Raw genomic sequence first — 56,665 nt, forward strand, 5'->3', positions numbered from 1 at the left:
CTTGGCATGGTCGGAGAGCATCTCGCTCATCCCCACCGCCGCGCCTGCCTGGCTCGAAGCGCGCGTCGCGATCTCGGCTGCCGCCTCGACCTCGCTGCGCGCATCCTCGATCGCGCGGATCAGACCGGCCGCGGTCTGCGCGGCCTCGCGCATCGCCACCGCCGACTGCTCGGCTGCCGCGGCGACTTCGCTGGTCTTGCCGAGCATGCCGCGCGCCGAGCTCGACGCACCCTGCGCCTGCACCCGGATGCGGTTGCCCAGCGCGGTCGCGCCCTCGATCGATTCGGCGATGCTGGCGCGGAACTGCGCCGAACGGTCGCGCCGCGCCTCGTCGGCCAGCGCGGCGTCGCGTGCGCCGAGATGGCCGGCCATCAGATCGGCCTCGGCCATCGCAAGGCGCTGCACCACGTCGCACAGCCGGCCAAGCCGCTCGGCATCGTCGGGGAGCGCTTCGCGCAGCATGCGCATCGTCTCGCTATGCGCGAAGGAGAAAGCGGCGAGCACCGCAGGCAAAGGAATGCCGGCGCGGTAGGTCTCGGCGGCATAGCCGCACGCCATCTCGACCCATTCCTCGCTGAACGGCTTGTCGAACTTGGTGCGGCCATAATGCGTGCCGCGCTGGACCTGCTCGGCATAGCCCTGCTCGGTTGCGAGAATCGCGTGCATCGGCGCGCTGGCGGGCAAGGTGCGGAAATGGCGCCAGAACGCCTCGGCAATCTCGCGCTGGCGGCCGCTGATCAGCTCGGATATCTCGCGGCAGGCCGGGGTGATCGCACCGTCCCAATCATATTCGCGGCGATGATCGGCGACCGAGCGGGTACCGCCGCTCCACTGACCTGGCTGGCGCGTTCCGACCATTTGTATCTCCTATGCCGCGAACTTGGCGACGAAGTCGCTCGCGCTGCCCTTCAGGCTGCCGAGCTGGCCGTCGAGAACGGCGAAGCCCTGGCCGACCTGGTCGATCTCGGAGGCCACCGCCTCGGTATCCTCGCGGATGGCGCCGATGGTGGCGGACATCGAGTCGGCGGCGAGCGCGGTCTCGTCGACCGCGGCGGTGATCGCGGTGACGGTCTGTGCCTGGATTTCCATCGCGGCGCGGATGCGGTTGGCGCTTTCCTGGACCTCGGTGACGGTCGAGCGGATCGAGGCATTGGTCTCGACGGTCGACTTGGTGGCCGACTGGATCGCGGCGATCTTGGCGGCGATGTCGTCGGTCGCACGCGCGGTCTGGTTGGCGAGGCTCTTCACTTCCTGCGCGACCACCGCGAAGCCGCGACCGGCATCGCCGGCGCGGGCCGCTTCGATCGTCGCGTTGAGCGCGAGCAGGTTGGTCTGCCCGGCAATGTCGCGGATCAGGCCCAGGATAGATTCGATCGACTTGGCATGGTCAGAGAGCATCTCGCTCATCCCCACCGCCGCGCCTGCCTGGCTCGACGCACGCGTCGCGATCTCGGCCGCTGCCTCGACTTCGCTGCGCGCATCCTCGATCGCGCGGATCAGGCCGGCGGCGGTCTGCGCCGCCTCGCGCATCGCCACCGCCGACTGCTCGGCCGCCGCCGCGACTTCGCTGGCCTTGCCGAGCATGCCGCGCGCCGAAGCCGAAGTGTGGACCGCCTGGACACGGAGCTGATCGCCTTCGCGCGACGCGCGCTCGACGGTCGCGCCGATCGAGTCGCGGAATTCGAGCGCCAGCCGGTCGCGGGCGACCTGCGCGCTATATTCGCGGTACATGTTGTAGATCTCGACGGTGATGTCGCCTTCGAGCGCCGAGAGACGCATCAGCGTATCGATCAGCACCGGCAGCCGCCCATCATTGGCGCCCAGGCGGCGCATCAGCACCTCCAGCGCGGCGCGGTCGCTTGCGTTGATCATCGAGAGCAACGCCATCGGCGGCACGCCGCCCGAATAGGCGGCGGCGACCGAACGCTCGATCGATTCGATCCAGCTGCGCCCGGCGGTGTCGAGGAAGCGATCCTTGAGGAAGACGACGCCCAGGTCGATCATCTTGGCGGTATCGTCGGGCGCCCAGTTGCGCTCGTCGGCGAAGCAGCGCAGCCATTGCTGCCAGTACGCGCTGGAAACTGCGTGGATCTCGGGTTCGAGCGTTTCCCATGCTTCGCGGCTCGACTGGATCAGCGACCCGTCGAAATCGAAGATGCGCAACCGCGCCCGCACGTCGATCGCCGCGCTCATGGTGCCCGGCACCGGAAGGGCGTTGGTCGATGCCACTGTCGTCACGAAGCAATTCCCCTGTTTGCGGCCCGGGAAAATTGGACGAACCGCTGGTGGACCAGCTATGCCGTGCAACTGGTTAAAGGGGGGTTAGCCAATCCCTCGGTAGGGGCGCGCTCGGCGATCCGGCTTGCATCCTTCGAGTGCCCGGCTAATGAGGCCCCCGTCGACCCGAAAGGAACGCCTTTGGCCAACGTCCGCAACACAGCGCGACCGCTGTCACCCCATCTCGGCATCTGGAAATGGGGACCTTCCATGGCGGTCTCGATCGTCCACCGCGTCACCGGGTCGGGAATGGCGACGGTCGGCACGATCCTGTTCGTCTGGTGGCTCGTCGCGATGGCATCCGGCCCGGCCGCCTATGCCGGGTTCGTCGACCTGTTCACCTATCAGTCGGGCGCGCTCAACGCCGCCGGCTATATCTTCGGGATCGGCCTGACCCTGTCCTTCTTCCAGCACATGGCATCGGGCGTCCGCCACCTCTTCACCGACATGGGCACCAATTTCGAGCTCAAGGGCAACAAGTCCACCGCACTCGCCACCTTCGCTTTCTCGATCGTCGCGACGGCAGCCTTCTGGATCGTCCTTCTGGAGAAGACCCATGGGTGATGGAACCGAACTCGGCCGCGTCCGCGGCCTGGGCGCCGCGCACGAAGGCGCCCTCGGCTGGTGGCAGCACAGCGTCAGCGCGGGATCGAACCTGATCCTCGTATTGTGGTTCATGCTCTCGATGCTGCTGCTGCCGGCGCACGACTATGCCACGCTCACGACCTGGCTGGCCCAGCCGCTCGCGGCGGTGCCTCTGATCCTGCTGGTGACCAGCGTCGCCTTCCATTTCCGCCACGGCCTCCAGGTGGTGATCGAGGATTATCAGCATGACGAGACGCGCTTCGTGCTGCTGATCGTGCTGCATTATTTCACCATCGCCGCCGCCGCGCTGGCGATCTTCTCGATCCTCAAGGTTGCGTTCGCCCCCGGAGTGGCCGCCTGATATGTCCGCCTACAAGATCATCGATCACACCTATGACACCGTCGTCGTCGGCGCCGGTGGCTCGGGCCTGCGCGCGACGATGGGCTCGGCCGAGGCCGGGCTGAAGACCGCGTGCATCACCAAGGTGTTCCCGACGCGGAGCCACACCGTTGCAGCGCAGGGCGGCATTGCCGCGTCGCTGGGCAACAACACGCCCGATCACTGGTCGTGGCACATGTACGACACCGTCAAGGGCTCGGACTGGCTCGGCGACCAGGACGCGATCGAGTACATGGTCCGCGAAGCTCCGGCCGCGGTCTATGAGCTCGAGCATGCCGGGGTGCCGTTCAGCCGCAACGACAATGGCACGATCTACCAGCGCCCGTTCGGCGGCCATATGCAGAATATGGGCGAAGGCCCCCCCGTGCAGCGCACCTGCGCCGCGGCGGACCGCACCGGCCACGCGATGCTCCACGCGCTCTACCAGCAGAGCCTGAAGTACGACGCCGATTTCTACATCGAATATTTCGCGCTCGACCTGATCATGGAGGACGGCGCGTGCCGCGGCGTGATCGCGCTCTGCATGGAGACCGGCGCGATCCACCGCTTCCGCAGCCATGCCGTGGTGCTCGCCACGGGCGGCGGCGGCCGCATCTACCAGTCGGCGACCTCGGCGCACACCTGCACCGGCGACGGCAACGGCATGGCGCTGCGCGCCGGCATCGCGCTCCAGGACATGGAGTTCGTCCAGTTCCACCCGACCGGCATCTACGGCGCCGGCGTGCTGATCACCGAGGGTGCGCGCGGCGAGGGCGGCTACCTCACCAACTCCGAAGGCGAGCGCTTCATGGAGCGCTATGCACCCTCGGCGAAGGATCTCGCCTCGCGCGACGTCGTGTCACGCTCGATGGCGATGGAGATCCGCGAGGGTCGCGGCGTGGGCAAGGAGAAGGACCATATCTTCCTTCACCTCAACCATATCGATCCCAAGATCCTGCACGAGCGGCTTCCCGGCATCACCGAGACCGGCAAGATCTTCGCCGGCGTCGACCTGACCCGCCAGCCTTTGCCCGTGGTGCCGACCGTCCATTACAATATGGGCGGCATCCCGACCAATTATCATGGCGAGGTCGTCCATAATAAGGACGGCAATCCGGATGCGGTGGTCCCGGGCCTGTTCGCGGTCGGCGAGGCGGCCTGCGTCTCGGTCCATGGCGCCAACCGCCTGGGCTCGAACTCGCTGATCGACCTGGTCGTGTTCGGCCGCGCCACCGGTCTCCGCCTCAAGGAGATCGTCAAGCCCGGCACGTCGCACGCCGCGCTGCCTGCCGGTTCGGAAGAATATTCGCTCACCCGGCTCGACCATTTCCGCAATGCCAAGGGCGCCACGCCCACCGCGCAGATCCGCGCCGAGATGCAGAAGACGATGCAGCGCAATTGCGCCGTGTTCCGCGACAGCGAATTGCTGGCCGAGGGCGTCGAGAAGATCGGCAAGGTCTATGCACGTTTCCAGGACGTCGGCATCACCGATCGCTCGCTGATCTGGAACACCGATCTGGTCGAGACGCTCGAGCTCGACAATCTGATCAGCCAGGCGGTGGTGACGATGGAGTGCGCCGCCAACCGCAAGGAAAGCCGCGGCGCGCACATGCACGAGGATTTCCCCGAGCGCGACGACAAGAACTGGATGAAGCACACCGTCGCGACCTTCACCGGCTGGGGCGGCAAGGACGGCAAGACCGCGATCGAGTATCGCCCGGTCCACGACTACACGCTCACCGACGACATCGAGTATATCAAGCCCAAGAAGCGGGTTTACTGATGCGCGGAGCCTGCTTGCTTCTGGCGAGCGGGCTCCTCCTTTCGGGCACATGGGCTGCATTCCCCGCGACGGCGCAGATCGGTCCACCTCCCGCGACGCTGCATGCCGATCCGTTCTACGCGCAATATGTCGATGCCGGCGGCGTCCCAATCCTCTCCTCGACCAGGGTGCCGGCGAAAGCGCTGCTCGCGGCACGCGACATCGTCCAGGCGATGCTGGCCGAGCGCCCCGACCTCCACGCGCAGCTGGTGGCGGACGGCATCCGGGTCGCGGTGATGGCCAGGGACGAAGGCACGCTCGACCTGCCCGAGCAGCGCGGCTGGAAGAAGCCCGCGCGCGACGATCCGCGCCTCACCCCGTGCGAGCGCAAGCAATATGACGCGCGGATCGGCAGGCTCAGCGACCGCGCCTATTGGGACGCCCGCGCGCGCGGCATGTCGGGTCCGCTCACCAGCACGGGGGCGGAGAACCTGCTCGGCGACCCCAACGGCCGCTATTACGGGCAGAACATCCTCGTCCATGAATTCGCGCACATGATCCTGCTCGCCGCGGAGAACCGCGACCCGCGGCTCTATGCCGAAATTGCCCAGGCCTATGCCGCCGCCCTGGCCGCGCATCGCTGGCAGGGTGAATATGCTGCAGTCTCGATCGGCGAATATTGGGCGATCGGCACGCAGATCTGGTTCAACACCAACCAGCTCGTCGCCTTCGACGGGCGTCGCATCCTCTCGCACCAGGATCTCGAAGCCTATGACCCGGCGCTCTATCGCGCGCTCGGCAAAGTCTATGGAACCAGCCACCGCATCGCCGCCGATGTCTTCTACATGCATCCGGCGCGCGTGCCCCCAGGGCCAGTGCCACGGAACACCGCCGAGATCTGCTAAGGCGCCGCTTGCAATGTAGGATTTCGGCTGCTCCACCTGCGTCCAGCCCCTGGCGTCGGGAGGCCCGCTCTTTGACCTGGTGATCCGCGATACCCGACACACGTATCGAGCGCGCATCGTCACTCGGCTCACCGCATTATCGCGCTACAGGGCCGTTACCTTCGTTACCTTTGGACGTCCCCGCCACGTCGCCGCGGAAATATCCGGACCAGTGCGACGGCGCACGAAAAAGGGCGCGGCAAACTGGCTGCCGCGCCCTTTTTTTCGTTCGCCCGGTGTTAGGCGAAGCTGACCTTGGTCTTGGCGGCGCGACGGCGGACCGCCATGCCGGCCAGGCCGAAGCCGCCGATCATCATGCCCCATGCCGCCGGCTCGGGAACCGCGACCACGCTGACGTTATCGAGCAGCGGCCCGATATTGTCGGCGCTGGTGGTGCTGAAGGACAGCTGCAACGTGCCCGCCGTGAGCGGCGTGAACAACAGGCTGTAGGTGGTGAAGCCCGCATTGCCCGCGACCGAAGCCCCATAGCTGATCGAGGTGACGTTGGAGAAACTGCCGACTAGGGCCGGCGAGCCCGGGAAGCCGGTCAACGTCATCAGCCCGTTGATGCCGGTCGGCGCGCCGAACAGCGTCGCGAAGCTGAAGCTGTCCGAATCGCCCGAACGCTGGCTGCCGCCCAGGTCGAAGCTGATCTTGACCGTGTGGCCGCCGGCGAACGCGATCGCGTTCGACAGTAGCGCGCCGGGACCGCTGGTGCCGTCGAGATCGACGCACTTGCCGTCGCAGATGATGCCATAGTCCGGCGATGAAACCAGATCGACCTGACCGGTCGTGGTGAAGTTCGTGAAGCTGCCATAGTTCAGCGTGCTGCCGGCAGGGCCTTCGCCATTGAAATTGTCGTTGAAATTCTGTGCGTGCGCGGCAGCTGGCGCCAACGCCAATGCAGCAATCGCGAGCAGGCTATACCTTACCATTGTCCGTCCCCTCTTAACGAATCACTTACCCTATTTCGATGGTCTCACAGCTTCATCGATTCGCAAATACGTAAACGATTGATTACTTTGTCTTCTTTTGGGATCTCGGGTAAATTCCAAGTAATCACAATGGTAAGCAAGGCACAGTTGACGCGGATGCGCGAAAACTATCCCGCTGCCCTATTGCTTGACACCGGGTATTGCGCGGAGAGAGTGGCGAGCAAACCACCGGGATCGAAAACAAGATGCGATCTGTCCTCCTCGCGCGCGTGGCGTTCTGCGCGGCTCTGCTCCTCGCACCGCTCACCGCATCGGCCCAGCGTTATGCCCCGCCCCAGCACAAGGCCGATTGGCCGGGCCTCGTCTCCGGCCAGGAGGGGATCGACGGGCTCGACAGCGGCCCCGAACTCCAGCGCGGGCGCCCGGCGAAGGAGATGCTCGCCGACCACCGCAAGCTCGACGCCGCGCTCGCCACGCTCCAGCCCCAGCGCAAGAACCTGGTCGACGCCTATGTGATCTCGGTCGCGCTCGACAGCGATCCGGTGTTCGGACGCGAAGCGCGCGAGGCGGGCAAGGTGCTCAGCCGCCGATTCGATGCCGCGGGGCGCACTTTGGTCTTCGCCGGCAGCAACGGCAACGGTCCGAGCGAGCTTCCGAATGGCAGCCTGGAGACGCTGACGCTCGCGCTCGCCCGCGTGGCGGAGGTGATGGACAAGAACCAGGACGTGCTCGTCCTCTACACCACCAGCCACGGCGCCAAGGTGGGCATCGCCTATCATGACGGCGACCAGGGCTATGGCCTGCTCTCGCCCGCGCGGCTTGCCGGCCTGCTCGACGAGCTGGGCATCAAGAAGCGCGTGCTGATCCTGTCGGCCTGCTATTCGGGCATCTTCGTGCCGGCGCTGATGAGCGACGATACCGCCTTGTTCACCGCCGCCTCGTCCGATCGCACGTCGTTCGGTTGCATGGCCGAGAATGACTGGACCTTTTTCGGCGACGCGATGATCAACCACGCGCTCCGGAAACCCCAGCCGCTGGCGGCGGCATCGGACGAGGCGCGCGGGATGATCGGCGCGTGGGAGGCGGCCTCCAGCCTCAACCCGTCCAACCCCCAGGTCAGCATCGGCGACGATGTCGCGACCTGGCTGACGCCGCTCGAATCGCGCATGCCCCGGGACGTGACCCAGCCGGTCGGCAAGCCCGCCACCGACGCGCTGAAACGCTAGTCTTCCGGAACTTGCAGGGCCTGTGTCGGTTGCGCAGGCCATGACCGAACCCAACGTCGCGCCGCCCTCCGCCGGCGTGAACAAATATCCGCTGCTCGCGACGCCGCACATCCACCTCCACGGGCCGGTGGACCATGCGATGTACGAGAGCTTCCGCCAGCAGCTCGCCGATGCGCCGCGGGAGGGCTCGCTGGTGGTGGCGATCTCGACTCTGGGCGGCGACCCCGAGGTCGCGCGGTTGATGGGCGACGAGCTGCGCCTGCTCCGCGAGTTCAAGGATCGCGAGATCCTGTTCCTCGGCAAGGTCGCGGTCTATTCGGCCGGCGCGACCTTCATGTCCGCCTTCCCGGTCGACAAGCGCTTCCTGACCAGAGGCACGCGGCTGATGGTCCACGAGCGGATCATGGACAGCACGATCCAGCTCTCCGGCCCGCTCAAATCGCTCACCGCGACACTCAAGGCCAAGCTCCACGAGATCGAGCATTCGATCCAGATCGAGGAAGAGGGCTTCCGCGATCTGGTCGCCGGATCGAAGATCGATTTCGACGAAGTGCAGACGCGCGCGCCGTCGAACTGGTACATCGAAGCCGAGGAAGCGCGCGACAAGGGGCTGGTGCTCGACGTGATCTGATGCGCGCCAGGCGCAGCCATCCTATACAAGTCCAAAGTGGGCTTGCGCTGCGTTTGCGAAAGGCATAGCCCGCGCTTCGAAACGCGTCGTGCCGCAAAGGACCTTCAGGAATGGCCGATTTCCGCCTGCCCAAGAACAGTGTCGTCAAAAAGGGCAAGGAACACAAAGCCGATCCCGGCGCGACTAACGTCAAGAAGTTCAAGATCTACCGCTACGATCCCGATAGCGGCGAGAATCCGCGCTACGACAGCTTCGAGGTCGATCTCGACGAATGCGGCCCGATGGTCCTCGACGCGCTCATCAAGATCAAGTCCGAACAGGATTCGTCGCTGACCTTCCGCCGCTCGTGCCGCGAGGGCATTTGCGGCTCCTGCTCGATGAACATGGACGGGCGCAACGGCCTCGCCTGCACCACCGCGATCGAGGATTTGAAGGGCGACGTCCGCATCACGCCGCTGCCGCACATGGACGTGATCAAGGACCTGGTCCCCGATTTCACGCATTTCTATGCGCAATATGCCTCGATCAAGCCGTGGCTGCAGACGGTGACAACCGCGCCTTCGGGCAAGGAGCGGCTCCAGAGCCCCGAGCAGCGCGACAAGCTCGACGGCCTGTACGAATGCATCCTGTGCGCCTGCTGCTCGACCTCGTGCCCGAGCTATTGGTGGAACAGCGACAAGTTCCTCGGCCCCGCCATCCTGCTCCAGGCCTATCGCTGGCTGGCCGACAGCCGCGACGAGATGACCGGCGAGCGGCTCGACGCGCTCGAGGATCCGTTCCGCCTCTATCGCTGCCACACGATCATGAACTGCGCCAATGCCTGCCCCAAGGGCCTGAACCCGGCCAAGGCGATCGCCGAGATCAAGAAGATGGAAGCCGAGCGCACGCTTTGAACGAAGCGACGCCAGCGTTCATTTACGAGGACGATCCGGCGCTTCCGGGATGGAAGCGCTGGACGCTGGACGACCCGACCCGGTTCAATGCGCTGCTGGGCCCGTTATGGGTCCGGATGGAAGAAGGCCAGGCTCGCGTCCGGATGGTGCCGGAGCGGCGCCATTCGAACCTTGGCGACAAGGTGCATGGCGGCGCATTGCTCGGCTTTATCGACGTCGCGCTGTTCGCCGCGGCGCGCGCGCACGGCCTGCTCGATGTCGGCCCGGCGGTGACGCTCGATCTCTCGGTGCAGTTCATCGGTGCGGGCTCGCTCGACGCACCGGTCGAGGCCGAAGTCGAGCTGCTGCGCGAGACCGGACGGCTGATCTTCCTGCGCGGACTGATCGTCCAGGGCGATGCGCGCGTCGCGAGCTTCTCCGGCACGGTGCGCAAGTTCACCAAGAAATGACCCGCGTCCTCGAACGATACCGCGCGCTGGTCGCCGCCAACGAGCTTCGCACCGATCCCGAGCAGGAGGCCGCCGCCGCGCGGCTCGACGCCCTCGCCGCTGAACTCGAGGCCGTGCCCAAGAAGGGCAGCATCTTGTGGCGCGCGCTGGGCCGGATGCCCGAGCCGCCGCGCGGCGTCTATCTGTGGGGCGGCGTCGGCCGCGGCAAATCCATGCTGATGGACCTGTTCTTCGAGGCGGTGGCCATCCGCCGCAAGCGCCGCGTCCACTTCCACGAATTCATGCTCGAAGTGCACGAGCGCCTGAACGTCGAGCGCCAGAAGGACACACAGGATCCGGTGGTTGCCGTCGCCGATGCGCTGGCCGACGACATCCGCCTTCTCGCCTTCGACGAAATGGTGATCAACAACCCCGCCGACGCGATGATCCTGTCGCGGCTCTTCACCGAGATGATGCGCCATGGGCTCACCGTCGTTGCCACGTCGAACCGCCCGCCGCGCGACCTCTACAAGGACGGGCTCAACCGCCAGCTGTTCCTGCCCTTCATCGCCCTGATCGAGAGCGGCATGGACGTGCTCGCGCTCAACGGGCCCGTGGATTATCGGCTCGATCGCCTCGGTCAGGTAGACACCTGGCTCGTTCCCAACGGCCCCGAGGCGACCGCCCAGCTCTCCGCCGCTTTCTTCCGCCTGACCGACTATCCGGTCGAGGACCGCGCGAAAGTGCCCGCCTGCGAGCTGCCGGTGCAGGGCGGCCGCGAGATGCGCGTCCCCAAATGCTTGAAGGGCGTCGCGGTCTTCTCGTTCAAGCGGCTGTGCGGCGAGGCGCGCGGCGCGGCCGACTATCTCGCCGTTGCGCGGCGCTTCCACACAGTGATCATCGTCGGCATCCCCAGATTGGGTCCGGAGAACCGCAACGAGGCGGCGCGCTTCGTCACGCTGATCGACGCGCTCTACGAGCACAGAGTCAAGCTGCTCGCGGCCGCCGATGCCGAGCCGCAGCAGCTCTATGAGGCCGGCGACGGCCGCTTCGAATTCGACCGCACCGTATCGCGCTTGATGGAGATGCAGTCCGATGCGTATCTGGCGGAGGGACACGGAGAGGCGGCATGAAGAGGCTATCGGTCGTGCTGGCGGGGCTCGCGACGGTCGCCGCCACGCCCGCGATCGCCGGTCCGCCCTATGACACCGACGATCCGATGCCGACCGATTTCCGCCATTGGGAGGTCTATTCATTCCTCGCCGCGTCCGGCTTTCGCGGCCAGACCGAGGGGGCGACGGGTCTCGACCTCAATTTCGGTGCGATGCCCGGCGTCCAGCTGACCGCGACGCTGCCAATGAACTTCGCCCATGATCCGGCGACACGCATCGGCGCGGGCAATATCGAGCTTGGCGTCAAATACCGCTTCTTCCACAGCGACACTGCCGGTCTCTCGCTCGCTGCCTTCCCGCGCCTGATCCTGCCCAGCGCGAGCCGCGGCTTCGGATCGGGGCGCACGGCGGTGCAGCTTCCGATCTGGGCGCAGAAGGATTTCGGCAGCTGGTCGCTGTTTGGCGGGGGCGGCTACACGATCAATCCGGGCACCGGAAACCGAAACTTCTGGAAGGGCGGCATCGCGCTTACCCGCGAAATCACCTCGCGCCTGTCGCTGGGTGCCGAAGCCACGCATCAGGGGCCCGACGCTCGCGATTCGGGAAGCAGCTCGACGCTGGGCCTGGGTGGCAGCTATCGGCTGAAGCGCCCCCTTTCGGTGCTTTTTTCCGCCGGACCGGGCTTCGAGCGAGACAGTGACCGCACGCAATTTCATGCTTACGCTGCACTCCTTCTCAACTTCTAGAAAGAGACGGCCATGACCCAGGAGCACCGCGATCTCGTCAGCAAGGTGCCGGCGGTGACGCTGGGTTTCTGGATAATCAAAGTCCTGGCAACGACGCTGGGCGAGACCGGCGGCGACACCGTCTCGATGACCTGGGACATGGGCTATCTGATCGGCACCGCGATCTTCCTGGTGCCCCTGCTCGTGCTTGTCGCCTGGCAGATCGCGGCGAAACGCTTCCACCCGTTCCTCTACTGGGCGACGATCATCGCCTCGACCACCGCCGGTACGACGATGGCGGACTTCGCGACGCGCTCGCTCGGAATCGGCTATACCGGCGGATCGACGCTGCTGCTTGCGTGCGTGCTTGCCTGCCTGGCCGCCTGGTATTGGACCCTGGGCTCGGTATCGGTCGACAGCGTGCGCTCGCCCCGGGCCGAGGGCTTCTACTGGCTCACCATCACCTTCTCGCAGACGCTGGGCACCGCGCTCGGCGATTGGGCGGCTGACACCGGCGGGCTCGGCTATGGCGGCGGTGCGCTCCTTTTCGCGGCTGGCCTCGCGCTGATCGCCGCGCTCTATTTTTGGACGCAAGTCAATCGCGTGCTGCTGTTCTGGGCGGCCTTCATCCTCACCCGCCCGCTGGGCGCGACCGTTGGCGACTTCCTCGACAAGCCGCTCGATCATGGCGGGATGGCGCTCAGCCGCCCGCTCGCCAGCGCGGCGCTGGCCGGCGCGATCCTGTTGCTGGTCCTGCTGATTCCGCAACGCGCCGGGCGGCATCCCGCTGGCGCCTGAACGGATGGATCGCTAGGCTTTCCCCCAAAGAGGGAGAGTTCGATGCGGAGAGCGATCGTCGCGGCACTGGTCATGGCCCTGGCATCGTGGAGCGGCCCCGCGTCCGCCCAGCCCGCCGCACCCGCCCCGCAATCGCCCGTGCTCGTCGCCGCCGACATGCGCGACTCCATGAGTCTCGATGGGGCGTGGCACTGGTCGGTCGACCCCTTTCGCGACGGCATGGCCGGGTTCCATGGCGGCCTGCCCGATCCGCGGATGCGGCGCTCCGCCGACCTCGTCCAGGGCGATGTCATGGCGAAGGACCCGCGCGCTCTCTTCGAATTCGACATGCAGCGCTCGCCGGTGACCTACCTCCCCGGCTCCTGGATCGGCCACTCCCCCGAGATGCGCTATTATCAGGGGCTGGTCTGGTATCAGCGCAATTTCGACGCCACCCCGCCCGCGCCGGGCAAGCGCGTCTTCCTGCGGATCGGCGCGGCCGACTACACGACGAATGTCTATCTGAACGGCCAGGCGCTCGGCCAGCATAGCGGCGGCTTCACGCCCTTTGCGTTCGAAGTCACCAAACTACTGCGCGCGGGCGAGAACCAGATCACGCTCGGCGTCGATTCGGCGCGCACCAGGGACGACGTCCCACCGCCGGTCACCGATTGGGAGACCTATGGCGGCGTCACGCGCTCGACCACATTGGTGACGGTGCCCGATAATTTCGTCGACGACGCCTGGGTGCGGCTCACCCGCGACGGCCGGATCGCCGTCGACATGGACCTGTACGACCGAGTACCTGGCACCCCGACCCGCCTCCGCATCCCAGCGCTGGGCATCGCCGTGAACGGCACGACCGACGATAATGGCCATTGGCACGCCACTTTGCCCGCGCCCCGCGCGCTCAAGCGCTGGTCGCCCGACAGCCCGACACTCTATGATGTCCGCGTCGAGGCGGGCGCAGACGTGCTGCGCGACCGGGTCGGCTTTCGCACGATCGAGGTACGCGGCACCGATATCCTCCTGAACGGAAAGCCCATCTTCCTGCGCGGCATTTCGATGCACGAGGAGGAACTCGGCAAAGCCCCGGTCCGTGCGATGACGCCGGCCGCCGCCCGCGCCTTGCTCACCGAGATCAAGGACGGGCTCCACGGCAATTTCGTCCGCCTCGCCCACTACCCACACAATGAATCGACCACGCGCCTCGCCGACGAGATCGGCTTGCTCGTGTGGAGCGAAGTGCCGGTCTATTGGCTGGTGAACTGGCAGAACCCAACGACGCTCAGCGCCGCGCGGACGATGCTGCGCGAGAATATCCGGCGCGACCGCAACCGCGCCGCGATCATCCTGTGGAGCGTCGCCAACGAGACGCCGGTCAGCGACCCGCGCAACGCGTTCCTGCGCACGCTGATCGGCGACGTCCGCACGCTCGACGACAGCCGCCTCGTCACCGCGGCGTTGCTCAGCAAGCGCGACGGGCATGTCATGACGATCGACGATCCGCTGGTCGCCGATCTCGATGTGATGGCGATCAACACCTACAATGGCTGGTATTCGGACGATCGCCTCGCCGATCTGCCCAGCTTCGAATGGCGCTCGCCGACCCAGAAGCCGCTGATCTTCTCCGAGTTCGGCGCCGATGCGCTGGCCGGCAATCACGATATGGTCGCCGATCCGCACAAATTCAGCGAGGAATATCAGGCCGAATATTATCGCCAGACGCTGGCGATGGCGGCGAAGGTGCCGTTCCTGCGCGGGATGTCGCCCTGGCTCCTCAAGGACTTCCGTTCGCCGCGCCGCCAGCATCCGGTCTATCAGCAGGGCTGGAACCGGAAGGGGCTGATCTCCGAGACCGGCCAGCGCAAGGCGGCGTTCTTCGTGCTGGCGGAGGAATATGCGCGACGGGCGGCCAAGCCCTAGGCTTCGAGGATCGTACCCGCGAGATCCTGGCCGCGGCCGGTGAGGCCGTAGAGCGCCACCGGTGGATAGTGATCCTCTATCCGCCGCTTGATGAGGTCATGCCCGATCATCGTCTGCAGCGTCTGCGAAAGCGCGCGCGGGGTTACCGGCGCGAGCCGCGTCTGGAGCTCGCCGAACCGGCTCCAATCGGGCGCCAGGCCCGCCACCAGCGGCAATCCCCAGCGCGGCAAATCGGTTGGCGAAAGCCCCAGCCGCTCGCGGCTGCCCATGATCCGTTCGCACAGCGCGCCCACCGGACGCCCCGTCTCGCTCAATAGATATTCGGGCCGCAGCGGATGGCCGTGCCCCGGATTGGGGATCACCCAGCCGCACTCCCGGAGATAGGTCAGGCACCGCGTAAGGCTATGGTGCGACAGGCCGAACGCCCGCGCGATCACCGCGAAGCGCGCCCCGTCCTGCCGGCTGAGCAGCGCCATCACCGGGATCGCCCAGCGATTGGCGCCCAGCGCGCGCAGGCTGTCGGCGGGAGAGGTGGGCGTTGACATCTAATCCAATTTGATATCGACTATATAAACGGAACCATAGAGTCGGAGAATCGCAATGGCAACCATCGAAGCATCCGCTTATGCAGCAGCGATCGTCTATGACGGCGGGCTCACCTGTTCGATCAGCGTCACCAGCCTCGATCGCGCGATTCCCTGGTATCAGGGCGTGCTGGGCATGACCTTGCTGTATCGGCTGGAGGATATCGCCTGGTGCGAGCTTTCGACCGGGGTCGCGAAGGTCAATGTCGGGCTGGGCGAGGTCGAGCAGGTGCCGCAGGGCGGCGGCGCGACACTTACCTTCGGCGTCACCGATATCGAAGCCGCGCAAGCTGCGCTCGACGCCGCTTCGGTGCGCCAGGACGGCCCGATCCGCGACATTCCGGGCATGGTCCGTCTGCTGACCTTTTATGATCCGGACGGCAACGCACTGATGTTCTATGAGGATCTGGCCGGAGGCGCGAACGGCTGACAGGTCGGACTTCTCCTCATCCGTCATCCCGGCGAAAGCCGGGATCCAGAGCCAAGCTGGGTGCCGTTTATGACTCCTGGCCCCCAGCTCCGGCCGGGATGACGATTGAGAGATCTCCGATAACCAGAAATCTGGACGAACCCCTCTATTGCACTTGCGAATTAGTCGCAAAGATAATCTCGGACTAACCAGAATCTCCGGGTTGCGGCAGGCCTATATTGGGCCTAAGCCGCCCCCGCTTCGGAGGCGCAGAATAGGTTCGCGCCCCTATTTGCTTGGCACTGAGCAAGGAGATTCCATGGCCCGCAAGAAGATCGCGCTGATCGGCTCCGGCAATATCGGCGGCACGCTGGCGCACCTCGCCGCCCTCAAGGGCCTTGGCGACATCGTCCTTTTCGACGTGGTTGAAGGTGTGCCGCAGGGCAAGGCGCTCGACCTCAGCCAATGCGGTCCGGTCGAAGGCTTCGACGCGAAGATCACCGGCTCGAACGACTATGCCGACATCGCGGGCGCCGACGTGATCATCGTCACCGCCGGTGTAGCGCGCAAGCCGGGCATGAGCCGCGACGATCTGCTCGGCATCAACCTCAAGGTGATGAAGGCCGTCGGCGAAGGCATTGCCGAGCACGCGCCCGACGCCTTCGTGATCTGCATCACCAACCCGCTCGACGCGATGGTCTGGGCGCTGCGTGAATTCTCGGGGCTGCCGCACCAGAAGGTCGTCGGCATGGCCGGCGTGCTCGATTCGTCGCGTTTCAGCCATTTCCTCGCCGAGGAGTTCCAGGTCTCGGTCAAGGACGTCACCAGCTTCGTGCTCGGTGGCCATGGCGACACGATGGTCCCGGTGATCCAATATTCGACTGTCTCGGGGATTCCGGTCCCCGACCTCATCGAGATGGGCTTCTCGACCCAGGAACGCATCGACGCAATCGTCCAGCGCACGCGCTCGGGCGGCGGTGAGATCGTCGCATTGCTCAAGACCGGCTCAGCCTTCTACGCCCCCGCCACTTCGGCGATCGCGATGGCGGAGAGCTATCTCTACGATCAGAAGCGCCTGCTTCCGGCGGCGGCGCACCTCACTGGCCAATATGGCGTCGACGATCTCTATGTCGGCGTGCCGGTGATCATCGGCGCCGGCGGCGTCGAGAAGATTGTCGAGATCAAGCTCGACGACGAAGCCAAGGGCAATCTCGCGGTCTCGGTCGACGCAGTCAAGGAACTGCTCGTCGCGTGCAAGGGCATCGACGAGAGCCTTGCCTGATGCTTGCGGCGCTGGCGCTTCCATGCCCGCTATCGGCGCCTTATGGCGTCGTGACGGGCTACAGGCGCCGGCGCTCTCGACTCGTCCGGGAGCACGAGGGCCTTCAGCAAAAAGGGGGCGACCGATGAGCATCTTGGAAGCGCCTCGCCGCAGGGCGCGTACCCGTTTCCTCGCTCGGCTGAGCCTGGCGCCCTTCGCGCTGCTGCTGGGCGCCACGCCGGCGGCCGCGCAGGATGCCGGCGAGACGATGCCGTTGGAGCCGCTGGCGATATTCAAGACGGTGTGCCTGGGCGGCGGCGCGCGGCTCAATCGCAAGACCGCAAACGAAGCCGGCGTGGCTACGCTTCCCGATCCGGCGCGTCGCGCGCTGGGCAAGCTGGTCCCCAAGACCCAGGCCGAGGCGGCGGTCGCCGGCCCCGCCGATCCGGCCGCGGTGCCCAATCGCATGTACCAGATTGCCGGCGGCCCGCTCTATCTGCTCGTCCCCAGCGCGGTGGCGACGTCCGCCGCGCCGCTGGCCGATTCGTGCATGGTGCTGTGGCAGTCCGCCGGGGAGGACGATTATCTCGCCGCCCGCAAGGTCGTGCTGCCGAACGAAGACAGCGTGCCGATGTATCTGCGCCCCAATTCCAAGCCCAACGGCTTCGTCTTCGCAACCAGCGTCACTGGTCAGAGCCGGCTGACGCTTGCCACCTATGGCGGCTGGATCGCGCTGCGCTCCTCCACCGAGACCCCTCCCGCTGATCCGAAATAAGGTCAACCGAACCCATGAGCATTCTCGTCGACAAGAACACCAAGGTCATCACGCAGGGGATGACCGGTGAGACCGGCACCTTCCACACCCAGCAGGCGCTTGCCTATGGCACGCAGATGGTCGGCGGCGTGACGCCGGGCAAGGGCGGCACCGAGCATATCGGCCTGCCGGTGTTCGACACCGTCGCCGAGGCGGTCAGCAAGACCGGCGCGAGCGCGTCGGTGATCTATGTTCCGCCTCCCTTCGCCGCGGATTCGATCCTCGAGGCGATCGACGCCGAAGTGCCGCTGATCGTGACGATCACCGAAGGCATTCCGGTGCTCGACATGGTCAAGGTCAAGCGCGCGCTCTCGGGCTCCAAGTCGCGGCTGATCGGCCCGAACTGCCCCGGCGTGCTCACCCCCGGCGAGTGCAAGATCGGCATCATGCCCGGCAGCATCTTCTCCAAGGGTTCGGTCGGCGTCGTCTCGCGTTCGGGCACGCTCACCTATGAGGCGGTGTTCCAGACCACCAACGCCGGCCTCGGCCAGACCACCGCGGTCGGCATCGGCGGCGATCCGGTCAATGGCACCAACTTCATCGACGTGCTCGAGCTGTTCCTCGCCGACGAAGCGACCAAGTCGATCATCATGATCGGCGAGATCGGCGGCTCGGCCGAAGAGGAAGCCGCGCAGTTCCTGATCGACGAGGCGAAGCGCGGCCGCAAGAAGCCGATGGCGGGCTTCATCGCCGGCCGCACCGCGCCTCCGGGCCGCCGCATGGGCCATGCCGGTGCGATCGTCTCGGGCGGTCAGGGCGGCGCCGAGGACAAGATCGCCGCGATGGAAGCGGCGGGCATCAAGGTGGCGGACAGCCCCTCGGAGCTCGGCACCACGCTGGTCGAAGTGCTGAAGGGCTAATTTACAACGTTTGCGCTCCTATATTGTGAGCTATGTGAGCGCTAACACGAACGGATAGAACATCATGGGCTATGAGGGCCTCGACTTCGACGACATCGCCGGCGGCGTAAGCCCCGCCTTCGTCGAGACCATGTACCGCCGGTTCAAGGCCGATCCCGCCTCCGTCGAGGCGGGCTGGCGCGGCTGGTTCGAGGGACTGGAGAACACCGCGACCGGCCCGAGCTGGGCGCGCGCCAACTGGCCGCTGAGCGAGACCGATGCGCTCACCGCCGGGCTCGACCCCACCCAGATGGAGCCGGCGCCGGCCAAGGGTAAGGCCGCGGCGCCCGCCCCGGCCCCCAGCGCCGCCCCTGCCTCCGAGACGGAGATCGCCAAGGCCGCGGCCGATTCGATCCGCGCGATGCTACTCATCCGCACCTATCGCGTGCGCGGGCATCTCGCCGCCAATCTCGATCCGCTCGGCCTCACCCAGCGCGAGCTGCCCGAGGATCTGACCCCCGAATATCACGGGTTCGTCGGCGCCGATCTCGATCGCCCTATCTATCTGGGCGGCGTGCTGGGCCTCAGCTACGCGACCGTCCGCGAGATCGTGGAGATCCTCCGCGCGAACTACTGCGGCAATGTCGGCCTCGAATATATGCACATCGCCGATGTCGAGGAGCGCCGCTTCCTGCAGGACCGGATGGAGGGCAAGGACAAGGTCATCCAGTTCACCGTCGACGGCAAGAAGGCGATCCTCTCCAAGGTGATCGAGGCCGAGCAGTGGGAACGCTTTCTCGGCAAGAAATATGTCGGCACCAAGCGCTTCGGCCTTGACGGCGGCGAGGCGATGATCCCGGCGATGGAATCGATCATCAAGTACGGCGGCTCGATGGGCGTGCGCGAGATCGTGTACGGCATGGCGCATCGCGGCCGGCTGAACATGCTCGCCAACGTCATGGCGAAGCCGTTCCGCGTGATCTTCCACGAATTCGGCGGCGGATCGGCCAATCCTGACGACGTCGCCGGCTCGGGCGACGTCAAATATCACCTCGGCACCAGCACCGATCGCGAGTTCGACGGGATCAGCGTCCATATGTCGCTGGTCGCCAACCCTTCGCACCTCGAGGCGGCCGATCCGGTCGTGCTCGGCAAGGTCCGCGCGCTGCAGACGCTGCGCAGCGATCTGGGCGAGCACGAGCAGGTCCTGCCGGTCCTTATCCATGGCGACGCGGCGATGGCCGGCCAGGGCATCGTCTGGGAATGTCTCGGCTTCTCGGGCATCCCCGGCTACAATACCGGCGGCTGCATCCACTTCGTCATCAACAACCAGATCGGCTTCACGACGAGCCCGCAATTCGCGCGCTCCTCGCCCTATCCGTCGGACGTCGCCAAGGGCGTCCAGGCGCCGATCCTCCACGTCAACGGCGACGATCCCGAAGCCGTGACCTTCGCCTGCAAGGTCGCGATCGAGTTCCGCCAGAAGTTCCACCGCGACGTCGTGATCGACATGTGGTGCTATCGCCGCTTCGGCCATAACGAAGGCGACGAGCCGAGCTTCACCCAGCCGCTGATGTATGCCCGCATCAAGCAGCATCCGGGGGTGAGCGACATCTATGCCAAGCGCCTGATCGGCGAAGGCGTGGTCGACCAGGGCTTCGTCGATGAGCGGATCCACCAGTTCACCACCCTGCTCGAAGGTGAGTTCGAGGCGGGCAAGTCCTATCTGCCCAACAAGGCGGATTGGTTCGCCGGCCGCTGGTCTGGGCTTGGCGCACCCGCCGACGCCGAGACCGCGCGCCGCAGCGTCGATACCGGCATCGAGAAGAAGCTGTTCGACAGCCTGGGCCGCACGCTGACCGATATCCCCGAGGGCCTCGAGATCCACAAGACGCTCGCGCGCGTGCTCGACGCCAAGCGCGAGATGTTCAAGTCGGGCGCCAATTTCGACTGGGCGACCGGCGAGGCACTGGCCTTCGGCGCGCTGCTCTCCGAAGGCTATGGCGTGCGCCTGTCCGGCCAGGATTCGGGCCGCGGAACGTTCAGCCAGCGCCACGCCGTCTGGGTCGATCAGAAGACCGAGGCCAAGTACGTCCCGCTCTCGACGATCCCGCATGGCAGCTTCGAAGTACTCGATTCACCGCTCAGCGAATATGGCGTGCTCGGCTTCGAGTATGGCTATGCCTCGGCCGATCCCAAGGCGCTGGTGATGTGGGAAGCGCAGTTCGGCGATTTCGCCAATGGCGCGCAGATCATGATCGACCAGTTCGTCGCCGCGGGCGAAGCCAAGTGGCTGCGCGCCAACGGCCTCGTGATGCTGCTGCCGCACGGCTATGAAGGCCAGGGGCCCGAGCACAGCTCGGCGCGCCCCGAGCGCTTCCTCCAGCTCTGCGCGCAGGACAATATGCAGGTCGTCAACATCACGACGCCGGCGAATTATTTCCACCTGCTGCGCCGTCAGATGCACCGCAATTTCCGCAAGCCGCTGGTGCAGATGACGCCCAAGTCGCTGCTCCGCCACAAGCTGGCGGTGTCGAAGACCGAAGACTTCCTGGGCGACAGCCACTTCAAGCGCATCCTGTCGGACACTTCGGCGCCTGCCGACCATGACGTGAAGCGCCTCGTACTGTGCACCGGCAAGGTGGCCTACGACCTGATGGAAGCGCGCGACGCGGCGGGCGACAAGAACACCGCGGTCGTCCGTATCGAGCAGCTCTACCCGTTCCCCGGCGAGCCGCTCACCACACGCCTCCGGCGCATGCCCAATGTCGAGGAAGTGGTCTGGGCGCAGGAAGAGCCGAAGAACAATGGTTATTGGTTCTTCGTCGAGCCCTTTATCGAGCAGTGCCTGGTCGAGGCCGGCGCCAGGGTGCAGCGTCCGCGCTACGCCGGCCGTGCCGCGGCGGCGTCGCCCGCCACCGGCCTGATGAAGCGCCACCAGATGGAGCAGGCTGCGCTTGTCGCAGACGCGCTCGGTCACAATGTCCGTGAAGAAATCCGCCGAACCCGGAAAGGTTGAAAATGGCTACCGACGTCAAGGTCCCCGTACTGGGTGAATCGATCACCGAAGCCACTCTGGGCGAATGGCTCAAGAACCCGGGCGATCCCGTGAAGGCCGATGAGCCGATCGCCAGCCTCGAAACCGACAAGGTCTCGGTCGAGGTGCCCTCGCCGGTTGCCGGCGTGATGGGCCAGCAACTCGTCAAGGTCGGGGAGACGGTCGAGGTCGGCGCGCTGATCGCACTGATCGAGGGTGAGGGCGCCGTCGCGGCGCCCGCCGCCGCCGCGCCTGCCCCGGCCCCCGCTCCGGCACCGGCTCCGGCGGCTCCGGCGCCTGCGCCTTCGGGCGATGTCGAAGCCGCTGCCGCGCTGTCGCCGTCGGTCCGCCGCGCCGTGCTCGAGACCGGCGTCGATCCCTCGACGGTGCAGGGCACCGGCAGGGACGGCCGCCTGACCAAGGACGATGTCATCGCCGCCGCCAGCAGCAAGCCCGCTGCTCCGGCACCCGCCGCCGCTCCGGCCCCGGTGGCCGCTGCCGCTGCTCCGGCTGGCGAACGCCGCGAGGAGCGCGTCCGCATGACGCGCCTGCGCCAGACCGTCGCCAAGCGCCTCAAGGAAGCGCAGAACACCGCCGCGATGCTGACGACGTTCAACGACGTCGACATGACCGAAGTCATCGCCGCGCGCACCAAGTACAAGGATCTGTTCGAGAAGAAGCACGGCGTCCGCCTCGGCTTCATGGGCTTCTTCGTGAAGGCCGCCGTCCAGGCGCTGCGCGACATCCCCTCGGTCAACGGCTCGATCGAGGGCGAAGAGATCGTCTATCACGATTATGCCGACATCTCGGTCGCGGTCTCCGCGCCGCAGGGCCTGGTCGTCCCGGTGATCCGCGACGCGCAGAACCTGTCGGTCGCCGCGATCGAGAAGACGATCGGCGATTTCGGCAAGCGCGCCAAGGACGGCACGCTCAAGATGGAAGAGATGAAGGGCGGCACCTTCACCATCTCCAACGGCGGCGTGTTCGGCTCGCTGATGTCGACCCCGATCATCAACCCGCCCCAGTCGGCGGTGCTGGGCCTCCACCGCATCGAGGACCGCCCCGTCGTCCGCGACGGCCAGATCGTCATCCGCCCGATGATGTATCTCGCGCTCAGCTATGATCACCGCCTGATCGACGGCCGCGAGGCGGTCACCTTCCTCGTCGCGCTCAAGAACGCGATCGAGGATCCGACCCGGCTGCTGATCGACCTGTAAGCGCCTTACGCCCGCCCCCATATCCGTGGGGACGAACGGAGTAGAATATGGCTGACTATGATTTCGACGTCCTGATCATCGGCTCCGGTCCCGGCGGCTATGTCGCGGCGATCCGTGCCGCGCAGCTCGGCCTGCGCACCGGTTGCGTCGAGAGCCGCGAGACTTTGGGCGGCACGTGCCTCAATGTCGGCTGCATCCCGTCCAAGGCGCTGCTCAACGCTTCCGAGAAGTTCGAGGAAGCGGCTACGGGCATCCTCGCCAAGCATGGCATCAAGCTGGGCAGCGTCGAGCTCGACCTGCCGGCGATGATGGCCGACAAGGACAAGGCCGTGAAGGGCCTGACCGGCGGCGTCGAGTTCCTGTTCAAGAAGAACAAGGTCGAATGGGTGAAGGGCCTCGGCACCTTTGTCGACGCACACACCGTCCAGGTCGGCGACCGCAAAGTCACCGCCAAGAATATCGTCATCGCCACCGGCTCCTCGGTCACCCCGCTCCCCGGCGTCGAGATCGACCAGAAGGTCGTGGTCGACTCCACCGGCGCGATCGCGCTGGACAAGGTGCCCGAGCACATGGTCGTGATCGGCGGCGGCGTGATCGGGCTCGAGCTCGGTTCGGTCTGGCAGCGCCTCGGCGCCAAGGTTACCGTGGTCGAGTTCCTCGACCAGCTGCTCCCCGGCATGGACGGCGAGGTCCGCAAGGAAGCCGGCCGCATCTTCAAGAAGCAGGGCATGGAGATCAAGCTCTCCACCAAGGTCACCGGCGTCGCCGTCAACGGCGGCAAGGCGACCGTGACGATCGAGCCCTCGGCCGGCGGCACCGCCGAGACGCTGGAAGCCGATGCCGTGCTCGTCTCGATCGGCCGCAGGCCCAATACCGACGGCCTGGGCCTCGACAAGATCGGCCTCGCGACCAACCAGCGCGGCCAGGTCGAGACCGACCACCGCTTCCAGACCGCCGTTCCTGGCGTCTGGGCGATCGGCGACGTCATCCCCGGCCCGATGCTTGCGCACAAGGCCGAGGACGAAGGCATCGCGGTCGCCGAGAACATCGCCGGCCTCACCGGCATCGTGAACCACGACGTCATCCCGAGCGTGGTCTACACCCACCCCGAAATCGCCGGCGTCGGCCTCACCGAGGAGCAGGCGACGGAAAAGGGCGAGATCAAGGTCGGCAAGTTCCCGATGGCGGGCAACAGCCGCGCCAAGGCGATCGACGACACGGTCGGCTGGGTGAAGGTGATCGCCGACGCCAAGACCGATCGCGTGCTCGGCGCCTGGATCATCACCTCGGTCGCCGGCACGATGATCGCCGAGGTCGCGATGGCGATGGAAATGGGCGCCACGTCCGAGGACATCGCTTATACCTGCCATGCCCACCCGACGCATTCGGAAGCTATCAAGGAAGCCGCGATGGCGGTGCTGGGCAAGCCGATCCACGTGTAGCGCCGGCCAAGAGTTTAGCGTCAGCTAAACTCGAGCGCTCAAGGCGCTACCGGCCGGCGGCGCTACAGCGCCGACCGACGAAGCCGCGGGCTTTGCCCGCGCCCGCCGTTTCTCACTCCGCCGGCATGATCCGGTTCTTCCCCCGCGTCGCCCGCGAGATCGCCAGTGTCAGCACCGCCGCCGCAAGCGGCGCCAGCCACAGCGCGTTCCAGCCCCAGCGCATATGGCTCGCCGCGCCGAACACCACGCCGGCCAGGAACCCCGTCCACAGCGCCAGATAGGGCACCCAGGACCAGCGATCGGGGTCGCCCATCAGCGCGTTCGCCAGCTTCTGGCCGACGCGGACCAGCGAGCCGGTCATATAGGTCACGCCGATCGTCACCTCGCCGTCGCGGTGGAACACGCCATTCTCGGTGCCCATCGCCGCGGCGAGCAGCAGCAGCACGATCGGCCCCGGCGCGACGCTGGCGAGCCCCGCCGCGAGCAGCAGCAGGATCGTCACCGCCAGCATCACCCCGGTCTTGGCCCGCTCGGGCGCCGCGCGCTGAATCACGCTCGCCAGGATCACCCCGGCGATGAAGCTCATCACGAGCGCCCCGGCGGTCAGCGCCGAGCCGGCATCGCCGGTCCCGAGCCCGACGCCCAGGCGCGTCGAATTGCCGCTCATGAACGAGGCGAAGAAGCCGCCCAGACTGGTAAAGGCCAGCGCGTCGACAAAGCCGGCGAGCGCGGCGAGGCATACCGCGATCACGATCAGCGGAGACTCGGTACGTTGCATCCCGCCTCTCTGCTACAGCCGCGCCCGGCCCGCCAGAGGCAGTTTGACTTGAGACCCTCGCCCAAGCGAAACCAGCGCGCATGCCTGCGCCCCTTCCCATCCCGATCGGCCCGATCCTGCCCTGGCTCGATCTGTTCGGCATCGCCGTCTTCGCCGCCACCGGCGCGCTCGCCGCGGCGCGGCGCGAGCAGACCTTCGTCACGCTCGCCTTCTTCGCGCTGATCACCGGGGTCGGCGGCGGCACGATCCGCGACCTGCTGATCGGTGCGCCAGTCTTCTGGGTGCACGACACCCGCGTCGCCGGGCTCTGTCTCGGCGTCGCCGTGGCGGTGTGGTTCACGCCGCAGCGCTGGTGGACCAGCTATGTCTTCGACTGGCTCGACGCCGCGGGCCTCGCCGCTTATGCCGCGTTCGGCGCGGCCAAGGCGATGGGCTATGGCATCCCGCCGGTTCCCGCCGCAGTGATGGGCGTGGTCACCGCCTGTGCGGGTGGCATCATCCGCGATGTGCTGGCGGGCGAGCCCTCGATCCTGATGCGCCCCGAACTCTATGTCACCGCCGCCGCCCTCACGGCGGTGCTCCAGGTTGGCCTCACCTTGGCGGGGCTGCCCTTGTTCGTCGCCGGGCTGCTCGCCGCCGCCGGCGGCTTCGCGCTGCGTGCTGCGGCGATCCACTGGAAGCTCGGGCTTCCCGCTTATAAGGGCGGCCGTTGAGGCGATTGCCTCCTTCCCCGGATACACGCACACTCGCTGCATGGAGCAGTCGAGTCGCGGCCATCAATCGCTGGCGCAAGGCGAGACGGAGCGCCGGGCCGGGCGCGCCGAGGACGCGCGCCGCGCATTCGGCGAGGCCATCGCCCATTTCCGCGCAGAGGGTGACCTTCCCGGTGAGGCGAAATCGCTGACCCGCCAGGCGCAGATCGCCCGCGATACCGGCAATCTCGATTGGGCGCTGCACGACCAGATCCAGGCGATCGCGCTGTTCCGCCGGATCGGCGACGGCGCCGCGCTGGCGCATGCGCTCCGCCATGCCGGCGACATGTTCGCCGAGCAGGGCCGGCTCGCGCACGCCACCGCGCATCTCCACGAGGCACTCGATCTTTATCGGGCGGGCATCGAGGCTCCGCCGCTCGATTTCGCCAATGCGTTGCGCAGCGTCGCTTTGCTCGCCGAAGCGCTGGGCGAGCGTGCCGAGGCGCGCCGCTATTGGGAAGAGGCGCGCGAACATTATGCCCGGCTGGATTCCGTATTCCCGGGCGAGAATGAAGGCGTGCGCGAAGCGGAAGCCCATCTCGCCACGTTGGCCGGTTAGGACCGCTTTCCGCCGGGGCTAGGCCGCATCCGCTCTAGTCGGCGAGCAGCCAGGCCAGCGCCGCCTCGCGATTGTCGAAGACCACCAGATCCGGCCGGGCATCGCGAACGCGGTGGGCCTGCATGCGGATCAGCGCCGTCGAGGCGACCACTGCGAGCTTGCGCGACCACAGGTTGCGCACGACGGGATTGGCGAAAGTATCCTTGATCATGTCGACGGCCGCGGCCGGCGCGACCTGCAGGCCGGTCAGGTCATACAGCGTGACATGCTGGCCCGCGGCGGCGCCCAGCGAGCGGACCGCCTCACGAATCTCCTCGCCCACCCAGGCGACGTCCTCCGGCATCAGGATGCCACTGATCCGCACGTCGACCAGCTTGCGCCGATGATCGACCTGGATGCTGTGCGAAAGCTTTCCTTGCATGAAATCAGATATAGAAAGCTTTTGCTGACAAAGCGTTGAACGAACGCAGTTAGGTCCGCACCACGCCCACATCGCTGAATTTTTTCGGCTCGGCCGGAGGCAGGGTCGGCTCGTTCAGCTGGCACTGCCAGAAGCCGACATCGATCCACTGGCCATGCTTGAAGCCGACCTCGCGATAGACGCCGGCGCGGCGGAAACCCACCGCCTCGTGCAGTTTGATCGAGCGGTCGTTGGGCAAGGTGATCGCGCCGATGGCATGGACGAAGCCCTGCGCACGCAGCGTATCGACCAGCGCCGCGTAGAGCAGCCGCCCCACCCCCGAACCGCTCGACGCATCGGTCAGGTAGATCGAGGTCTCGCAGACATAGCGGTACGCCGGGCGATCGCGAAACTTCGACGCATAGGCATAGCCAATCACCCCGCCGCCATCGACCTCGCCATTGGTCGCGACCATCCAGGGATAGAGCCCGTCGCTCGACGCCATCCGCGTCCGCATCGCCCGCGCGTCGGGCGGATCGATCTCGAAGGAGGCGGTGCCGGTCAGCACGTGCGGCGCATAGATAGCGGCGATCGAGCCGGCATCTTCGGGCGTGGCGGCGCGAATCGCGATCATGGTACGATTTCCCCCAGTACCAGCTTGAGCAGGCTCAGATCATCGGCGCGGCCCACCGCCGGGCCGATCCCGGCGCATTCGAGGCACATCGCCTGCACCGATCCGCCCGAGGCCAGGCGCTTGGCGTCGCCCAGCGCCTGCGCCAGCATCGCGCGGCGCTCGGTCGCGATCCGCGCATAGGCGTCCTCGCCGGCAGGCTGATCGGTCCAGTCGTCATCGTCGTCGCCGGTGTCGCGCAGCACGCCCGCAAGGAAGGTCAGCCAGCTGCTGGACTGCTTCTCGAGATAGACCGGGTGGACCTTGGCGGGATCGAGCTTGGCGCGCTTCGCCGCCTCGGCGATGGCGTCGTGCAATCCGCCGAACCGGTCGACCAGCCCGAGCTGGTGCGCGACTCCGCCGATCCAGACGCGGCCCTGGCCGATCTCGTCGACGCGCGCGGGTGTCAGCTTGCGCGACTGGGAAACGAGCGAGATGAAGCGACCATAGCCCGCCTCGATCGCCGATTGCAGGATGCGGTCCACCGCGGCGTTGGTCCCGCCATAGATGCTCGGCTGGCCCGAAAGCGGCGTGGTCTGCACGCCGTCGCTGGTCACGCCGATCTTGGCGAGGCTGTTCTCGAAGGTGGGCAATATGCCGAAAATGCCGATCGATCCGGTGATCGTGCTCGGTTCGGCGAAGATCGTGTCGCCCGAAGTCGACACCCAATAGCCGCCGCTCGCCGCGAGGCTGCCCATCGACACCACCACCGGCAGGCCCTTCGCCTTTGCCTGCAGCACCGCCTGGCGGATCTGCTCGGAGGCGAGCGCCGATCCGCCCGGCGAATCGACGCGGACGACAAGCGCCTTCAGATTCTTGTTGGTCAGGCCCTTGAGGATCAGGTTGCTGATCGTGTCGCCGCCCGCATGGCCGGGGCCGGCCTTGCCGTCGACGATCTCGCCGGCGACGGTAATCACGCCGATCGCGTCGCCAGTGCTCGGCGCCGGATTGGCGGCGAGCCAGTCGCGCAGCCGGATCGCGTTGAAATTGCCCGCCACCTTGTCGCTGCGCGCGCCGACGATCTGGGCGACACGCTTGCCGAAGGCGATGCGGTCGCCGGTCTTGTCGACGATGCCATAGGCCAGGTTCGCCTGGGCGATGTCGCCCTTGGCCGCGGCGATCACCTCGTCGGGCTTGGCGATGAACTCGGCGATCCGCGCCTTGGGCCGCGCCTTGGCGATCGATTGCTGCCACTGGCCCAGGATCGATCCATACAGCGCCACGCTCGCCTCGCGCGCCTCGGGCGACATGTCGGCGCGGATATAGGGCTCGACCGCCGACTTGTACTTGCCGACCTTGTAGACGTGCGCGGTGACGCCGAGCTTGTCGATCAGCCCCTTATAGTAGAGCTGGCGCCCGCCCGGCCCCATGAACATCGCGCCGCCCATCGGATGGACCCAGATCTCGTTGGCCGCCGATGCGATCTGATAGCTGTCGTCGGTATAGCCGGTGGCATAAGCGAGCACCTGCTTGCCGCTCGCGCGCACCCGCGCCACCGCGTCGGCGACTTCGGTCACCGCCGCGGGATAGCCGCCCAGGAAGCGGTCCATGTCGAGCACCACGGCCTTGACCCGGCCATCGGTGCGCGCGGCATCGAGCGCGCGCAGCACGTCGCGCAGCCGGACCTGCCCCAGCGCCTTGCCGCCCCCGACATTCTGGAACGGATCGGGCTGCTCGGGCTGCTCCACCAGCGTGCCGTCCAGCGCGACCACCAGCGCCCCGTCGCGGATCGCCGCGGCATTGGGCTTGTGCGAAAGCGCTGCGAACAGCCCGGCGAAGAACAGCAGCAACAGGACCAGGACCAGAAAGTCCTTGATCCCCACCAGAATTTTCCAAGCGCCTCGAACGAGCTTCACGTAATGGCTCCTGCCAGAAGATGGCCCCCTGCTACCGGATGCCGAAAGCCGAGTAAACCGACTGTATTACTGTTACAATACAGAAGGCGAACGCATCGCCGTCCTCTGAAAACATATCGACGCGGACCCGTTGACGAATAGGCGGGCGCTACGCATATGGCGGCCTGTTAGCACTCGGGGGATCTGAGTGCTAAGCACGAATCAATCTTCTGAAGAGGAACTGGCAATGAACTTCCGTCCGTTGCACGACCGCGTGCTCGTCCGCCGCGTCGAGGCCGAGGAAAAGACCGCCGGCGGCATCATCATCCCCGATACCGCCAAGGAAAAGCCGCAGGAAGGCGAAGTCGTCGCCGCGGGCACCGGCACCAAGACCGAGGATGGCAAGATCCTGCCGCTCGACGTCAAGGCCGGCGACAAGATCCTGTTCGGCAAGTGGTCGGGCACCGAGGTCAAGGTCAACGGTGAGGACCTCCTCATCATGAAGGAAAGCGACATTCTCGGGATCGTCGGCTGAACCGAAGAGCCCTGAAGTTGATCAACTTCGTCAACCGACATTAATTTGAAAGGTCAGCCAACATGGCAGCCAAGGACGTAAAATTCAGCCGCGACGCGCGTGAGCGCATTCTCCGCGGCGTCGATATCCTCGCCGACGCAGTGAAGGTCACGTTGGGCCCCAAGGGCCGCAACGTCGTGATCGACAAGTCGTTCGGCGCTCCGCGCATCACCAAGGACGGCGTCACCGTCGCCAAGGAAATCGAGCTCAAGGACAAGTTCGAGAACATGGGCGCGCAGATGCTGCGCGAAGTCGCGTCGAAGACCAACGACGTCGCCGGTGACGGCACCACCACGGCCACCGTGCTCGCCCAGGCGATTGTCCGCGAAGGCATGAAGTCGGTCGCGGCCGGCATGAACCCGATGGACCTGAAGCGCGGCATCGACATCGCCGTCCTCAAGGTCGTCGAGGACCTCAAGGCACGCTCGAAGCCCGTCGCCGGCACCAAGGAAATCGCACAGGTCGGCATCATCTCGGCCAATGGCGACACGATCGTCGGCGAGAAGATCGCCGAGGCGATGGAGAAGGTCGGCAAGGAAGGCGTGATCACCGTCGAGGAAGCCAAGGGTCTCGATTTCGAGCTCGACGTGGTCGAGGGCATGCAGTTCGACCGCGGCTATCTCTCGCCCTACTTCATCACCAACCCCGAGAAGATGACCGTCGAGCTTCAGGACCCCTATATCCTGATCCACGAGAAGAAGCTGTCGAACCTGCAGGCGATGCTCCCGATCCTGGAAGCCGTCGTCCAGTCGGGCCGTCCGCTGCTGATCATCGCCGAGGACATCGAGGGCGAGGCTCTCGCCACGCTCGTCGTCAACAAGCTGCGCGGCGGCCTGAAGGTCGCAGCGGTCAAGGCTCCCGGCTTCGGCGATCGCCGCAAGGCGATGCTCGAGGACATCGCGATCCTCACCAAGGGCGAAGTCATCTCGGAAGACCTGGGCATCAAGCTCGAGACCGTGACCCTGGGCATGCTCGGCACCGCCAAGCGCGTCTCGATCGACAAGGACAACACCACCATCGTCGATGGCGCCGGTGATGCCGATGCGATCAAGGGCCGCACCGAGGCGATCCGCCAGCAGATCGAGAACACCACCAGCGATTATGACAAGGAGAAGCTCCAGGAGCGTCTCGCCAAGCTCGCCGGCGGCGTTGCCGTGATCAAGGTCGGCGGCTCGACCGAAGTCGAGGTCAAGGAGCGCAAGGACCGCGTCGACGACGCTCTCCACGCGACCCGCGCGGCCGTCGAAGAGGGCATCGTCCCCGGTGGCGGCACGGCTCTGCTGTACGCGACCAAGGCGATCGAAGGCCTCAAGGGCGCCAATGACGACCAGACCCGCGGCATCGATATCATCCGCAAGGCGCTCTACGCGCCGATCCGCCAGATCGCGTCGAACGCGGGCCATGACGGTGCGGTGATCTCGGGCAAGCTGCTCGACGGCAACGACGACAATCTCGGCTTCAACGCCCAGACCGACGTCTATGAGAACCTGGTCCTGGCCGGCGTGATCGACCCGACCAAGGTCGTCCGCACCGCGCTCCAGGACGCAGCCTCGGTCGCCGGCCTGCTCATCACCACCGAAGCGGCGGTGAGCGAGCTGCCGGAAGACAAGCCGGCGATGCCCATGGGCGGCGGCGGCATGGGCGGCATGGGCGGCATGGATTTCTGATCGAGAACGGCCTGGATTAGCCGCGCTAATTCAGGACTCGTTTCGATCCGGCCGGCGGGCCGGCGGCAACGCCGAACCCGTCCGACGAGCCCCGGCTTTGCCGGGGCCGGATCCAGGACCCCCAGCCCGCAAGGCTGGAAAAGAAGGGCCGGCGGAGCGATCCGCCGGCCCTTTCCTTGCGGGGAGTCGCTCCATTCGTGAGACGAACGGACTTTCTTTCGAGACAAATTGAGGACAAGAACGGCTCGGATGAGCCGATTATTACGGCATCGAGTAACGGGGTGCGTACAAGTGATCAATTGGATTGCCGGGCGGTCGCGCTGCCTGGGTGGCAAGCACGAGCGTTCGGAAAAGCACATTCGCCAGAGCGCGGACGAGAAGCATGTCAGCATCTGCCGCTACTGCCGCACGCCGATGAAACGGCGTGCCAAGCGCGATTGGGTCACGATCTCGCGGGCCGAATATCGCGCCGAGATCCGCTAGCAGGTGTGTTGGCGCTTTAACGCAACAAAGCGCTTCCCTTGCGGCACGGACCGCGACAATATCCGCTCCATCCTGCCGGCGTCCGCCGGTTTCCAGCGATGAGAGCCCATCCATGACCGAACTCACTCGCCGTCAGGCGCTGTCCGCCGCCGCGCTTGCCGGCCTCGCCGCCGCCGTTCCCGCCTGGGCGCAGGATGCCGCCACGTCGACGGGCGCCGCCTGGGACCTGACCGAGCTCTATCCGAGCGACGCCGCCTGGGACGAAGCGCGCAAGGCCATGCTGGCCGCGATTCCGGGTGTCGCGAAATTCAAGGGCCGGCTGGGCGAAAGCGCCGATGTGCTTGCGCAGGCGCTGGTGGTCCAGTCGGATCTCGGCCGGACGATCGCGCGCGTCTACACCTATGCCAGCCTGAAGGGCGACGAGGACGTCCGCGTCTCCGCCTATCAGGAGAAACAGAGCCAGGCGATCGATCTCTACACGGCGTTCGGTGAGGCGACCGCCTGGGTTTCGCCCGAAATTCTGACAATCGGCCAGGCCAAGATCCAGGGCTTCGTCGCTGCCAATGCGACGCTCAAAGCGCGCTTCGATCACTATCTCGCCAACATCGTCCGCCAGGCCTCGCACACGCTCGCGCCCGAGGGTGAATCGCTCCTCGCGAGCGTCTCGTCGCCGCTCCAGGCACCGGGCGACGTCAGCGGTCAGCTCCGCTCTTCGGACATCCCCTGGCCGACGATCACGCTCTCGACCGGCAAGCAGGTCCGCCTCGACAGCCAAGGCTATACGCTCAACCGCGACGCGCCCAACCGGGCGGACCGCAAGGCGGTGTTCGACGCCTTCTGGACCGCGCACGGCAAGTTCCAGAACTCGTTCGGCGCGACCTATAACGCGCAGGTCAAGGGCGACATCTTCTACGCCAAGGCGCGCAAATATCCGAGTTCGCTCGCTGCCGCGATTTCCGGCAACAACATTCCCGATACGGTTTATCGCACGCTGGTGGCGGAGGCGAACAAGGGCCTGCCGCAGCTCCACCGTTATTTCGACCTGCGCCGGCGCATGCTCAAGCTGCCGGACTTGCATTATTACGACATCTACCCGCCGCTCGTGTCGCTCGATCGGACGTTCACGCTCGATCAGATGCGGACCACCACGCTGGAGGCGGTCAAGCCGCTCGGCCCCGACTATCAGTCGCGCATCGCCAAGGCGACCGCGGCGAAGTGGATGGATCCCCGCCCGCGCCCCGGCAAGCGCCCCGGCGCGTACATGAACCCCGGCGCGTTCGACGTGCATCCCTATCTGCTGCTCAACCTGTCGGACAAATATGACGGGATGAGCACCTATGCCCACGAATGGGGTCACGCGCTCCACTCGCTGCTCGCCAATTCGGCCCAGCCCTATGACAAGGCTGATTACCCGATCTTCCTGGCGGAAATAGCCTCGACCGCGAACGAGCAGTTGCTCGTCGCGCACATGCTGAAGAACGCCAAGACCAAGGAAGAGAAGCTCTTCTATCTCGGCCAGCAGATGGAGAATTTCCGCGGCACCTTCTATCGCCAGACGATGTTCGCCGAGTTCGAACTGAAGGCGCACGACATGGCGGAGGCGGGCGAGGGCCTTTCGGGCGAGAAGTTCACCAGCGTCTATTTCGACCTGCTGAAACGCTATCACGGCCCGGCGATGGGCTTCGATCCGGCCTATGCCAACGAGTGGGCATTCATCCCCCACTTCTACAACAGCTTCTACGTCTATCAGTATGCCACCTGCATCGCGGCGGCGACCTATTTCGCCCAGCAGATCCTGAAGGGCGGCGCCAAGGAGCGCGACAATTATCTGAACGTGCTCAAGGCCGGCGGTTCGGATTATCCGGTCGACGTCCTCAAGCGCGCGGGCCTCGATATGGCGAGCCCTGCGCCCTATCAGGCGCTCGTCGCAGCCTTCAAGGATACGCTGGACCAGGCCGAGGCTTTGATCGCTTAACTTGGCGAACCATGCTCAAAGAATCCCGTTCGCCCTGAGCCTGTCGAAGGGCCCTCTTCCCTGAGCTCAACGCCAGGCGGATGGTCGCCCTTCGACGGGCTCAGGGCGAACGGAGAAGGAAAGCAGTCCAAGCCGACACCGTCATCAGTGCTTCATCGCCTCGATGATCTTCTTCACTTCCTGGCTGCGCCCGCGCGGCAGCACCAGCACATCGTCGCCGGAGACCACCACGATCAGGTCCTCGACGCCGACCAGCGCCACGCGCTTGCCAGTGTCGCCGCGCACCAGGCAATTGACGGTGTCGATCGCGATCACGTCGCCGCGGCAGACATTGCCTTGCCCGTCGCAGTCGCTGATCGCGTGGAGCGCATCCCAACTCCCCACATCGCTCCAGCCCATCGCAACCGGGACCACGGCCACGCGCGGAGCTTTTTCCATCACCGCATAGTCGATCGAATCCGCGGGGCATGCGGCGAATTCGTCCTCATCGGGCCAGATCCGCGCACCCTCGCGCCGCGCCTTGTCCATCGACCGCTGCACCGCGACCAGCATCTCGGGCGCGTAGACGCTGAGCGCCCCCAGATACATGTCGGCGCGGAACAGGAAGATGCCGCCGTTCCAGGCATGGTCCCCCGCCGCGAGCATCGCCTCGGCCTTGTCGCGCGGGGGCTTCTCCACGAAGCTATCGACGCGGTGGACGCCCCCCGAGATCGCCTCGCCCACCTTGATCCAGCCATAGCCGGTCTCGGGCGAATCGGGCGAAATTCCGAAAGTAACCAGCCAGCCCTGCTCGACCAGCGGCAGCGCTGCCTCGATCGCCGCGTGGAAGGCTGCGACATCGGTAATGACGTGGTCCGAAGGCATCACCAGCAGAGGATCGCTGCCACCGCCGGCCGCTACCGCGGCGAGCGCGATCGCCGGCGCGGTGTTGCGGCCCATCGGCTCGAGGATCAGCGCCTGCGCAACGGCTTCCACCTCGGCGAGCTGCTCGTCGACCATGTCGGCATGGAAGGCATTGGCCACCACGATTGGCCTGGCGAAGCGCGCACCGGCAGTGCGGCGCGCGGTCAATTGGAGCATCGTCTCGTCGGCGGTCAGCGCCAGCAGCTGCTTGGGGCGCTCGGGGCGCGACATGGGCCAAAGTCGTGTTCCCGATCCTCCCGACAGAATGACAGGAATGATCGGCTTCGAATCGGGCATGCGCAACGGTTCCACTTCACCATCTATCTAGGTACTTGCTCCCGAACATAAAACAGTGCGTCCCCACAACGGTTTCGCAGACAGGCCTCAATTTTTTTCTGTTCGGGATCTGGCAGCGCCGTCATGTCGGATTCGTTTACACTTCGCCCGTAAAGCGGAACACGCAATGATCCGCTTGTTCAAGCATTACGTGCCGAATGCCGTGCTGCTGCTCGGCATGCTGGACATCATCCTGCTCGTCGTGGCGGGCGAGGCCGGCTGGCTGATGCGCGCACACCAGATCGACATGCTGCCGGCGCCGATCGCGACGCGCTGGCCGCAGCTCGCGACCTTCGCCTTCACGCTCGAAGTCGCGATGATTGCGGTCGGGGTCTATGGCGCCGACGCGCTCCAGTCGCTCCGCTTCGCCACTGCGCGGCTGATCGTCGCGATCGCGTTGGGCGTGATCGGGCTGAGCGTGGTCTATTTCCTCGTGCCCCAGATCAGCTTCTGGCGCTCGAACCTGCTCTTCGCGGCGCCGGCGGCGATCGCGATGCTGATGTTCCTGCGCATCCTGCTGGGCAAGGCGCTGGGCAGCCAGGCCTTCAAGCGCCGCATCGTCGTGCTCGGGGCCGGCCCGCGCGCCGCGCGGCTCAAGGTCCTCTCCAAGACCCCCGGCGCCGGATTCGCCGTCGTCGGCTATGTCGCGATGAGCGAAGCCAACCGCGTGATCCCCGAAGCGATCAACCGCGATGCGATCTACAATCTCGCCGACCATGTCGTGCTCCTGAACGCCAGCGAAGTCGTCCTCGCGCTCGAGGAGCGCCGCAACGCGCTGCCGCTCAAGGACCTGCTGCGGATCAAGACCACCGGCGTCCATGTCAACGAGATCTCGACCTTTCTCGAGCGCGAGACCGGGCGCGTCGATCTCGACAGCGTCAATCCCAGCTGGCTGATCTTCTCCGACGGCTTTTCGTCGGGCCGCATGCTGTCGAGCGTGTTCAAGCGGCTGTTCGACATCACCGCGAGCTCGATCCTGCTTGTCCTGATGCTGCCGCTGATCCTCGTCACTGCGATCGCGGTCAAGCTGGAGAGCAAAGGTCCCGCACTCTACCGCCAGCGCCGCGTCGGCCTGTATGGCCAGGGCTTCGACGTCATCAAGCTGCGCTCGATGCGCCAGGATGCCGAAGTCGCCGGCAAGGCGGTCTGGGCCGAGAAGGACGATCCGCGCATCACCCGTGTCGGCCGCATCATCCGCAAGTGCCGCGTCGACGAGCTGCCGCAATGCTGGAGCGTGCTCAAGGGCGAGATGAGCTTTGTCGGCCCGCGTCCCGAGCGCCCGCAATTCGTCGAGGATCTCGAGCAGAAGCTGCCTTATTATGCCGAGCGCCACATGGTGAAGCCGGGCATCACCGGCTGGGCGCAGATCAACTATCCCTATGGCGCCTCGATCGAGGATTCGCGCCAGAAGCTCGAATATGACTTGTTCTACGCCAAGAACTATTCGCCCTTCCTCGACCTGCTGATCCTGCTCCAGACGTTGCGGGTGGTGCTCTTCCCCGAAGGCGCTCGGTGATGGCGGGGGCGCTCACGCTCTGGACGCACGCGCTGGCGGCCTTGCTGTTCGGCGCGCTCACCCTGCTGGCGCTGCGGCCCCGGGAGAACGCCGCGCCGCGCCGTTCGCTCGCGCTCGCGCTGGCCATGACCGCGCTCTGGGCGCTGGCGGTGTCGGGCATCGGCGGCGACGAGATGGTGACGCGCGCTGCAGAGGCGCTGCGCAACCTCGCCTGGCTGGGCTTCATGATCATGCTGCATCGGCGCGACGCCAGCGCCCGCCCTCCTATTGCACTCGGCACCGTCTATGGCGTCGTGGCGCTGGTCGGGCTGGGCGCGCTCGCGCTCCATGTCGTCGCGGTCGCGGGCGAGCCGGATATGGCGCTACCGATCGAGAACGCCGCTTTGCTGCTGCGCATGCTCGTCGCGGTGACGGCGCTCGTGCTCGTCCAGGCGCTCTATTCGGCGGTGACGCCCGCCACCGGTGGCGGGCTGCGCTGGATGGTGGTCGCGCTGGCGGGATTGTGGTTCACCGATTTCGCGGTGTTCAGTACGGCCTATCTGACCGGCGACGCCATGCCCGAACTGACCGTGGCGCGCGGTGCCGCGATAGTGCTGGTCGCGCTGGCGATGGGCGTGGGGCTCCAGCGCAAGGGCGAATGGAACGTCCAGGTGTCGCGCACCGTCGCCTATCAGTCGCTGTCGCTCGTCGCCATCGGCGCCTATTTCGCATTGCTCGCGCTCGCCACCAGCGCGATCGCCACCGTCGGCGGCGCCAATGCGCGCATCCTCCAGACCGCCTTCGTCTTCGGCTCGACCGCCGCGATCCTCACCCTTGTCTCGAACAGCTGGCTGCGCGCCTTTGTGAAGGTGAAGCTCGCCAAGCATCTCTTCCGCCACCGCTACGACTATCGCGCCGAATGGATGCGCTTCACCGAGACCCTCGGCGCGCCCGAGGGCGCCGCGCCGCTCGACGAACGCATCGTCAAGGCGGTCGCCGACCTGACCGATTCGCCCGCCGGCCTGCTGCTCGTGCCCGACGGTACCGGCCTCGGGCCGGGCGCCGCATGGAACTGGGACCACAGCACCTTGCCCGTCACCGGCGACGCCGCGCTCGCCCAGCACCTCGAGGAGACCGGCCGCATCCTCGAGCTCGACCTGCTCCGCCGCGCGCAGACCGATGGCGCGGAGACCGCCGCGGTGCCGCAATGGATGCTCGATCTCGGCCAGGCCTGGGTGCTGGTGCCGCTGCCGCATATGGGCAGCCTGGTCGGCGCGATCCTGCTCGCGCGCCCGCCCGTGCCGCGCGCGCTCGACTGGGAGGATTTCGACCTGCTCAAGGTCGCCGGCCGCCAGGCCGCGAGCTATCTCGCCGAGGAACGCGCACAGGGAGCGCTCGCCGATGCGCAGCGCTTCGACGAGTTCAATCGCCGCTTCGCCTTCATCCTGCACGACATCAAGAATCTGGTCAGCCAGCTGACCCTCACCGCGCGCAATGCCGAGCGGCACGCCGACAAGCCTGAGTTCCGCGCCGACATGGTGGCGACTCTGAAGGATTCGTCCGAGCGGATGAACGCGCTCCTCGCCCGCCTCTCGCAGCACAACCGCGCCCGTGCCGATGCGCCTCATGCCGTCGAGATCGTGCCGCTGGTCGAGCGCATCGCCGACGGGCGCCGCGGTCAGCATCCGGTGGCGGTGTCGGGCATTCGCGCCGCGGTCGCCTTGGCGGATCCGGCGGGGCTCGAGCAACTGCTCGGCCATCTCGTCCAGAACGCGATCGACGCGAGCCCCGCCAACGAACCTGTCACGCTCGGCATTGCTGCCGACGGCGTCCAGGTCGTGATCGACGTGATCGACAAGGGCTGCGGCATGTCCCCGGCATTCGTGCGCGACAAATTGTTCAAGCCATTCGTCTCGTCCAAGCCCGGCGGCTTCGGCATCGGCGCGTTCGAGGCGCAGCAGCTCGCCACCGCCATGCAGGCCCGGATCGAGGTCATGTCGCGCGAAGGCGAAGGCAGCCGTTTCCGCGTCATCCTGGGGGCCGCGCACGCCGCCGACTTACCTTTGGCCGACAAATCCGTGGGCAGAGCCGCATGACCGATATGAAGCCCAAGCTCCTGATCGTCGAGGACGATGCCGGGCTCCAGCGCCAGCTGCGCTGGGCCTATGACGGCTATGAGATCCTCACCGCCACCAATCGCGAGGAAGCGATTGCCGCGATCCGCGCCGACGAGCCGCCGGTCGTCACGCTCGATCTCGGCCTGCCGCCCGATCCCGACGGCACCACCGAAGGCTTCGCCACGCTCCAGACCATCCTGAAGCTCGCGCCCGATACCAAGGTGATCGTCGCCTCGGGACATGGCGCGCGCGAATCGATGCGCGTGGCAATCGCCGGGGGCGCCTGGGATTTCTACCAGAAGCCGATCGACATCGACGCGCTCGGCCTGATCGTCGCCCGCGCCTTCCACGTCCATACGCTCGAGGCCGAGAATCGCCGCCTCGCCGAACGGACCGAGGCCGGCGCGGTGCTGGGCGGCATGATCACCGGCAGCCCGGAGATGCTCAAGGTCACCCGCACGATCGAGCGTGTCGCCGGCGCGGACGTCTCGGTGATGCTGCTCGGCGCCAGCGGCACCGGCAAGGAGCTGCTCGCCCGCGGCCTGCACGACGCCAGCCGCCGCAAGGGCAATTTCATCGCGATCAACTGCGCCGCGATCCCCGAGACCCTGCTCGAATCCGAGCTGTTCGGTCATGAAAAGGGTGCGTTCACCGGTGCGGTGAAGACTACCGAGGGCAAGATCGAGCTCGCCCACAAGGGCACGCTCTTCCTCGACGAGGTCGGCGACATCCCGCTGCCGCTCCAGGTCAAGCTGCTGCGCTTCCTCCAGGAGCGCGTGATCGAGCGCGTCGGTGGCCGCCAGCCGATCCCGGTCGACACCCGCATCGTCTGTGCGACCCATCAGGATGTCGACACGATGGTCGCCGAACAGCGGTTCCGAGAGGATCTCTACTACCGCCTCGCCGAAATCGTGATCCGTATCCCTTCGCTCGCCGAGCGCCCCGGCGATGCCGGCCTGCTCGCGCGCCATTTCCTCAAGAAATATGCCGCCACGATGAACACCGGCGCGCGTAGCTTCGCGGCCGATGCGCTCGCCGCGATCGATGCCTGGGGCTGGCCCGGCAATGTCCGCGAGCTCGAGAATCGCGTGAAGCGCGCCGTCATCATGGCCGACGGCAAGGCCGTCACCGCCGCCGATCTCGATCTCGAATCGATCGCCGATCCCGTGCCGATCAACCTCAAGGCCGCGCGCGAGATCGCCGACCGCAAGGCGATCCGCCACGCGCTCGCCCGCGCCGAAGGCAATATTTCCGGTACCGCGCGGCTGCTCGGGATCAGCCGCCCAACTCTCTATGACCTGATGAAGAGCTATGACCTCCAGCCGTAAGCGCAAGCGCAGTCACAAGGGCCTGCCGCCGATCGTCCGCCGCCTCCTGGTCGTGCTCGGCGGCCTGGGCGCGTTCGGAACCGCGATCGCGGCTTTCGTCATGCTCTCGCCCAACCAGGTCGACGCCGCCGGCGACGGCAATTCGGTCGAGCGCAGCGCGAGCCTGCTCAAGCAGAGCAACGCCACCGCCGCCAAGGCCGCCGCGCTCGACGCGGTCCGCGCCGATCCCAATAACGGCCAGGCCCATCTTGCGCTCGCCCAAGCGATGCTCGCGCTCGACGACGGCATCGGTGCCGAGGGTGAGATCCAGCGCGCGGTCGATACCGGCTTCGACGCCAAGCTCGTCCCGCAATATCGCGCCCATGCGCTGCTGCTGCAGGGCGACCCCGACCGCGCGATCGCCGAGGCCGACAAGGCGATTCCGCTCTATCGCGCCTATGCGCTGCGCATCCGTGCCCGCGCGCTCACGCTCCAGGGCAAATATGCCGACGCCCAGGCCGCGCTCGACGAGGCGATGCGGATCACGCCCCGGGATGCGGCCTTGTGGACCGATCTCGGCCGCTTCCGCTATTCGACCGGCGATCTGCGCGGCGCCGTCCAGGCCGTCGAGCAGGCGGTAAAGCTCGACACCGGCAATGCCCGCGCGCTGCTGCTGCGCGGCGAGCTGGTCCGCAGCCAATATGGCCTTGTCGCCGCGCTCCCCTGGTTCGAAGCCGCGCTCAAGCGCGATCCCTTCCTTCACGACGCGCTGATCGAATATGCCGCGACATTAGGCGATTCCGGCCGCACCGAGGATTCGCTCGCCGCAACCCGCCGCGCGCTCGAAGCGCGTCCCGGCAGCCCCCAGGCCTTCTATCTCCAGGCGGTGATCGCCGCGCGCGCCGGCGACGACGATCTCGCCCGCAGTCTGATGGAAAAGACCGGCGGCGCGCTCGACGACGTGCCCGGCGTCCTGTTGCTCGGCGGCACGCTCGATATCGAACAGGGCGATTACGAGCAGGCGATCGGCAAATTGAGGGAGCTCGTCGCCGTCCAGCCGATGAACCTCACTGCCCGCAAATTGCTCGCCACCGCTTTGCTCCGCAGCGATTCGGCGCGCAACGCGATCGACATTCTCCGCCCGGTCGTCGCGCGCGGCGATGCCGACAGCTACACACTTACGCTCGCCGCCCGCGGCTTCGAGCGGATCGGGGACCGCGTCAGTGCCGCGAAGCTGCTCGATCGCGCCGCCTATCCGGTGACGAGCGAAGCCGGCGCGTTCAGCGCCGATGACAGCGTCGCCGTGCTCGACGCGCCCGCCGCCGCAAATCCGGGTGACCCCGACGCCACCGTCCCGCTGATCCGCGCGATGATCGCCCAGGGCAACCAGGCCGGCGCGCTCGCCAGGGCCCAGGCTCTGGTCCGCGACAATCCCGGCGTGCCTGGCGCGCAGCTCCTGCTCGGCGACATGCTGATGCTTGGGCATAGCTATGCCGATGCCGCCGCCGCCTATCGCCTCGCCGCAGACCTGCGCTTCGACGAGCCGACCATGCTCCGCCTGGTCGAGGCGCTCGATCGCGGCGGCCATCGCCAGGACGCCGCCAATGTCCTCGCGCTGTTCCTCTCACAGAACCCGGTCAGCGTCGCGGCGCTCCGCCTGTCTGGCAGCTGGCAGCTTGCCGCCGGTGATTACGACGCCGCGATCGACACGCTGGAGAATCTCCGCGCGCGCATCGGCGACGGCGACGCTGCGCTCAACGCCGATCTAGCAATGGCCTATTCCGGCGCGGGCGAGGACAAGATCGCGCTCGATTTCGGTGAGGCCGCCTATGGCCTCGCCCCCGGCAACCCGGCAGTGGCCGATGCCTATGGCTGGGCGCTCTACCAGAGCGGCGATGCCGAGGGTGCGTTAGAGCTGCTGCAAAAGGCGGTGGCGCTGGCCCCGCGCCACGCCGGCCTGCGCTGGCACCTCGCCCAGATCTATGCCGATCTCGGCCGCAAGCCGGACGCCAAGGCGCAAGCCCAGGCGGCGCTCGCCGATCCACGCTTCAGCGATCGCGCCGCGGCGCAGGCGATGCTGGCGTCCTGAGGACGCCGGCTGAACTCAGGCGGCCAGGGGAAGGACGGCGGGCGCAAGATCCTGCGCCGACGGCACGGGCTGCGGGCTGACTGCAGCTGCTTCGGCGGCCTGCTTGCGGTACGAGAGATACAGGGCAAGTAGCGAGAACATCGGAAACCTCTTCAATTGTTGCGTTGCAACATGAAGAGGCATCTGGCCGCCTGACACCGTTGTCGCAACTGCAAACTCGGGCAGCCATGGTTGCAGAATCCGACATGGGCTGAGCGTATTCCGCCACTGGGGGCCAGCCGCCGCGACGGGGAGCGCGCTGGCAATGTAGGATTCGGTGTGCAACCCTTGGCCGGCTCTTTCTCATCGCCGGCTCGTCAAAGACCTCCAAAATGGGGACCCAGGTTTTTCGACATAGCAGGTGTCAACCGTGTCAACTTCGACCGGTCCATGACTGCCCGCACAGCCATCTGTGCGCACCCTCTGCAATCGTCTAACGGACGCCGCATGACCGACGACGCCCTTTCCCGCATCGCCGATGCGCTCGATCGCCTCGCGCCGCCGCCTGCGCCGCCCGCCGATCTTCGCGCGCATCCCGCTTATGTCTGGCGTGGCCACAGCCTCGCCGCCGCGCGCGCCTTCGCACCGCTGCCGCTGGCGATGCTGCGCGGCGTCGACGCCCAGCGCGAGGCTTTGGTCGCCAATCTCGATCGCCTCGCCGCCGGCCGTGCCGCGCAGGACGTATTGCTCTGGGGCGCGCGCGGCACCGGCAAGTCGGCTTTGGTCAAAAGCGCGGTCGCCGACATCCAGGCGCGCGGCGGCGATCTCGCATTGGTCGAAGCGGTGACGCTCCACCTCGAAACCCTGCCCGAATTGTTCGCCACGCTCGCCGCCGCCGATCGGCCCTTCGTGATTTTTCTCGACGATCTTGGCTTCGACGCCGCCGGCGATGCCCGGGCGCTGCGCTCACTGCTCGAAGGCGGTGCCGAGGCGCGCCCGGCGAACACGCGGCTGATCGTCACCTCGAACCGCCGCCATCTCGTCCCGCGCGACATTGCCGAGCAGGCCAGCGCGATCAATCCGCGCGACGCGGTCGACGACAGCCTGGCGCTCGCTGACCGCTTCGGGCTCAGCCTGGGCTTCCATGTCGTCGATCAGGACACTTATCTCGACATCGTCCGCGGCTATGCCGAAGCGCACGGCCTCGCCTTCGATCCCGCCGAAGCGGTGGGCTGGGCGACGCGGCGCGGCAGTCGTTCGGGGCGGGTCGCCTGGCAATATGTCGTCGATCTCGCGGGGCGCTCGGGCAAGTCGCTGTAAATGTACTGATCGAGATCAAGCGACGGATTGGAGCGCTTGACTCCTTTGCGCGGGTAGAGCCCAGTTACCGCAGATGCGGCGAATAGGGGAACTCGATCTGCCCGAACGACTGGCCCCCACCGTACCGCGGTGGGTGACGTCGATCGGCGTCGGATTGCTCGCGACTGCTTGCGCAGGACTTGCCCGTTTCCTGCTCGATACGCTGGTGCCTGGCGTCGCGGTCTTTCCGCTGCTTTTTCCCGCCGCGATGGTGGCCACCTTGTTCGCGGGGTGGATCGCCGGCGCGACGGCGGGCGGCGTCTCGATCACCTTCGCCTGGTACTATCTCTATCCAATCAAGAACTCGTTCCGCTTCGAAACCCCGGCGGCGGCGATCACGCTCGCCACGGTCGTCATCGCCTGCATCGTCACGATCGCGCTCGCCGAGTTCTTCCGCCGCTCGGTGCAGCGGGTGACGCGCGAGCGTGACCGCGAGATCGCCGAGCGCGACCTGTTCCTCGAAGAGTTCGAGCATCGGGTGAAGAATAATTTCACTTTGGTCGCCTCGCTGCTCGACATGCAGCGGCGACGCGCCGGCCAGGGTGAGACCGCCGAGGCGCTCGCCGCCGCCCTCTCCCGCATCGAGAGCATCGCCCGCGCGCACCGCCACCTCTATCGCGGTGCCAGCGCCCCCGGAACGGTAGACATGGCCGGCTATCTCCAGGAACTCTGCACGGCGCTGGAGGAGGCGCTGTTCCTGCGCGGCGCGATCACGCTCGATTGCGAGGCCGATCCTGCCGCGCTGCCGCGCGACCGCGCCGTCTCGATCGGGCTGGTCGTCAACGAACTCGTCACCAATGCCGCCAAGCACGCCTTTGCCGGGCGCGACACCGGCGCGATTCAGGTCCATTTCCGCGCGGGCGATACCGGCTGGCTGCTCACCGTCGCCGATAATGGCATCGGCCTGCCGTCCAAGCCCCGCGCCCGAAACGGCGATGGCGGTCTGGGCCAGCGCCTGATTGACGGCTTCGCCCGCCAGGCGCACGGTACGGTGAAGACCGACAGCGGGCCTGAGGGAACCAAGGTGACGGTCGAGCTGGAAGCCTAGGCGCTCAGCCCCTCGACCATCTCCGCCAGCTCGAGCCAGCGCAGCTCGGCCGCGTCCTTCTCGTCACGCAGCTTGGCGATGCCGTCGTTCAGCCTAGCGAACTTCGCGGGATCGCGCGTGTAGAGCGACGGATCGGCCATCGCCTCTTCGTCGCGCGCGATCTGCTGGTCGATTTCCTCGATCCGCTTGGGAAGCAGATCATAGTCGCGCTGGTCCTTGTAGCTGAGCTTGGTCGCCTTGGGCTTGGGCGCTTCGGCCACCGGGATAACCGGCTTGGCGACCTTGCGCCCGACGGTGCGCTGGGTCCGCTGCGCCACCCAATCGGCATAGCCGCCCACGACGACATCAACCATTCCCGATCCGTCGAGTCCCAAGGTCACCGTCACCGTGCGATCGAGAAAGTCGCGGTCGTGGCTGACGATCAGCACCGTGCCGTCATAGTCCGAGATCACTTCCTGGAGCAGGTCCAGCGTTTCGAGGTCGAGATCGTTGGTCGGCTCGTCGAGCACGAGCAGGTTCGAAGGCCGGGCGAATTCACGCGCCAGCAGCAGCCGCGAGCGCTCGCCGCCCGAAAGCGTGCCGATCTTGGCGTCGGCCAGCGAGGGCTCGAACAGGAACTCCTTGAGATAGCCGTGGATGTGCTTGCGGACGCCCAGCACTTCGATCCATTCGCCGCCCTGGGTGAGTACGTCGCGCACCGTCTTGGCGGGATCCATCAGGCTGCGCTGCTGGTCGATGAATACCATGTCGAGCGTCTTGGCGAGGCGCACGCTGCCTTCGTCCGGCGCCAGCTCGCCGGTCAGCAGCTTGAGCAACGTGGTCTTGCCTGCGCCGTTCGCGCCGACGATGCCGATGCGGTCGCCTTTGGTGACGCGCAAGGTCAGGTCCTTGATGATCGTGCGGTCGCCGAAGCGTTTGGTGACATGCTTCATGTCGATGACGACCTTGGTCTGCGCGCCATCCGATCCGATCGCGAGCTTCGCGGCGCCCGCGGGACCGATCATCGCCGCGCGTTCGGCGCGCATTTCCTTGAGCTTGGTCAGCCGGCCCTGGTTGCGCCGCCGCCGCCCAGTCACGCCGCGCAGCAGCCAATGCTCCTCGATCTTGAGCCTGGCATCGAGCTTCTGGGCGTTGCGCTCCTCCTCGGCATAGACCTGCTCGGTCCAGGCCTCGAAGCCGCCGAACCCGATCTCGGCGCGCCGGATCATGCCGCGATCGAGCCACAAGGTCTGCTTGGTCAGCCGCGTAAGGAAGGTGCGGTCATGGCTGATCGCAACGAACGCACCATTGTAGCGGCTCAGCCATTTCTCGAGCCAGTCGATCGCGGCGATGTCGAGATGGTTGGTCGGCTCGTCCATCAGCAGCACATCGGGATTCTGCGCCAGCGCCCTGGCGATCGCGGCGCGGCGGCGCTCGCCGCCCGAGGCCGTCGCCGCCTCGCGGCCGAGATCGACGCCGAGCTGGTCGGCGATTGCCTCGACTTCGTACACCTCCGGCGCATCGTCGCCGGAGAGCGCGAAATCGCGCAGCGTGGCGAAGCCTTCGACCTGCGGGTCCTGTTCGAGGATCACGACATGCGTGCCCGGCTGGATCACGCGGCGCCCTTCGTCCGCCTCGATCCGGCCCGCGATCAGCCGCAACAGGGTCGACTTGCCCGCGCCGTTGCGCCCGATCAGCGCCAGCCGGTCGCGCTCGCCGATATAGAGGTCGAGCCCCCGGAACAACCAACCCGAACCCTGGACCAAGCCAAGGCCTTCGAACGCAAGAACAGGAGCAGCCATGCGCGCCCCGTTAAGGGCCGCGCTCGATACCCGCAATGGTTGTGACGGCGTTGGGGCCGGGATCTCTCGGGTGCCCCGCAAGTTACGCGCTGCTGACAACGGTGTTCAGGGGCTATTCAATGCCCGGACCCTATGCCATGCGGATGCCAATGCTGGTGAAACCCGTTCTGTACGCGTGTCTGGCAGCGATGTCGCTTGTCGGCGTCGCGTCCGCGCATCCGTTGCGCGACGACGTGTATAGGAGCCAGGATCGCGGCCAGGGCGCCGCCAGCCAGCGCCGGCAGCTCGGCCAGAACCTGCCCGTGCGCGAGATCGAGCGTCGCGTAATCCCCCGCATGCCCGGGGCGCAATATCTCGGTTTCGACTATGATCCGTCCTCGGACATTTACACGCTCAAGTTCCTGCGCGATGGATCGGTGATCTGGGTGGACGTCGATGGCCGCAGCGGACGGATCGTCCGCCGGTCTGGAAATTGAGCGTAACTAAGCGCGGACGAGGATAGACAAGCATGCGACTTTTGATCGTCGAAGACGAACCCAATCTCGGCCAGCAGCTCAAGAACGCGCTCGAAGGCGCCGGCTATGCCGTCGACCTCGCCACAGATGGCGAAGAGGGCCATTTCCTCGGTTCGACCGAGCAATATGACGCGATCATCCTCGATCTCGGCCTGCCCGAGGTCGACGGACTGACCGTGCTCGATCGCTGGCGCAAGGAAGGCAAGACCACCCCGGTGCTGGTGCTCACCGCGCGCGACAGCTGGTCGGACAAGGTGGCGGGTCTCGATGCCGGCGCCGACGATTATGTCGCCAAGCCCTTCCAGACCGAGGAGCTGATCGCGCGCCTTCGCGCGCTGATCCGCCGCGCTTCGGGCAATGCGTCGGCCGAACTGATCGCCGGCGACATCCGCCTCGACACGCGCTCGGGCAAGGTCACCAAGGATGGCGAGCCGGTCAAGCTGACCGCGCAGGAATATAAGCTGCTCAGCTATCTGCTCCATCACAAGGGCAAGGTGGTCAGCCGCACCGAGCTCATCGAGCACATCTACGACCAGGATTTCGATCGCGATTCGAACACGATCGAGGTTTTCGTGACGCGCATCCGCAAGAAGCTGGGCGCCGATGTCATCACCACCATTCGGGGGCTCGGCTACAGCCTGGAAGAGCCCGCCGACGCCTGAGCCCGAGCCGCGCTTGACCGATTCTGGTCCTTCCCCCTCGTCCGAGCCGAAGGACGTCGCCGCCAATATCCTGGAGGCCGAGCCACGGCCGCGCCCCTATGTGCGGGTCACCGGCTCGGTCAGTCGCCGCATGCTGCTGGTCGCGACGGCGTGGATCATGCTGCTCCTCGTCGGCGGCGGCTATGCGCTCGATCGGGTGCTGACCACCGCGGTCACGCGCAATTTTGACGATCAGCTCGACTATCTCGTCACCTCGATGATCGTCTCGGCCGAATTGGGCCCGGGGGGCGAGGTGGTGAACAACCGCGAGCTCGCCGACCAGCGCTTCCTCGAGCCCGGATCGGGCGCCTATTGGCAGATCAGCGGCAAGGGATTCGAGCCTTACAGGTCGCGCTCGCTCTGGGACCGCACGCTGCGCGTCAACCAGCGCCACGACGACCGCGAGCTGCACATCTACGACAGCGACGAGTTCGTCGACAAAACCCCGCGTGCCGACCGCCAACCCAATGATTCGAGCAACCAGATGCTGCGCATCGCCGAGCGCGATCTGAAGCTGCCCGGATCGCCGGTCCGCTGGCGCTTCCAGGTGGCGCAGACCCGTGAGACGCTGGACGCCCAGATCGCTGCGCTGCGCCGTACCCTGGTCCGCAGCTTCGTGCTGCTGGGGCTCGGGCTGATCGTGATGGTCGGCCTCCAGACCTGGTACGGCCTGCTGCCGCTGCGGAAAGTCCGCTCGGAGATCGCCCGGCTGCGCGGCGGCCGTTCGCGCCGCATCGAGGGATCGATGCCCGCCGAGGTCGCCCCGATGGTCGAGGAGCTGAACGCGCTGGTCGAGCATAACGACCGCCAGGCCGAAGAGGCGCGCCGCCACGCCGGCAACCTCGCCCATGCGCTCAAGACCCCGCTCAGCGTGATCATGAACGCCGCGGCGGCAGGCCAGGACGATCTTGCCCCCACCGTGATCCGCGAAGCGCGGACGATGCGCCGCCAGATCGACCACCACCTCGCCCGCGCCCGCGCCGTCGGCCGCCGCGGCAGCGCACACAGCCGCGCGCCGGTCTGGCCGTCGATCGAAGCGGTCGAGCGCGCCGTCGCCAGGCTCTATCCCAATGTCCGCATCGACGTCGACGGCGCCAAGGACCTGATCGCGCATATCGAGCGCCAGGATCTGGACGAGATCCTCGGCAATCTGGTCGAAAACGCCGCCAAATATGGCGGCGGCAGCGTGTTCATCACTGCGAGCGCCCAGGCCGGTTTCGTCGAGATCATGGTCGAAGATGACGGCCGCGGCATTCCCGAGGCCGATCGTATCCGCATCTTCGATCGCGGCGTGCGGCTCGATTCGGGCAAACCCGGCACGGGTCTGGGACTCGCGATCGTCCGTGACGTGGCGGAAATCTATGACGGCACGGTGAGCCTGGAAGAAAGCGAAGATCTGGGCGGGCTACTGGTGAGGTTAAGACTGCCGGCCGCAGCTTGAACGATCCTGAGGGGGACAAGGCATGAAAAGCGCGCTCGCATCGATCATGGTTCTTCTGGCGAGCACCCCCCTGGGCGCATCGCCGGTCACGACCGCTCCCGCCACTCCGTCACAGGCAAAGGCCGCGCCGTCGGAAAAGCCGCGGGTCATCGTCCTGACCGATATTGGCGGCGATCCCGACGATCAGGAATCCTTGGTGCGCTTCCTGCTCTATTCGAACGGGTTCGACGTGGAGGGGCTGATCCCCTCGACCTCGCGCCACCTGCGCGACAAGGTCAATCCGCAGCAGATCCTGGCGCGGATCGACGGATATGAGAAGGCGCTGCCGAACCTGAAGGCGCATGCCAAGGGCTGGCCGACGCCCGACTATCTCCGCTCGGTGGTCAAGCCCGGACGCGCCGTGTTCGGCATGGATGGCGTCGGCGACGGCAAGGATAGCGAGGCATCCGAATGGATCATCCGGACGGTCGACAAGCCCGATCCGCGCCCGGTGTGGATCACGATCTGGGGCGGTGCGGTCGATCTCGCCCAGGCCCTGTGGAAGGTCCGCAAGACCCGCACGCCCGAACAGGTCGCCGCCTTCGTCGCCAAGCTCCGGGTCTATTCGATCTCGGACCAGGACAATGCCGGCCCCTGGATACGGCGGCAGTTCCCCGACATGTTCTGGATCGCGAGCATCACCGCGCACCGCCACTACAACCTGTCGACCTGGGGCGGCATCTCGGGCGACCGCATGTATTATTTCGACGGGCCCGATTTCACGACAGTCTCCAAGGAATGGCTGCGCGAGAATATCCAGATCGGGCCGATGGGCTCGCTCTATCCCAATTACGAATTCATGATGGAGGGGGACACGCCAACCTTCCTCTATCTGATCCCCAATGGCCTGGGCAGCCCCGAGCACCCCGATTACGGCAGCTGGGGCGGGCGCTACGGCAAGGTGTCCGAATGGGACGGGTTGTGGACCGACACCAGCGATCTCGTCCTCGGGATCGACGGCAAGGTCCGCCAGACCAACAAGGCGACGATCTGGCGTTGGCGCGACGCATTCCAGAATGACTTCGCAGGCCGGATCCAATGGACGCTGCAATCGAGCTACAAGGGCGCGAACCACAATCCGCAGCTGGTGCTGAACGGGGTGCCGGGCACCGACACGGTCGAGATCGCAGCAACCTCCGGTGATGTGGTCCGTCTGTCCGGCGCCGGTTCGAAGGACCCGGACGGCGACCGGGTCGATTATCAATGGTGGCAATACCGCGAGTCCGAGGCGGTCAATCGCAACCCTGCGCTCGAGCTGCAGCGCGGCGATCCGCTCGAAACCCGCTTCACCGCGCCGGATGTCGTCACCCCGATGCGCTTCCACGTCATCCTGGAAGCCAAGGACGACGGCAAACCCGCGCTCACTGCCTATCGGCGCGCGATCATCACGGTGAATCCCAGGGCGAAGTAGGGGTCGGCAGAACGGGCTAGAGGCGAAGCTTGTGCTCCTGCGAAAGCAGGAGCCCAGGGCTACAAACGCTTCCCTTCGCCATTCTAGGCCTGCCTTCGCAGGAGCACCGATCTCGCTCTTAAGCCAACTCCACCGCCCGCATCGCCTCCGCCGCGATCGTGAGGCTGCGCTTGCGCGCCTCGTGATCGAACATCGCGCTGGTGAGCATCAGCTCGTCCGCTTGCGTCCGCTCGATGAACGCCGCGATCTGCTCGCGCACCTTGTCCGGCCCGCCCACCGCGGATGCCGACAGCACCTGCCCCAGGATCGCATTGCCCTGGGCGCCCAGGCTCTCGCGATAGCCGCGCACCGGCGGCGGCAGCTGGATTGCGCGCCCGGTGCGGATCGCGACGAAGGCCTGTTGCTGCGAGGTGGCGAGATACTCGGCCTCTTCATCGTTGTCGGCGGCGAACACGTTGAACCCGAGCATCAGATGCGGCTTCTCGAGCGCCTCCGACGGCTTGAAATTGCGGCGATAGGTCGAAACCGCCTCATCGAGCAGCCCGGGCGCGAAATGCGAGGCAAAGGCATAGGGCAGGCCCAGGGCCGCGGCGAGTTGGGCACCGAACAGGCTCGATCCCAGGATCCAGATCTTCACGTCCGCGCCCGCCCCCGGCGTCGCGCGGATGCCGGTCTTGCCGTCATCGGCGAAATAGCTTTGCAGCTCGAGCACGTCCTGCGGAAAGGCATTGGCGTCGCTGTCGAGCGTCCGCCGGATCGCGTGCGCGACGCGCTGGTCCGATCCCGGCGCGCGGCCCAGCCCGAGATCGACCCGGCCCGGAAACAGCGCGTCGAGCGTGCCGAACTGCTCGGCGATCTGGAGCGGCGCATGGTTGGGCAGCATTATTCCGCCCGCGCCGACGCGGATCGTGCTTGTCGCCTGCCCGACATGTGCGATCACCACTGCGGTGGCGGCGCTGGCGATCCCGTCCATCCCGTGATGCTCGGCCACCCAGTAGCGAGTGTAGCCCAGGCTTTCGGCATGTCTGGCCAGATCGGCGGCGTTGGCGAGGGATTGCGAAACCGTCCCGCCCTGGATGACGGGGACGAGGTCGAGCAGCGAATAAGCGGTCATGTCCACGACATGGGAAGGCAGCGCCGTGGCCGCTAGCCCAGTCTTGCTTTCAGCGTCCCTGCTTATCCTTTGCCACTTCCGGATTTGGGCTCCTCCCGCAGGAGCCCAAACCCACTTCCGATGCGGAAGCCCTAGAAGTCCAGGGTCAACCGGACCGCGCCGCCCTTGTCGGCCGGAAGCGCTGCGAAATTCCCCGGCTGCTGCCGCAGGAACAGATTACTGCTGATGTCGCCGCCCAGCAGCGGCCAGCGATAGCTGAGCTCGTAATCCACCTCGCGGCCCTCGGGTGCAAGGTTGAGGTGCGACACCGCCCAATTGTCGACGCTTTCGGTATAATAGTCCCAGCCCTGGGGCAGCTGGAGGTCGATCCCGCCGCTCGCCACCCGCAGCGGCTGTGCGACGCGGAAGCCCAAAGTATCGCCGCGCGCGAGCAGCCCGGTCTTGCCGATATCGGCCGAAAAGCCGTTGGTGCGGATCAGGCCCGATCCGTGGACACCAGCGCGCAGCCGCGCGTCGGTCCAACCCTGGCGCATCGATCCACCCAGGTTCCAGCCCGCACCCAGATCGTAGCGCAGCCCCAGATCGACGAACAGGCTGTCCGCCCGCGCCGCGCCCAAAGCGCCCGAGAAGCGTGCGCCCAGCACCGTGTCGTTCTCGGCCAGCCGCGTCAGCGACAGGCCTGTGCGCAAGCCGCCGAAGCGCCGGTCGAGCGCCAGCGTCATCCGGCCATAGCCGAAGCGTTCGGACTTCCATTTGAGCGCCTCGAACTGGGTGTCGCGCCGGGTCAGCACGTTGCCGAATTCGGACGCCACCGTCAGTCCCCACGAACCCAGCACCTGGCGCACCGCCACCGATCCGCCGACATCGACGTCGAAGCCCGAATTGGTCGAAGGATCGCGCGCGATCAGGAAGGCCGGGTCGTTGCGCCCGGCCAGCCGCGCGGTCAGCGCGTTGCCGCTCTCCGACGCGCCGATCGCGAACTGCGCCTTGCTGCCCAGCCTGCCGCTCACCGTGGCCGCGAGCATCTGCGCGACGTTCGCATCCTGGCTGGTGATCCCCAGCCGCTCGATCCGCACCGAATCGCGCCCCGGCACCAGGCTCACCGCTACCTGCAGGTCGTGCATGCCCACCGAGAAGCTGCGGTCGCGCGACGCCATCAGCGCCGGCAGCCGCCGCGCATTGCCCTGGTGGTTGATCGTCCGGGCGAGGTCCATCGCAAAGGCGCGGTCGAACGAATCGAGCACCACCGCCCCCAGCGAACCCTGGCTGGCGTCGCCCATCGGTGTCGACAACGATGCATTTACCTGCTGCGAGGCCGCGCCGCCCGATCCCGCCAGCGACATCGAGCCGACCGGCTGGAACGCGCGGGTCAGGTCGAGCACGCCATGGCCGTAAACCGGGTCGACCCCGGCGGCGCCGACATCGCGCGCTGTCGCGTACAGCAGCTGGACGATCTGTGCGCCGGTTAGATTGGGAAAGGCCTGGGCGAGCAACGCCACCGCGCCGGCGATCTGCGGCGCCGAGAAGGACGTGCCCGACCAGAGGAACGCCGTGTTGGTCTCGTCCGGCGCGCGGACATTCTCGCCCACCGCGGTCAGATAGGCGTTGGCGCTTGTCCCTGCCCGGTTCGAGAAATCGGAGATCACGTCGTTGGATCCGACCGACCCGGCGATGATGATCAGCCCGCGCGCGACCGCGGGATTGTTCGCGGCCGAGGTGAAGTCGTCCGGGTTGGGTGCGTTCGGGCCGTCATTGCCCGCCGAGATCACGATCACGATCCCCGCCGCGGTGGCGCGGTCGATCGCCTGGATCAGTCGCGCGTCAGGCGCCGATCCGCCCAGCGAGATGTTGACCACGCGCGCACCGCCCGCCCGCGCCGCATCGAGCCCCGCCGCGATCGCGACATCGTCGAACCGGCACGGGCTGTCGCCATTGGCGCCGGGCGTGCCCGAGCAGCTGCCAGTCGTGTCGGCGCGCGCGACGATCAGCTGTGCGTCGAACGCGACGCCGTGCGTCGCGACGTCGTTGCGCCGTCCGGCCAGCGTGAAGGCCACGGCGGTGCCGTGCCCGCCGACATCGTCGATCGTGCCGTTGCCGGCCGCGTCGACCGATGCGCCGCTGATGCGGCAGGTTCCGGTGCCGATCCCGCCCGAACAGTCGCCGAACTCCTGGCTCTGCAGGTCGATGCCGCTGTCGATCACGCCGATCTTGATGCCCGATCCCGTACCGCCATGGTTGTAGGCCACGAGCGCGTTCATCGAGACCGCGCCCACCGTCGCGCGATATTCGGCGGTGTCGTAATTGGGAGCGGGCGTCGGCGTGGGAGTCGGAACCGGCGTGGGGGTCGGTGTCGGAACCGGCGCGGGTGCCGGATTGATTCCGCCGCCGCCGCCTCCCCCGCTGCACGCGCCCAGAACTACCAGACCCGCCAAAGCCGCGGATCGCATCAAACGCGCGCCAAGTACCGAACGCATAATACCCATTCCTGTTGAAGAGTGCAGGATTAGCGCAGATAAGTTTACGTTACTTTATCGCATGTTATCGGCTTCCGGCGTTGGCGCCTTGCGGCACTCGCAGCCACTCCCTAGAGCCCGGCCATCATGCTCGCGCAGCTCTCCCATATCCGCAACTGGATATTCGACCTCGACAACACCCTGTATCCGGTGAGCGCCAATCTGTTCCCGATGATCGACGCGCGGATCGGCGAATATGTCGCCAATCTCCTGAAGGTCGACGCGGAGGAGGCGCATCGCGTCCAGAAGGGCTATTTCCACGCGCATGGTACCACGCTGGCCGGGCTGATCGCCGATCATGGCGTCGATCCGCACGACTATCTCGGCTTCGTCCATGACGTCGACATGAGCGTGCTGGAACGCAACGAAGCTTTGGTCGAGGCACTGGCGCGCCTTCCCGGCCGCAAGCTCGTCTTCACCAATGGCGATGCGCCTTATGCGGCCAAGGTGCTCGACAAGCTCGGCCTCGGCGCCAGCTTCGAGGCGGTGCACGATATCCACGCCACCGCCTATCGCCCCAAGCCCGATCCGATCGTCTATCGCGGGCTGTGCGAGGCCTATGACCTCGATCCCGAGCAATCTTTGTTCGTCGAGGACATGGCGCGCAACCTCGCGCCCGCCAAGGCGATCGGCATGACCACGGTCTGGATCGACAACGGTTCCGAGCAAGGCCCGGGCGCCGATCGCGACTATATCGACTACACGATCACCGATCTTGGCCGCTGGCTGCACGAAATATTGGAGGACTGAGTTGACCGACCTCGCATCGACCATCGACGCCGCCTGGGAGGACCGGGCGAACCTGGGCCTCTCGACCGAGGGCGCCGTCCGCGAAGCGGTCGCCGAGGCGCTCAACCTGCTCGATCGCGGCGCAGCCCGCGTCGCCGAGCCGGTCGAAGGAGGCTGGCAGGTCAACCAGTGGCTCAAGAAAGCCGTCTTGCTCTCGTTCCGCCTCAACGACAATGTCGTGGTGCAGGGCCCGGGCGGCGCTAACTGGTTCGACAAGGTGCCCAGCAAGTTCGCCAATTGGGGCGAGGACGCGTTCCGCTCCGCCGGCTTCCGCGCGGTCCCCGGCAGCATCGTCCGCCACGGCGCGCATGTCGCCAAGGGCGCGGTGCTGATGCCGAGTTTCGTCAATATCGGCGCCTATGTCGGCGAAGGCACGATGGTCGATACCTGGACGACGGTCGGCAGCTGCGCGCAGATCGGCCGCAACGTCCATCTCTCGGGCGGCGTCGGCATCGGCGGCGTGCTCGAGCCCCTCCAGGCCGATCCCGTCATTATCGGCGACGGCGCATTCATCGGCGCCCGCGCCGAAGTCGCCGAGGGCGTCCGCGTCGGCGAGGGCGCGGTGCTCTCGATGGGCGTCTATCTCGGCGCCTCGACCAAGATCATCGATCGCGCCACCGGCGAGGTTCATCTCGGCCAAGTGCCGCCCTATTCGGTGGTCGTCCCCGGCAGCATCGGCGGCGGAGACGGCAAGCCCGCGCTCTACTGCGCGGTGATCGTCAAGACCGTGGACGCCCAGACCCGCTCCAAGACCGGGATCAACGAACTGCTCAGGGATTGAGATGAGCGACCCCAAACCCCCGATGACCTATGGGCGCTACCTCGCGCTCGATCAGCTGCTCACCGCCCAGCATCCGCTGTCGGACCGGCACGACGAGCTGCTGTTCATCATCATCCACCAGACCAAGGAGCTGTGGCTCAAGCAGATGATCGCCGAGCTCCGCGCGGCGCTGGATCTGGTCCGCGCCGACAAGCCGGTCGAGGCGTACAAGTCGCTCGCCCGGGTCAGCCGCATCCAGGCGGTGATGACCCTGAGCTGGGACGTGCTCGCAACGATGACGCCCAGCGACTATACGCGCTTCCGCGAGGTCCTGGGCACCAGTTCGGGCTTCCAGTCCGATCAGTTCCGCGCGGTCGAGACCTTGCTCGGCCTGCGCGGCGCGGGCGTGCCGGGCCCTCTCACCAACGAATTCGGCCAGGCGCCGAGCCTGTGGGACGAAGCCAATGCCGCGCTCGCCCGCGCCGGCTTCGCGGTTCCCGCCGAGACGCTGGAGCGCGACTGGCGCAAGCCCTATGTGCCCAGCAAGGCGGTCGAGGATGCTTGGGCCCAGGTCTATCGCGACACGACCCGATATTGGGAGCTTTACCAGCTCGCCGAGAAGCTCGTCGATATCGACGACGCGCTCGCCACCTGGCGGCACAAGCATGTCATCACCGTCAGCCGCGTGATCGGCATGAAGCCCGGCACCGGCGGCACCCCCGGCGTGCCCTATCTCGAATCGACTTTGTCGAAGCGCGCCTTTCCCGAGCTCTGGACGCTCCGGACCCAGCTGTGAGCACGAGCTACAAGCGCCTGTTCCAGCGCGCGCTCGCCGCCGCGCCCGATCGGCTGCACTTCGCCGCGCACAGCCACCACCTCTGGCCCGACGCCTCCTATGTCGGTCAGATTGCCGCGTGGGACGACGCCGCCCGTCTCGCCGACCACAAATGGGAGCGGGTGATGGGCGAGATCTGGCCCGCCGCGCAAAGTCATATCGCGGCCGAGCTCAAGCTCCCCGATCCCGCGACGATCGTCTTCGCGCCCAACACGCACGAATTGCTGCTCCGCATCG

At 66.6% G+C, this 56,665-nt stretch carries 52 protein-coding genes (2 of these 52 cut by a window edge); 39 read left to right on the forward strand and 13 right to left on the reverse strand.

Features of this window, described 5'->3' with window-relative positions; translation table 11 throughout:
- Positions 1-858: the 5' portion of a methyl-accepting chemotaxis protein gene (locus IAG41_RS17295; protein ID WP_187729901.1), read on the reverse strand. Its footprint begins 510 nt before the window's first position; 858 of the gene's 1,368 nt are visible here — the first part of the coding sequence; its start codon is at positions 856-858; the stop codon falls past the left edge of the window.
- 9 nt (positions 859-867) lie between these two features.
- Positions 868-2,193 (reverse strand): methyl-accepting chemotaxis protein, encoded by a 1,326-nt coding sequence (locus IAG41_RS17300; RefSeq protein ID WP_187730135.1) that lies wholly within the window; start codon positions 2,191-2,193, stop codon positions 868-870.
- Between the two features lie 225 nt (positions 2,194-2,418).
- Between IAG41_RS17300 and sdhC the strand changes: the two genes are divergently transcribed.
- Genes sdhC through IAG41_RS17320 form a run of 4 tightly spaced genes read left to right on the forward strand, consistent with a single transcriptional unit; the run spans position 2,419 to position 5,908 of the window.
- Positions 2,419-2,841 carry a succinate dehydrogenase, cytochrome b556 subunit gene (gene sdhC, locus IAG41_RS17305; protein ID WP_187729902.1) on the forward strand — a complete coding sequence of 141 codons (423 nt, stop codon included), beginning with the start codon at positions 2,419-2,421 and terminating at the stop codon, positions 2,839-2,841.
- Positions 2,834-3,223 (forward strand): succinate dehydrogenase, hydrophobic membrane anchor protein, encoded by a 390-nt coding sequence (gene sdhD / locus IAG41_RS17310; RefSeq protein ID WP_187729903.1) that lies wholly within the window; start codon positions 2,834-2,836, stop codon positions 3,221-3,223. Before sdhC ends, sdhD begins: the two co-directional genes overlap by 8 nt.
- A gap of 1 nt (position 3,224) precedes the next feature.
- Entirely contained in the window at positions 3,225-5,024 is a 1,800-nt protein-coding gene (sdhA, locus tag IAG41_RS17315) for a succinate dehydrogenase flavoprotein subunit (RefSeq protein ID WP_187729904.1), read from the forward strand.
- Complete coding sequence (locus IAG41_RS17320; protein WP_262408738.1) at positions 5,024-5,908, forward strand: glycoside hydrolase; 885 nt, start codon at positions 5,024-5,026, stop codon at positions 5,906-5,908. The genes sdhA and IAG41_RS17320 overlap by 1 nt, the downstream gene beginning before the upstream one ends.
- 278 nt (positions 5,909-6,186) lie before the next feature.
- On the opposite strand, the gene IAG41_RS23335 is transcribed toward IAG41_RS17320, so the two are convergent.
- The gene (locus IAG41_RS23335) at positions 6,187-6,882 is read right to left on the reverse strand and encodes a PEPxxWA-CTERM sorting domain-containing protein (protein WP_262408739.1); all 696 of its coding nucleotides are present in this window, start codon (positions 6,880-6,882) and stop codon (positions 6,187-6,189) included.
- Between the two features lie 245 nt (positions 6,883-7,127).
- On the opposite strand from IAG41_RS23335, the gene IAG41_RS17330 reads away from it, so the two are divergent.
- From IAG41_RS17330 to IAG41_RS17365, 8 genes are all read left to right on the forward strand, one after another.
- A complete protein-coding gene (locus IAG41_RS17330; protein ID WP_187729905.1) occupies positions 7,128-8,108 on the forward strand; it encodes a C13 family peptidase in 981 nt (326 codons plus the stop codon).
- 40 nt (positions 8,109-8,148) lie between these two features.
- Positions 8,149-8,739, forward strand: a complete 591-nt coding sequence (locus IAG41_RS17335) for an ATP-dependent Clp protease proteolytic subunit (RefSeq protein WP_187729906.1) — start codon at positions 8,149-8,151, stop codon at positions 8,737-8,739.
- A gap of 110 nt (positions 8,740-8,849) precedes the next feature.
- A complete protein-coding gene (locus tag IAG41_RS17340; protein WP_187729907.1) occupies positions 8,850-9,632 on the forward strand; it encodes a succinate dehydrogenase iron-sulfur subunit in 783 nt (260 codons plus the stop codon).
- Positions 9,629-10,081 carry a PaaI family thioesterase gene (locus tag IAG41_RS17345; protein WP_187729908.1) on the forward strand — a complete coding sequence of 151 codons (453 nt, stop codon included), beginning with the start codon at positions 9,629-9,631 and terminating at the stop codon, positions 10,079-10,081. The genes IAG41_RS17340 and IAG41_RS17345 overlap by 4 nt, the downstream gene beginning before the upstream one ends.
- Entirely contained in the window at positions 10,078-11,193 is a 1,116-nt protein-coding gene (zapE, locus tag IAG41_RS17350; protein ID WP_187729909.1) for a cell division protein ZapE, read from the forward strand. Before IAG41_RS17345 ends, zapE begins: the two co-directional genes overlap by 4 nt.
- Positions 11,190-11,918: a transporter gene (locus IAG41_RS17355; protein ID WP_187729910.1), complete on the forward strand. Its 729-nt coding sequence runs from the start codon at positions 11,190-11,192 to the stop codon at positions 11,916-11,918. The genes zapE and IAG41_RS17355 overlap by 4 nt, the downstream gene beginning before the upstream one ends.
- 12 nt (positions 11,919-11,930) lie before the next feature.
- Complete coding sequence (locus IAG41_RS17360; RefSeq protein WP_187729911.1) at positions 11,931-12,695, forward strand: hypothetical protein; 765 nt, start codon at positions 11,931-11,933, stop codon at positions 12,693-12,695.
- Between the two features lie 42 nt (positions 12,696-12,737).
- On the forward strand, positions 12,738-14,600 hold the full coding sequence (locus IAG41_RS17365) for a glycoside hydrolase family 2 protein (protein WP_262408740.1): 1,863 nt from the start codon (positions 12,738-12,740) through the stop codon (positions 14,598-14,600).
- Here IAG41_RS17365 and IAG41_RS17370 read toward each other — a convergent pair.
- Positions 14,597-15,145, reverse strand: coding sequence for a winged helix-turn-helix transcriptional regulator (locus IAG41_RS17370; RefSeq protein ID WP_187729912.1), 549 nt, complete (start codon positions 15,143-15,145; stop codon positions 14,597-14,599). The genes IAG41_RS17365 and IAG41_RS17370 overlap by 4 nt on opposite strands.
- Before the next feature lie 55 nt (positions 15,146-15,200).
- On the opposite strand from IAG41_RS17370, the gene IAG41_RS17375 reads away from it, so the two are divergent.
- The 7 genes from IAG41_RS17375 to lpdA all read left to right on the forward strand — a co-directional run bounded on the left by IAG41_RS17375 (position 15,201) and on the right by lpdA (position 24,203).
- On the forward strand, positions 15,201-15,614 hold the full coding sequence (locus IAG41_RS17375) for a VOC family protein (protein WP_187729913.1): 414 nt from the start codon (positions 15,201-15,203) through the stop codon (positions 15,612-15,614).
- 298 nt (positions 15,615-15,912) lie between these two features.
- Complete coding sequence (gene mdh, locus IAG41_RS17380; protein ID WP_187729914.1) at positions 15,913-16,875, forward strand: malate dehydrogenase; 963 nt, start codon at positions 15,913-15,915, stop codon at positions 16,873-16,875.
- Between the two features lie 124 nt (positions 16,876-16,999).
- Positions 17,000-17,629 carry a hypothetical protein gene (locus tag IAG41_RS17385; protein ID WP_187729915.1) on the forward strand — a complete coding sequence of 210 codons (630 nt, stop codon included), beginning with the start codon at positions 17,000-17,002 and terminating at the stop codon, positions 17,627-17,629.
- Between the two features lie 14 nt (positions 17,630-17,643).
- Entirely contained in the window at positions 17,644-18,528 is an 885-nt protein-coding gene (gene sucD, locus IAG41_RS17390; RefSeq protein ID WP_187729916.1) for a succinate--CoA ligase subunit alpha, read from the forward strand.
- A 64-nt stretch (positions 18,529-18,592) separates the two neighbouring features.
- Entirely contained in the window at positions 18,593-21,526 is a 2,934-nt protein-coding gene (locus IAG41_RS17395) for a 2-oxoglutarate dehydrogenase E1 component (protein WP_187729917.1), read from the forward strand.
- Between the two features lie 2 nt (positions 21,527-21,528).
- Complete coding sequence (odhB, locus tag IAG41_RS17400) at positions 21,529-22,761, forward strand: 2-oxoglutarate dehydrogenase complex dihydrolipoyllysine-residue succinyltransferase (protein ID WP_187729918.1); 1,233 nt, start codon at positions 21,529-21,531, stop codon at positions 22,759-22,761.
- A gap of 47 nt (positions 22,762-22,808) precedes the next feature.
- On the forward strand, positions 22,809-24,203 hold the full coding sequence (gene lpdA, locus IAG41_RS17405; protein ID WP_187729919.1) for a dihydrolipoyl dehydrogenase: 1,395 nt from the start codon (positions 22,809-22,811) through the stop codon (positions 24,201-24,203).
- Between the two features lie 112 nt (positions 24,204-24,315).
- On the opposite strand, the gene IAG41_RS17410 is transcribed toward lpdA, so the two are convergent.
- Positions 24,316-24,981, reverse strand: a complete 666-nt coding sequence (locus IAG41_RS17410; protein ID WP_187729920.1) for a YoaK family protein — start codon at positions 24,979-24,981, stop codon at positions 24,316-24,318.
- Between the two features lie 80 nt (positions 24,982-25,061).
- Here IAG41_RS17410 and IAG41_RS17415 point away from each other — a divergent pair, with 80 nt between their 5' ends.
- The gene (locus tag IAG41_RS17415; RefSeq protein WP_187729921.1) at positions 25,062-25,694 is read left to right on the forward strand and encodes a trimeric intracellular cation channel family protein; all 633 of its coding nucleotides are present in this window, start codon (positions 25,062-25,064) and stop codon (positions 25,692-25,694) included.
- Between the two features lie 40 nt (positions 25,695-25,734).
- Positions 25,735-26,292: a tetratricopeptide repeat protein gene (locus IAG41_RS17420; RefSeq protein WP_187729922.1), complete on the forward strand. Its 558-nt coding sequence runs from the start codon at positions 25,735-25,737 to the stop codon at positions 26,290-26,292.
- 34 nt (positions 26,293-26,326) lie between these two features.
- Here the strand turns inward: IAG41_RS17420 and IAG41_RS17425 are convergent, their stop codons facing one another.
- From IAG41_RS17425 to sppA, 3 genes are read right to left on the reverse strand one after another with little or no spacing between them, the layout of a single operon-like run.
- Positions 26,327-26,713: an STAS/SEC14 domain-containing protein gene (locus IAG41_RS17425; protein ID WP_187729923.1), complete on the reverse strand. Its 387-nt coding sequence runs from the start codon at positions 26,711-26,713 to the stop codon at positions 26,327-26,329.
- 49 nt (positions 26,714-26,762) lie between these two features.
- Positions 26,763-27,326 (reverse strand): GNAT family N-acetyltransferase, encoded by a 564-nt coding sequence (locus IAG41_RS17430; RefSeq protein WP_187729924.1) that lies wholly within the window; start codon positions 27,324-27,326, stop codon positions 26,763-26,765.
- Positions 27,323-29,218, reverse strand: coding sequence for a signal peptide peptidase SppA (gene sppA, locus IAG41_RS17435; RefSeq protein ID WP_187729925.1), 1,896 nt, complete (start codon positions 29,216-29,218; stop codon positions 27,323-27,325). Before sppA ends, IAG41_RS17430 begins: the two co-directional genes overlap by 4 nt.
- Positions 29,219-29,444: 226 nt before the next feature.
- On the opposite strand from sppA, the gene groES reads away from it, so the two are divergent.
- From groES to pepF, 4 genes are all read left to right on the forward strand, one after another.
- Entirely contained in the window at positions 29,445-29,732 is a 288-nt protein-coding gene (gene groES / locus IAG41_RS17440; protein WP_187729926.1) for a co-chaperone GroES, read from the forward strand.
- A gap of 62 nt (positions 29,733-29,794) precedes the next feature.
- A complete protein-coding gene (gene groL, locus IAG41_RS17445; protein WP_187729927.1) occupies positions 29,795-31,438 on the forward strand; it encodes a chaperonin GroEL in 1,644 nt (547 codons plus the stop codon).
- A gap of 291 nt (positions 31,439-31,729) precedes the next feature.
- The gene (locus tag IAG41_RS17450; RefSeq protein WP_187729928.1) at positions 31,730-31,921 is read left to right on the forward strand and encodes a hypothetical protein; all 192 of its coding nucleotides are present in this window, start codon (positions 31,730-31,732) and stop codon (positions 31,919-31,921) included.
- Between the two features lie 112 nt (positions 31,922-32,033).
- Positions 32,034-33,896 (forward strand): oligoendopeptidase F, encoded by a 1,863-nt coding sequence (pepF, locus tag IAG41_RS17455; RefSeq protein ID WP_187729929.1) that lies wholly within the window; start codon positions 32,034-32,036, stop codon positions 33,894-33,896.
- A 144-nt stretch (positions 33,897-34,040) separates the two neighbouring features.
- Here the strand turns inward: pepF and IAG41_RS17460 are convergent, their stop codons facing one another.
- Positions 34,041-35,096, reverse strand: a complete 1,056-nt coding sequence (locus IAG41_RS17460) for a mannose-1-phosphate guanylyltransferase/mannose-6-phosphate isomerase (RefSeq protein WP_187729930.1) — start codon at positions 35,094-35,096, stop codon at positions 34,041-34,043.
- 166 nt (positions 35,097-35,262) lie between these two features.
- On the opposite strand from IAG41_RS17460, the gene IAG41_RS17465 reads away from it, so the two are divergent.
- The 4 genes from IAG41_RS17465 to IAG41_RS17480 are packed head-to-tail and all read left to right on the forward strand — an operon-like array spanning position 35,263 to position 42,143.
- Positions 35,263-36,651, forward strand: coding sequence for a TIGR03013 family XrtA/PEP-CTERM system glycosyltransferase (locus tag IAG41_RS17465; protein WP_187729931.1), 1,389 nt, complete (start codon positions 35,263-35,265; stop codon positions 36,649-36,651).
- Positions 36,651-38,726, forward strand: coding sequence for an XrtA/PEP-CTERM system histidine kinase PrsK (gene prsK / locus IAG41_RS17470; protein WP_187729932.1), 2,076 nt, complete (start codon positions 36,651-36,653; stop codon positions 38,724-38,726). The genes IAG41_RS17465 and prsK overlap by 1 nt, the downstream gene beginning before the upstream one ends.
- Positions 38,723-40,075, forward strand: a complete 1,353-nt coding sequence (gene prsR, locus IAG41_RS17475) for a PEP-CTERM-box response regulator transcription factor (protein WP_187729933.1) — start codon at positions 38,723-38,725, stop codon at positions 40,073-40,075. Before prsK ends, prsR begins: the two co-directional genes overlap by 4 nt.
- Complete coding sequence (locus IAG41_RS17480; RefSeq protein WP_222950750.1) at positions 40,059-42,143, forward strand: tetratricopeptide repeat protein; 2,085 nt, start codon at positions 40,059-40,061, stop codon at positions 42,141-42,143. The genes prsR and IAG41_RS17480 overlap by 17 nt, the downstream gene beginning before the upstream one ends.
- Before the next feature lie 15 nt (positions 42,144-42,158).
- On the opposite strand, the gene IAG41_RS23340 is transcribed toward IAG41_RS17480, so the two are convergent.
- Positions 42,159-42,284, reverse strand: coding sequence for a hypothetical protein (locus IAG41_RS23340; RefSeq protein WP_262408741.1), 126 nt, complete (start codon positions 42,282-42,284; stop codon positions 42,159-42,161).
- 345 nt (positions 42,285-42,629) lie between these two features.
- On the opposite strand from IAG41_RS23340, the gene IAG41_RS17485 reads away from it, so the two are divergent.
- Both IAG41_RS17485 and IAG41_RS17490 read left to right on the forward strand, forming a co-directional pair.
- Positions 42,630-43,442 carry an ATP-binding protein gene (locus tag IAG41_RS17485; RefSeq protein WP_187729934.1) on the forward strand — a complete coding sequence of 271 codons (813 nt, stop codon included), beginning with the start codon at positions 42,630-42,632 and terminating at the stop codon, positions 43,440-43,442.
- 73 nt (positions 43,443-43,515) lie between these two features.
- Complete coding sequence (locus tag IAG41_RS17490) at positions 43,516-44,529, forward strand: sensor histidine kinase (RefSeq protein ID WP_187729935.1); 1,014 nt, start codon at positions 43,516-43,518, stop codon at positions 44,527-44,529.
- Here the strand turns inward: IAG41_RS17490 and IAG41_RS17495 are convergent.
- Positions 44,526-46,310, reverse strand: coding sequence for an ABC-F family ATP-binding cassette domain-containing protein (locus IAG41_RS17495; protein ID WP_187729936.1), 1,785 nt, complete (start codon positions 46,308-46,310; stop codon positions 44,526-44,528). The genes IAG41_RS17490 and IAG41_RS17495 overlap by 4 nt on opposite strands.
- 119 nt (positions 46,311-46,429) lie before the next feature.
- Here IAG41_RS17495 and IAG41_RS17500 point away from each other — a divergent pair, with 119 nt between their 5' ends.
- The 4 genes from IAG41_RS17500 to IAG41_RS17515 all read left to right on the forward strand — a co-directional run bounded on the left by IAG41_RS17500 (position 46,430) and on the right by IAG41_RS17515 (position 50,417).
- On the forward strand, positions 46,430-46,786 hold the full coding sequence (locus tag IAG41_RS17500; protein ID WP_187729937.1) for a hypothetical protein: 357 nt from the start codon (positions 46,430-46,432) through the stop codon (positions 46,784-46,786).
- 32 nt (positions 46,787-46,818) lie between these two features.
- A complete protein-coding gene (locus tag IAG41_RS17505) occupies positions 46,819-47,487 on the forward strand; it encodes a response regulator transcription factor (RefSeq protein WP_187729938.1) in 669 nt (222 codons plus the stop codon).
- A 130-nt stretch (positions 47,488-47,617) separates the two neighbouring features.
- Positions 47,618-48,967 (forward strand): sensor histidine kinase, encoded by a 1,350-nt coding sequence (locus IAG41_RS17510; protein ID WP_187730140.1) that lies wholly within the window; start codon positions 47,618-47,620, stop codon positions 48,965-48,967.
- 22 nt (positions 48,968-48,989) lie between these two features.
- On the forward strand, positions 48,990-50,417 hold the full coding sequence (locus IAG41_RS17515; protein WP_187729939.1) for a DUF1593 domain-containing protein: 1,428 nt from the start codon (positions 48,990-48,992) through the stop codon (positions 50,415-50,417).
- Positions 50,418-50,535: 118 nt separating this feature from the next.
- Here IAG41_RS17515 and IAG41_RS17520 read toward each other — a convergent pair whose 3' ends face one another.
- Positions 50,536-51,531, reverse strand: a complete 996-nt coding sequence (locus tag IAG41_RS17520) for an LLM class flavin-dependent oxidoreductase (RefSeq protein ID WP_187729940.1) — start codon at positions 51,529-51,531, stop codon at positions 50,536-50,538.
- A gap of 131 nt (positions 51,532-51,662) precedes the next feature.
- The gene (locus tag IAG41_RS17525) at positions 51,663-54,005 is read right to left on the reverse strand and encodes a S8 family peptidase (protein ID WP_262408742.1); all 2,343 of its coding nucleotides are present in this window, start codon (positions 54,003-54,005) and stop codon (positions 51,663-51,665) included.
- A 126-nt stretch (positions 54,006-54,131) separates the two neighbouring features.
- Between IAG41_RS17525 and IAG41_RS17530 the strand changes: the two genes are divergently transcribed.
- The 4 genes in view from IAG41_RS17530 to IAG41_RS17545 are tightly spaced (at most 1 nt apart) and all read left to right on the forward strand, a layout consistent with a single transcriptional unit that may run on beyond the window.
- A complete protein-coding gene (locus IAG41_RS17530) occupies positions 54,132-54,794 on the forward strand; it encodes a pyrimidine 5'-nucleotidase (protein WP_187729941.1) in 663 nt (220 codons plus the stop codon).
- 1 nt (position 54,795) lies between these two features.
- Entirely contained in the window at positions 54,796-55,614 is an 819-nt protein-coding gene (gene dapD, locus IAG41_RS17535) for a 2,3,4,5-tetrahydropyridine-2,6-dicarboxylate N-succinyltransferase (RefSeq protein WP_187729942.1), read from the forward strand.
- 1 nt (position 55,615) lies between these two features.
- Positions 55,616-56,389 (forward strand): tryptophan 2,3-dioxygenase, encoded by a 774-nt coding sequence (locus IAG41_RS17540; RefSeq protein WP_187729943.1) that lies wholly within the window; start codon positions 55,616-55,618, stop codon positions 56,387-56,389.
- Positions 56,386-56,665, forward strand: the start of a protein-coding gene (locus IAG41_RS17545) for a class V aminotransferase (protein ID WP_316251182.1). Its footprint extends 833 nt past the window's final position; the window shows 280 of its 1,113 coding nt (coding positions 1-280); its start codon is at positions 56,386-56,388; the stop codon falls past the right edge of the window. Before IAG41_RS17540 ends, IAG41_RS17545 begins: the two co-directional genes overlap by 4 nt.

Source organism: Sphingomonas sp. JC676, from assembly GCF_014489075.1.
Lineage (GTDB): Bacteria > Pseudomonadota > Alphaproteobacteria > Sphingomonadales > Sphingomonadaceae > Sphingomonas.

Coding starts and splice junctions, on each gene's coding strand:
- lpdA (WP_187729919.1), top strand. CDS start 22,809: ATGGCTGACTATGATTTCGACGTCCTGATCATCGGCTCCGGTCCCGGC.
- IAG41_RS17415 (WP_187729921.1), top strand. CDS start 25,062: ATGCCTGCGCCCCTTCCCATCCCGATCGGCCCGATCCTGCCCTGGCTC.
- IAG41_RS17530 (WP_187729941.1), top strand. CDS start 54,132: ATGCTCGCGCAGCTCTCCCATATCCGCAACTGGATATTCGACCTCGAC.
- IAG41_RS17410 (WP_187729920.1), bottom strand. CDS start 24,981: ATGCAACGTACCGAGTCTCCGCTGATCGTGATCGCGGTATGCCTCGCC.
- IAG41_RS17385 (WP_187729915.1), top strand. CDS start 17,000: ATGAGCATCTTGGAAGCGCCTCGCCGCAGGGCGCGTACCCGTTTCCTC.
- prsK (WP_187729932.1), top strand. CDS start 36,651: ATGGCGGGGGCGCTCACGCTCTGGACGCACGCGCTGGCGGCCTTGCTG.
- IAG41_RS17490 (WP_187729935.1), top strand. CDS start 43,516: ATGCGGCGAATAGGGGAACTCGATCTGCCCGAACGACTGGCCCCCACC.
- sdhA (WP_187729904.1), top strand. CDS start 3,225: ATGTCCGCCTACAAGATCATCGATCACACCTATGACACCGTCGTCGTC.
- IAG41_RS17430 (WP_187729924.1), bottom strand. CDS start 27,326: ATGATCGCGATTCGCGCCGCCACGCCCGAAGATGCCGGCTCGATCGCC.
- IAG41_RS17525 (WP_262408742.1), bottom strand. CDS start 54,005: ATGCGTTCGGTACTTGGCGCGCGTTTGATGCGATCCGCGGCTTTGGCG.
- IAG41_RS17425 (WP_187729923.1), bottom strand. CDS start 26,713: ATGCAAGGAAAGCTTTCGCACAGCATCCAGGTCGATCATCGGCGCAAG.
- IAG41_RS17495 (WP_187729936.1), bottom strand. CDS start 46,310: ATGGCTGCTCCTGTTCTTGCGTTCGAAGGCCTTGGCTTGGTCCAGGGT.
- mdh (WP_187729914.1), top strand. CDS start 15,913: ATGGCCCGCAAGAAGATCGCGCTGATCGGCTCCGGCAATATCGGCGGC.
- prsR (WP_187729933.1), top strand. CDS start 38,723: ATGACCGATATGAAGCCCAAGCTCCTGATCGTCGAGGACGATGCCGGG.
- sdhD (WP_187729903.1), top strand. CDS start 2,834: ATGGGTGATGGAACCGAACTCGGCCGCGTCCGCGGCCTGGGCGCCGCG.
- IAG41_RS17355 (WP_187729910.1), top strand. CDS start 11,190: ATGAAGAGGCTATCGGTCGTGCTGGCGGGGCTCGCGACGGTCGCCGCC.
- zapE (WP_187729909.1), top strand. CDS start 10,078: ATGACCCGCGTCCTCGAACGATACCGCGCGCTGGTCGCCGCCAACGAG.
- pepF (WP_187729929.1), top strand. CDS start 32,034: ATGACCGAACTCACTCGCCGTCAGGCGCTGTCCGCCGCCGCGCTTGCC.
- IAG41_RS17375 (WP_187729913.1), top strand. CDS start 15,201: ATGGCAACCATCGAAGCATCCGCTTATGCAGCAGCGATCGTCTATGAC.
- IAG41_RS17485 (WP_187729934.1), top strand. CDS start 42,630: ATGACCGACGACGCCCTTTCCCGCATCGCCGATGCGCTCGATCGCCTC.
- IAG41_RS17330 (WP_187729905.1), top strand. CDS start 7,128: ATGCGATCTGTCCTCCTCGCGCGCGTGGCGTTCTGCGCGGCTCTGCTC.
- groL (WP_187729927.1), top strand. CDS start 29,795: ATGGCAGCCAAGGACGTAAAATTCAGCCGCGACGCGCGTGAGCGCATT.
- IAG41_RS17465 (WP_187729931.1), top strand. CDS start 35,263: ATGATCCGCTTGTTCAAGCATTACGTGCCGAATGCCGTGCTGCTGCTC.
- IAG41_RS17460 (WP_187729930.1), bottom strand. CDS start 35,096: ATGCCCGATTCGAAGCCGATCATTCCTGTCATTCTGTCGGGAGGATCG.
- IAG41_RS17340 (WP_187729907.1), top strand. CDS start 8,850: ATGGCCGATTTCCGCCTGCCCAAGAACAGTGTCGTCAAAAAGGGCAAG.
- IAG41_RS17500 (WP_187729937.1), top strand. CDS start 46,430: ATGCCCGGACCCTATGCCATGCGGATGCCAATGCTGGTGAAACCCGTT.
- IAG41_RS17320 (WP_262408738.1), top strand. CDS start 5,024: ATGCGCGGAGCCTGCTTGCTTCTGGCGAGCGGGCTCCTCCTTTCGGGC.
- IAG41_RS17515 (WP_187729939.1), top strand. CDS start 48,990: ATGAAAAGCGCGCTCGCATCGATCATGGTTCTTCTGGCGAGCACCCCC.
- IAG41_RS17360 (WP_187729911.1), top strand. CDS start 11,931: ATGACCCAGGAGCACCGCGATCTCGTCAGCAAGGTGCCGGCGGTGACG.
- IAG41_RS17480 (WP_222950750.1), top strand. CDS start 40,059: ATGACCTCCAGCCGTAAGCGCAAGCGCAGTCACAAGGGCCTGCCGCCG.
- IAG41_RS17300 (WP_187730135.1), bottom strand. CDS start 2,193: ATGAGCGCGGCGATCGACGTGCGGGCGCGGTTGCGCATCTTCGATTTC.
- IAG41_RS17505 (WP_187729938.1), top strand. CDS start 46,819: ATGCGACTTTTGATCGTCGAAGACGAACCCAATCTCGGCCAGCAGCTC.
- IAG41_RS17335 (WP_187729906.1), top strand. CDS start 8,149: ATGACCGAACCCAACGTCGCGCCGCCCTCCGCCGGCGTGAACAAATAT.
- sucD (WP_187729916.1), top strand. CDS start 17,644: ATGAGCATTCTCGTCGACAAGAACACCAAGGTCATCACGCAGGGGATG.
- odhB (WP_187729918.1), top strand. CDS start 21,529: ATGGCTACCGACGTCAAGGTCCCCGTACTGGGTGAATCGATCACCGAA.
- IAG41_RS23335 (WP_262408739.1), bottom strand. CDS start 6,882: ATGGTAAGGTATAGCCTGCTCGCGATTGCTGCATTGGCGTTGGCGCCA.
- IAG41_RS17540 (WP_187729943.1), top strand. CDS start 55,616: ATGAGCGACCCCAAACCCCCGATGACCTATGGGCGCTACCTCGCGCTC.
- IAG41_RS17395 (WP_187729917.1), top strand. CDS start 18,593: ATGGGCTATGAGGGCCTCGACTTCGACGACATCGCCGGCGGCGTAAGC.
- IAG41_RS17365 (WP_262408740.1), top strand. CDS start 12,738: ATGCGGAGAGCGATCGTCGCGGCACTGGTCATGGCCCTGGCATCGTGG.
- IAG41_RS17510 (WP_187730140.1), top strand. CDS start 47,618: ATGCTGCTGGTCGCGACGGCGTGGATCATGCTGCTCCTCGTCGGCGGC.
- IAG41_RS17370 (WP_187729912.1), bottom strand. CDS start 15,145: ATGTCAACGCCCACCTCTCCCGCCGACAGCCTGCGCGCGCTGGGCGCC.
- IAG41_RS23340 (WP_262408741.1), bottom strand. CDS start 42,284: ATGTTCTCGCTACTTGCCCTGTATCTCTCGTACCGCAAGCAGGCCGCC.
- IAG41_RS17520 (WP_187729940.1), bottom strand. CDS start 51,531: ATGACCGCTTATTCGCTGCTCGACCTCGTCCCCGTCATCCAGGGCGGG.
- IAG41_RS17420 (WP_187729922.1), top strand. CDS start 25,735: ATGGAGCAGTCGAGTCGCGGCCATCAATCGCTGGCGCAAGGCGAGACG.
- groES (WP_187729926.1), top strand. CDS start 29,445: ATGAACTTCCGTCCGTTGCACGACCGCGTGCTCGTCCGCCGCGTCGAG.